Annotated in this window: 56 protein-coding genes, 2 tRNA genes and 1 riboswitch (2 of these 59 cut by a window edge); of the genes, 12 read left to right on the forward strand and 46 right to left on the reverse strand. The window is 42.8% G+C overall.

Annotated features, from left to right (window positions below):
* The 5 genes from ACQCN2_RS09760 to ACQCN2_RS09780 all read right to left on the reverse strand — a co-directional run.
* Window positions 1–498, reverse strand: the 5' portion of a protein-coding gene (locus tag ACQCN2_RS09760; RefSeq protein ID WP_426928719.1) for a (Fe-S)-binding protein. The gene continues 237 nt to the left of window position 1, outside the view; only the first 498 of its 735 coding nucleotides appear in the window; the start codon lies at window positions 496–498; the stop codon falls past the left edge of the window.
* Window positions 499–591: 93 nt separating this feature from the next.
* Window positions 592–1,293: a FadR/GntR family transcriptional regulator gene (locus ACQCN2_RS09765; protein ID WP_426928720.1), complete on the reverse strand. Its 702-nt coding sequence runs from the start codon at window positions 1,291–1,293 to the stop codon at window positions 592–594.
* 169 nt (window positions 1,294–1,462) lie between these two features.
* Window positions 1,463–1,550: transfer RNA gene (locus tag ACQCN2_RS09770), tRNA-Leu, on the reverse strand.
* Window positions 1,551–1,561: 11 nt separating this feature from the next.
* Window positions 1,562–1,644 (reverse strand) — tRNA-Leu (locus tag ACQCN2_RS09775).
* A gap of 56 nt (window positions 1,645–1,700) precedes the next feature.
* Window positions 1,701–2,582 carry a LysR family transcriptional regulator gene (locus ACQCN2_RS09780; RefSeq protein ID WP_426928721.1) on the reverse strand — a complete coding sequence of 294 codons (882 nt, stop codon included), beginning with the start codon at window positions 2,580–2,582 and terminating at the stop codon, window positions 1,701–1,703.
* A 107-nt stretch (window positions 2,583–2,689) separates the two neighbouring features.
* Between ACQCN2_RS09780 and ACQCN2_RS09785 the strand changes: the two genes are divergently transcribed.
* Window positions 2,690–3,721, forward strand: a complete 1,032-nt coding sequence (locus ACQCN2_RS09785) for an NADH:flavin oxidoreductase/NADH oxidase (protein ID WP_426928722.1) — start codon at window positions 2,690–2,692, stop codon at window positions 3,719–3,721.
* A gap of 17 nt (window positions 3,722–3,738) precedes the next feature.
* Window positions 3,739–4,272: a DinB family protein gene (locus ACQCN2_RS09790; RefSeq protein WP_426928723.1), complete on the forward strand. Its 534-nt coding sequence runs from the start codon at window positions 3,739–3,741 to the stop codon at window positions 4,270–4,272.
* A gap of 48 nt (window positions 4,273–4,320) precedes the next feature.
* Here ACQCN2_RS09790 and prfB read toward each other — a convergent pair.
* The 3 genes from prfB to hpf form a co-directional block, all read right to left on the reverse strand.
* A protein-coding gene (prfB, locus tag ACQCN2_RS09795) for a peptide chain release factor 2 (protein ID WP_426928724.1) occupies window positions 4,321–5,440 on the reverse strand; the annotation gives its coding sequence in 2 pieces (ribosomal slippage) (window positions 4,321–5,358 and window positions 5,360–5,440; 1,119 coding nt in all).
* Window positions 5,441–5,825: 385 nt separating this feature from the next.
* Entirely contained in the window at window positions 5,826–8,354 is a 2,529-nt protein-coding gene (secA2, locus tag ACQCN2_RS09800; RefSeq protein WP_426928725.1) for an accessory Sec system translocase SecA2, read from the reverse strand.
* Window positions 8,355–8,521: 167 nt separating this feature from the next.
* Window positions 8,522–9,070, reverse strand: a complete 549-nt coding sequence (hpf, locus tag ACQCN2_RS09805) for a ribosome hibernation-promoting factor, HPF/YfiA family (RefSeq protein ID WP_426928726.1) — start codon at window positions 9,068–9,070, stop codon at window positions 8,522–8,524.
* A gap of 230 nt (window positions 9,071–9,300) precedes the next feature.
* Here hpf and ACQCN2_RS09810 point away from each other — a divergent pair, with 230 nt between their 5' ends.
* Entirely contained in the window at window positions 9,301–10,389 is a 1,089-nt protein-coding gene (locus tag ACQCN2_RS09810; RefSeq protein ID WP_426928727.1) for an HD-GYP domain-containing protein, read from the forward strand.
* 73 nt (window positions 10,390–10,462) lie between these two features.
* Here ACQCN2_RS09810 and ACQCN2_RS09815 read toward each other — a convergent pair whose 3' ends face one another.
* From ACQCN2_RS09815 to ACQCN2_RS09845, 7 genes are all read right to left on the reverse strand, one after another.
* Window positions 10,463–10,660 carry a cold shock domain-containing protein gene (locus ACQCN2_RS09815; protein WP_426928728.1) on the reverse strand — a complete coding sequence of 66 codons (198 nt, stop codon included), beginning with the start codon at window positions 10,658–10,660 and terminating at the stop codon, window positions 10,463–10,465.
* A gap of 94 nt (window positions 10,661–10,754) precedes the next feature.
* Window positions 10,755–11,429: an amino acid ABC transporter permease gene (locus ACQCN2_RS09820; RefSeq protein WP_426928729.1), complete on the reverse strand. Its 675-nt coding sequence runs from the start codon at window positions 11,427–11,429 to the stop codon at window positions 10,755–10,757.
* An 87-nt stretch (window positions 11,430–11,516) separates the two neighbouring features.
* Entirely contained in the window at window positions 11,517–12,326 is an 810-nt protein-coding gene (locus tag ACQCN2_RS09825) for a basic amino acid ABC transporter substrate-binding protein (RefSeq protein ID WP_426928730.1), read from the reverse strand.
* A gap of 384 nt (window positions 12,327–12,710) precedes the next feature.
* Window positions 12,711–13,475, reverse strand: coding sequence for a MerR family transcriptional regulator (locus ACQCN2_RS09830; RefSeq protein WP_426928731.1), 765 nt, complete (start codon window positions 13,473–13,475; stop codon window positions 12,711–12,713).
* Window positions 13,476–13,653: 178 nt separating this feature from the next.
* On the reverse strand, window positions 13,654–14,193 hold the full coding sequence (locus tag ACQCN2_RS09835) for a GNAT family N-acetyltransferase (protein ID WP_426928732.1): 540 nt from the start codon (window positions 14,191–14,193) through the stop codon (window positions 13,654–13,656).
* A 50-nt stretch (window positions 14,194–14,243) separates the two neighbouring features.
* A complete protein-coding gene (locus ACQCN2_RS09840) occupies window positions 14,244–15,020 on the reverse strand; it encodes an OmpA/MotB family protein (RefSeq protein WP_426928733.1) in 777 nt (258 codons plus the stop codon).
* The gene (locus tag ACQCN2_RS09845) at window positions 15,010–15,837 is read right to left on the reverse strand and encodes a motility protein A (protein WP_426928734.1); all 828 of its coding nucleotides are present in this window, start codon (window positions 15,835–15,837) and stop codon (window positions 15,010–15,012) included. Before ACQCN2_RS09845 ends, ACQCN2_RS09840 begins: the two co-directional genes overlap by 11 nt.
* A 205-nt stretch (window positions 15,838–16,042) precedes the next feature.
* Between ACQCN2_RS09845 and ACQCN2_RS09850 the strand changes: the two genes are divergently transcribed.
* A complete protein-coding gene (locus ACQCN2_RS09850; protein ID WP_426928735.1) occupies window positions 16,043–16,237 on the forward strand; it encodes a putative motility protein in 195 nt (64 codons plus the stop codon).
* A 58-nt stretch (window positions 16,238–16,295) separates the two neighbouring features.
* Here the strand turns inward: ACQCN2_RS09850 and ACQCN2_RS09855 are convergent, their stop codons facing one another.
* The 30 genes from ACQCN2_RS09855 to ACQCN2_RS10000 all read right to left on the reverse strand — a co-directional run bounded on the left by ACQCN2_RS09855 (window position 16,296) and on the right by ACQCN2_RS10000 (window position 46,754).
* The gene (locus ACQCN2_RS09855; protein WP_426928736.1) at window positions 16,296–17,975 is read right to left on the reverse strand and encodes a flagellinolysin; all 1,680 of its coding nucleotides are present in this window, start codon (window positions 17,973–17,975) and stop codon (window positions 16,296–16,298) included.
* A 109-nt stretch (window positions 17,976–18,084) separates the two neighbouring features.
* Window positions 18,085–18,822 (reverse strand): hypothetical protein, encoded by a 738-nt coding sequence (locus ACQCN2_RS09860; protein WP_426928737.1) that lies wholly within the window; start codon window positions 18,820–18,822, stop codon window positions 18,085–18,087.
* 200 nt (window positions 18,823–19,022) lie between these two features.
* On the reverse strand, window positions 19,023–19,397 hold the full coding sequence (fliT, locus tag ACQCN2_RS09865) for a flagellar protein FliT (RefSeq protein WP_426928738.1): 375 nt from the start codon (window positions 19,395–19,397) through the stop codon (window positions 19,023–19,025).
* Window positions 19,398–19,424: 27 nt separating this feature from the next.
* Window positions 19,425–19,799 (reverse strand): flagellar export chaperone FliS, encoded by a 375-nt coding sequence (gene fliS, locus ACQCN2_RS09870; protein WP_426928739.1) that lies wholly within the window; start codon window positions 19,797–19,799, stop codon window positions 19,425–19,427.
* An 18-nt stretch (window positions 19,800–19,817) separates the two neighbouring features.
* Window positions 19,818–21,422, reverse strand: a complete 1,605-nt coding sequence (gene fliD, locus ACQCN2_RS09875) for a flagellar filament capping protein FliD (protein WP_426928740.1) — start codon at window positions 21,420–21,422, stop codon at window positions 19,818–19,820.
* A 13-nt stretch (window positions 21,423–21,435) separates the two neighbouring features.
* On the reverse strand, window positions 21,436–21,819 hold the full coding sequence (gene flaG, locus ACQCN2_RS09880; RefSeq protein ID WP_426928741.1) for a flagellar protein FlaG: 384 nt from the start codon (window positions 21,817–21,819) through the stop codon (window positions 21,436–21,438).
* A 139-nt stretch (window positions 21,820–21,958) separates the two neighbouring features.
* Window positions 21,959–23,197 carry a flagellin lysine-N-methylase gene (gene fliB, locus ACQCN2_RS09885; protein WP_426928742.1) on the reverse strand — a complete coding sequence of 413 codons (1,239 nt, stop codon included), beginning with the start codon at window positions 23,195–23,197 and terminating at the stop codon, window positions 21,959–21,961.
* A gap of 115 nt (window positions 23,198–23,312) precedes the next feature.
* Entirely contained in the window at window positions 23,313–24,566 is a 1,254-nt protein-coding gene (locus ACQCN2_RS09890; protein WP_426928743.1) for a flagellin N-terminal helical domain-containing protein, read from the reverse strand.
* A gap of 195 nt (window positions 24,567–24,761) precedes the next feature.
* On the reverse strand, window positions 24,762–25,007 hold the full coding sequence (csrA, locus tag ACQCN2_RS09895) for a carbon storage regulator CsrA (RefSeq protein ID WP_426928744.1): 246 nt from the start codon (window positions 25,005–25,007) through the stop codon (window positions 24,762–24,764).
* A gap of 8 nt (window positions 25,008–25,015) precedes the next feature.
* The gene (fliW, locus tag ACQCN2_RS09900; RefSeq protein WP_426928745.1) at window positions 25,016–25,438 is read right to left on the reverse strand and encodes a flagellar assembly protein FliW; all 423 of its coding nucleotides are present in this window, start codon (window positions 25,436–25,438) and stop codon (window positions 25,016–25,018) included.
* 14 nt (window positions 25,439–25,452) lie between these two features.
* Complete coding sequence (locus tag ACQCN2_RS09905) at window positions 25,453–26,034, reverse strand: DUF6470 family protein (protein ID WP_426928746.1); 582 nt, start codon at window positions 26,032–26,034, stop codon at window positions 25,453–25,455.
* Between the two features lie 26 nt (window positions 26,035–26,060).
* Complete coding sequence (gene flgL, locus ACQCN2_RS09910) at window positions 26,061–26,951, reverse strand: flagellar hook-associated protein FlgL (RefSeq protein WP_426928747.1); 891 nt, start codon at window positions 26,949–26,951, stop codon at window positions 26,061–26,063.
* 37 nt (window positions 26,952–26,988) lie between these two features.
* Entirely contained in the window at window positions 26,989–28,572 is a 1,584-nt protein-coding gene (gene flgK, locus ACQCN2_RS09915; protein ID WP_426928748.1) for a flagellar hook-associated protein FlgK, read from the reverse strand.
* Between the two features lie 15 nt (window positions 28,573–28,587).
* Window positions 28,588–29,082, reverse strand: a complete 495-nt coding sequence (locus ACQCN2_RS09920) for a flagellar protein FlgN (protein WP_426928749.1) — start codon at window positions 29,080–29,082, stop codon at window positions 28,588–28,590.
* Between the two features lie 57 nt (window positions 29,083–29,139).
* Window positions 29,140–29,418, reverse strand: coding sequence for a flagellar biosynthesis anti-sigma factor FlgM (gene flgM / locus ACQCN2_RS09925; protein ID WP_426928750.1), 279 nt, complete (start codon window positions 29,416–29,418; stop codon window positions 29,140–29,142).
* A 120-nt stretch (window positions 29,419–29,538) separates the two neighbouring features.
* Window positions 29,539–29,958 (reverse strand): TIGR03826 family flagellar region protein, encoded by a 420-nt coding sequence (locus tag ACQCN2_RS09930; protein ID WP_426928751.1) that lies wholly within the window; start codon window positions 29,956–29,958, stop codon window positions 29,539–29,541.
* A 99-nt stretch (window positions 29,959–30,057) separates the two neighbouring features.
* The gene (locus ACQCN2_RS09935; RefSeq protein WP_426928752.1) at window positions 30,058–30,846 is read right to left on the reverse strand and encodes a ComF family protein; all 789 of its coding nucleotides are present in this window, start codon (window positions 30,844–30,846) and stop codon (window positions 30,058–30,060) included.
* Window positions 30,846–32,795 (reverse strand): ATP-dependent helicase ComFA, encoded by a 1,950-nt coding sequence (locus ACQCN2_RS09940; RefSeq protein ID WP_426928753.1) that lies wholly within the window; start codon window positions 32,793–32,795, stop codon window positions 30,846–30,848. The genes ACQCN2_RS09935 and ACQCN2_RS09940 overlap by 1 nt, the downstream gene beginning before the upstream one ends.
* Window positions 32,796–32,925: 130 nt before the next feature.
* Window positions 32,926–33,279, reverse strand: coding sequence for a glycosyltransferase family protein (locus ACQCN2_RS09945; RefSeq protein ID WP_426928754.1), 354 nt, complete (start codon window positions 33,277–33,279; stop codon window positions 32,926–32,928).
* Window positions 33,280–33,329: 50 nt separating this feature from the next.
* Window positions 33,330–34,037: a response regulator gene (locus tag ACQCN2_RS09950; protein WP_426928755.1), complete on the reverse strand. Its 708-nt coding sequence runs from the start codon at window positions 34,035–34,037 to the stop codon at window positions 33,330–33,332.
* A gap of 45 nt (window positions 34,038–34,082) precedes the next feature.
* A complete protein-coding gene (locus tag ACQCN2_RS09955) occupies window positions 34,083–35,225 on the reverse strand; it encodes a sensor histidine kinase (protein WP_426928756.1) in 1,143 nt (380 codons plus the stop codon).
* An 11-nt stretch (window positions 35,226–35,236) separates the two neighbouring features.
* Window positions 35,237–36,247, reverse strand: a complete 1,011-nt coding sequence (locus ACQCN2_RS09960) for a polysaccharide deacetylase family protein (protein WP_426928757.1) — start codon at window positions 36,245–36,247, stop codon at window positions 35,237–35,239.
* Between the two features lie 145 nt (window positions 36,248–36,392).
* A complete protein-coding gene (gene metK / locus ACQCN2_RS09965; RefSeq protein ID WP_426928758.1) occupies window positions 36,393–37,604 on the reverse strand; it encodes a methionine adenosyltransferase in 1,212 nt (403 codons plus the stop codon).
* A 125-nt stretch (window positions 37,605–37,729) separates the two neighbouring features.
* Window positions 37,730–37,831, reverse strand: a riboswitch (SAM riboswitch).
* Window positions 37,832–37,926: 95 nt separating this feature from the next.
* Window positions 37,927–38,397: a hypothetical protein gene (locus ACQCN2_RS09970; RefSeq protein WP_426928759.1), complete on the reverse strand. Its 471-nt coding sequence runs from the start codon at window positions 38,395–38,397 to the stop codon at window positions 37,927–37,929.
* Between the two features lie 15 nt (window positions 38,398–38,412).
* Window positions 38,413–40,959: a S8 family peptidase gene (locus ACQCN2_RS09975; protein ID WP_426928760.1), complete on the reverse strand. Its 2,547-nt coding sequence runs from the start codon at window positions 40,957–40,959 to the stop codon at window positions 38,413–38,415.
* A gap of 136 nt (window positions 40,960–41,095) precedes the next feature.
* Window positions 41,096–41,977, reverse strand: coding sequence for a hypothetical protein (locus ACQCN2_RS09980; RefSeq protein ID WP_426928761.1), 882 nt, complete (start codon window positions 41,975–41,977; stop codon window positions 41,096–41,098).
* 235 nt (window positions 41,978–42,212) lie between these two features.
* Complete coding sequence (locus tag ACQCN2_RS09985; RefSeq protein WP_426928762.1) at window positions 42,213–43,190, reverse strand: SLAP domain-containing protein; 978 nt, start codon at window positions 43,188–43,190, stop codon at window positions 42,213–42,215.
* A gap of 69 nt (window positions 43,191–43,259) precedes the next feature.
* A complete protein-coding gene (locus ACQCN2_RS09990) occupies window positions 43,260–44,204 on the reverse strand; it encodes an SLAP domain-containing protein (RefSeq protein ID WP_426928763.1) in 945 nt (314 codons plus the stop codon).
* 72 nt (window positions 44,205–44,276) lie between these two features.
* Window positions 44,277–45,254, reverse strand: a complete 978-nt coding sequence (locus tag ACQCN2_RS09995; protein WP_426928764.1) for an accessory Sec system S-layer assembly protein — start codon at window positions 45,252–45,254, stop codon at window positions 44,277–44,279.
* A 144-nt stretch (window positions 45,255–45,398) separates the two neighbouring features.
* A complete protein-coding gene (locus ACQCN2_RS10000) occupies window positions 45,399–46,754 on the reverse strand; it encodes a hypothetical protein (RefSeq protein WP_426928765.1) in 1,356 nt (451 codons plus the stop codon).
* Between the two features lie 200 nt (window positions 46,755–46,954).
* Here ACQCN2_RS10000 and ACQCN2_RS10005 point away from each other — a divergent pair, with 200 nt between their 5' ends.
* The 8 genes from ACQCN2_RS10005 to ACQCN2_RS10040 all read left to right on the forward strand — a co-directional run bounded on the left by ACQCN2_RS10005 (window position 46,955) and on the right by ACQCN2_RS10040 (window position 56,676).
* The gene (locus ACQCN2_RS10005; protein WP_426928766.1) at window positions 46,955–47,077 is read left to right on the forward strand and encodes a hypothetical protein; all 123 of its coding nucleotides are present in this window, start codon (window positions 46,955–46,957) and stop codon (window positions 47,075–47,077) included.
* Window positions 47,078–47,185: 108 nt separating this feature from the next.
* The gene (locus ACQCN2_RS10010) at window positions 47,186–47,782 is read left to right on the forward strand and encodes an accessory gene regulator B family protein (RefSeq protein WP_426928767.1); all 597 of its coding nucleotides are present in this window, start codon (window positions 47,186–47,188) and stop codon (window positions 47,780–47,782) included.
* A 24-nt stretch (window positions 47,783–47,806) separates the two neighbouring features.
* Entirely contained in the window at window positions 47,807–49,138 is a 1,332-nt protein-coding gene (locus ACQCN2_RS10015) for a sensor histidine kinase (protein WP_426928768.1), read from the forward strand.
* Window positions 49,139–49,273: 135 nt separating this feature from the next.
* Entirely contained in the window at window positions 49,274–51,577 is a 2,304-nt protein-coding gene (locus tag ACQCN2_RS10020; RefSeq protein ID WP_426928769.1) for an immune inhibitor A domain-containing protein, read from the forward strand.
* A 460-nt stretch (window positions 51,578–52,037) separates the two neighbouring features.
* Window positions 52,038–53,705 carry a hypothetical protein gene (locus ACQCN2_RS10025; protein WP_426928770.1) on the forward strand — a complete coding sequence of 556 codons (1,668 nt, stop codon included), beginning with the start codon at window positions 52,038–52,040 and terminating at the stop codon, window positions 53,703–53,705.
* Window positions 53,706–53,873: 168 nt separating this feature from the next.
* Window positions 53,874–54,680: a hypothetical protein gene (locus ACQCN2_RS10030; RefSeq protein WP_426928771.1), complete on the forward strand. Its 807-nt coding sequence runs from the start codon at window positions 53,874–53,876 to the stop codon at window positions 54,678–54,680.
* A 234-nt stretch (window positions 54,681–54,914) separates the two neighbouring features.
* On the forward strand, window positions 54,915–55,778 hold the full coding sequence (locus ACQCN2_RS10035) for a tyrosine-type recombinase/integrase (RefSeq protein WP_426928772.1): 864 nt from the start codon (window positions 54,915–54,917) through the stop codon (window positions 55,776–55,778).
* A 52-nt stretch (window positions 55,779–55,830) separates the two neighbouring features.
* A complete protein-coding gene (locus ACQCN2_RS10040; RefSeq protein ID WP_426928773.1) occupies window positions 55,831–56,676 on the forward strand; it encodes a hypothetical protein in 846 nt (281 codons plus the stop codon).
* Window positions 56,677–57,022: 346 nt separating this feature from the next.
* Here the strand turns inward: ACQCN2_RS10040 and ACQCN2_RS10045 are convergent, their stop codons facing one another.
* Window positions 57,023–57,671, reverse strand: partial view of a hypothetical protein gene (locus ACQCN2_RS10045; RefSeq protein WP_426928774.1) — the final stretch only. The gene runs 2,282 nt beyond the window's last position; 649 of the gene's 2,931 nt are visible here — the last part of the coding sequence; the start codon falls outside the window, past its right edge; the stop codon is at window positions 57,023–57,025.

A 57,671-nucleotide genomic window follows, 5' to 3' on the forward strand; every position in this document is an offset into this window, starting at 1 on the left:
CGGAAGTGGAACAAATTCCAAGCCTCTTACATTCTTCAGCAATTCGTATGGTTCATCTTTCAAGCCTAGCAGACGTGTTCCATGGCAGGAAGGATGATAGGTCACACGATAGGGAAACGAAGCTCCGATATCCGTTACACCTAATACATGAACAAGGAATTGAGTGAACTCGTATGTTTTTTCTTGGAGTTCTTTTGCTTTTTGCAGCATAATCGGATCGTCCTTGAACAACATCGGATAATGGTGATGAATCATCCCTACGCAAGATCCGGACGGGGAGACAACAAAATCGCTATCCTCAAACGCTTCAATCAGCTGCTTCGCTCCCTCTTGAGCAACATCCCAATATCCACTATTAAAAGCCGGCTGACCACAGCAGGTTTGCTTCTCGGGAAAATGTAAATGAACCCCCAGTCGACCAAGAATTCTAGTCATCGCTTCTCCTACTTGAGGATAGATAGCGTCTGAGAGACAGGTAATAAACAGTGAGACTTTCATATGGTAACCTCCACTTCCATCTTTGGGTATTGGGTTGCAGGCAACAAGGAAGAGGGAGAACATCAGGTCATCAGATGTATGAACAAAAGATTTTTACTTGACCAGCTGTTTCTTAACCCCGAGCAGATGATGAAGCATTGTTTCTTCAGCCCGCTTGGGATTACTGTTCTTGACCGCTAAATAGATCTCTTTATGCTCAACATGCAAGCGGTGTAAACTATCCTCTGACTGATACATACGCTCGTGACTTGCCTTAAGAATATTACTCATCGTCTCGGAGATCGATTGCATAACAGACTCAAGCATCGCATTATGAGCGGCTCGAGACAGTGAGTAGTGAAATTTCCAGTCTGCCTGATCTCCCAGGTGCTCCTGTTCTAAGGCATCCTCCATCTCCCGAAGAACTTCCTCTATTTTCTTTAAATCGGCATCCGTGCGGCGCTCTGCGGCCAAACGAACAATCCCCGTCTCTATAATCATACGGACCTCCAACAGGTCGATAATATCCTGTTTGGTAACCGTTTGTGCCATCTCGAAGGCAGCAAGTAATTTCTCAGGCTCGTAACGTGAAACAAACGTTCCTTCCCCCTGTCGAATGACCACCAAGCCAATCGTCTTAAGAGAGCCGACTGCTTCACGCACTGTAGATTGTCCAACTCCAAGCATCTCTCCCAGTTCACGAAACGAAGGCAACCGATCACCAGGCTGATAGACACCGGACACAATTTGTTCTTTCAGATACTCTGCGACTTCTTCATATGTTTTACGGACCCTAAATTGCGGAATTGCTTTCATAAAGGACCTCACCAATTTGCAACAAATTTCTTGTCGTCAACATCTAATTATGTCGATATCTGGTGTATATTGTAACAAAATCGTGACAAACCCGATGTGATATACCTCACTCGCTACGCAAAAAAACCTCCTCTGTCTTTTGGACAAAGAAGGTTTAATTTACCAAGTATGGTGCCGAGGACCGGACTTGAACCGGTACGGGAGAAACTCCCGACAGATTTTAAGTCTGTTGCGTCTGCCTATTCCGCCACCCCGGCAAGAGGTTGTATGGTGCGGGTGGAGGGACTTGAACCCCCACGGTCGCCCGCCAGATCCTAAGTCTGGTGCGTCTGCCAATTCCGCCACACCCGCATGGGAACTACATATGGCCTAACGATTTTTAAGTCTATCAGAAATATGGTTGGAAATCAAGAGTTTTCATGACTAAACAGCTCCTGAGCCACTGTAAAGAACGCTTGAACTGCCGGAGAAACATATTGAATTGCTGGAAAAGCTAATGCCACATTACGCCAATGTGATTGTGTAAGGTTTCCTAATTTTATATTTGGTTGGTCTTTGAGAAACAGTTCAGGCCCGATCGTAATACCAAGTCCTTCTTGTACCATGCTTGAAATGGTAGCGCAATCTTGAACTTCGAAGCGGACCGACGGTTTTATCTTAGCCTGAGAAAAAATCTCATCAACTTGAGTTCGATAAACTCCTTTTGGCATAATAAAAGGCTCGTCTTGCAAATCTTGCACACCAATTGTTTTTGCTTTTTCGAATCGATGTCCTTCGGGATAAGCAACAACCATTTTATCCTTCATTAATGGCAAATAGTTCAGATTCGCATTCATGTTCTGTTGTACAACGACTGCAATATCAATCACACCCGTCTCAAACCACTCAATGATTTCCTCGTATGTCCCTTCAAAGAAAATAAACTCAATGTTTGGGTATTTTTTTTGATACTTAGAAATTATTTTGGGCTGTATACAAGCCGTTGCGCATGCGAAGCTACCAATTCGTATCGTACCAGCTTCAAGATTTGAGGCAAAGGCAGCTTCTTGCTTGATTTTTTCAATGTGGTTTAAGATTTCCCGCATATGACTCAGCGTTTTCTGACCAACTTCTGTAAGCATAAAGCCTTTTTTACGGTCCCGTACTAACAATGGAATACCCAATTCCGACTCCAATCCAGCGACCGCGTGACTTACCGCGGATTGTGTCATGTTTAGCTTCTCTGCTGCTTTTGTAAAGCTGCCTAGTTCAATTACTTTGGAAAAGACTTCGAATCTCGCAATGCTCATGAGTAATACCTCATATATCATATTAAAATCATTAATTTGATTAATGGTAACATGGAATTTTATACTAATGCAAGAGATGTCTTTCAATTTTATGGGAGGTTGCTTCTATGACGTCGAAACTATTTTCTTCGTATGATCTGAAAGGTTTGCACCTAAAAAACCGCATCGTTATGCCACCGATGTGCCAGTATTCAGTTAAAGCCAAAGATGGAAAGCCGAATGATTGGCACTATGTGCATTATCTCAGTCGCGCTATTGGGGGGACTGGCCTCATTATTATGGAAATGACTGATGTCGATCCCGACGGCCGAATTACCGATTTTGACCTTGGTTTGTGGTCGGATGAGCATATTCCTGCATTCGCCAAAATTATCGATGGTGTACATGCTCATAATGGTAAAATTGGCATTCAGATTGCTCATGCGGGACGAAAATCAGAAGATGTGGCAATACCTGTTGCTCCTTCTGCTATAAAATTCCCAGGATCACCTTACAAAATGCCGCGTGCACTTACGACCGATGAGATCCAAGACGTCATCCAAAAATTTGCTGATGCAGCCCGTCGTGCCGTACAAGCCGGAGTAGATACGATCGAACTTCATGGAGCTCACGGTTATTTGATCCATCAATTCCAATCACCTTTGACCAATAAACGGGATGATCAATATGGTCAAGAGCTTGCCCGCTTTGGTATGGAAGTCATTCAAGCTGTAAAAGGAGAAATGCCTGCAGATATGCCTCTCATCTTCCGTATTTCAGCTGTAGAATATGCCGATGGTGGCTACGATATTGATCACGCTATCGAATTGTGCAAAACCTACAAAGCTGCTGGAGTGGATGCGTTTCATGTGAGTACAGGCGGAGAAGGACTTCCTGGAGAGAGAAAACCAGGCAATTACCCTGGATATCAAGTGCCGTTTGCCCGTAAAATTCGCGAGGCGGTAGGCTTACCCGTCATTGCCGTAGGTATGATTGATGATCCGGCACAGGCTGAATCGCTTATTGACAATGAAACAGACTTTGTAGCGATTGGACGGGCCTTGCTCCGTGATCCGTATTGGGCCACTCATGCAGCTATTTCGCTTGGTCATGAGCCAAATATTATTCCGGAACCATATAGAGCTGCTTACGATTTTTAAAAAGGGAGAAGAATCATATGCTTAAGCGACCAGAACCAAACGAATATGATCCGTATTTCTCAAAGTATATCAACCTTGTACCTGATGGCAATATCCTTGAATTTCTTGAACAACAAAGGAACCGTTTAAACATCTTTTTCGGCAATCTTAGCGAAGAACAAGATGAGCTTCACCATGTGCCAGGAAAGTGGAACTTTAAGGAACTCTTTGGTCATATCAACGATTCGGAGCGTGTTATGAGCTATTGGATGCTTAGCGTTGCACGTGGAGATTCAACGAAACTGCTTGGTTACGATCAGGATATTTATGTAGACAACGGTTGCTTCGGGGAGCATACGATTACTGAGCTACTTGTAGATTTCGAAGCTGTCAGACAAGCGACACGTACGCTTTTGACAACAATTAGAGAGAAGGACTGGTTACGGGAAGGCCATGTGGTCAATAAAGCGGTGACAGCTCGAAGCCTCCTCTATGTGATGGTCGGTCATACAGAGCATCATTTAAGTCTCATTCAACAACACCCTTCCAATTTCAACATCACTTCCCTATAAAAAACTGAGGCTTCCCTTGTAACCAGCAAGGAAGCCTCTTATCATTTCTTATTCTCCTGTATTCAAGCGAGAACGCAAATACGCATCAATGAACTGGTCGATCTCTCCGTCCATTACAGCCTGAACGTTCCCTGATTCCACATTCGTCCGATGATCCTTAACCATGCTGTATGGATGGAACACGTACGAGCGAATCTGGCTGCCCCAAGCAATGTCTTTTTGCTCGCCTTGAATTGCTTGAATGGTTTTCTCCTGCTCTTCGCGTTTGCGCTCGAACAACTTCGCAGCGAGCATTTTCATGGCGCGCTCGCGGTTTTTAATCTGGGAGCGCTCTGTTTGGCAAGTTACCACGATGCCACTTGGCAAGTGAGTAATCCGAACGGCAGAGTCCGTTGTATTGATGTGCTGTCCACCTGCACCGCTGGAACGGTACGTATCGATCTTGAGATCTTCCGAGCGAATATCCACGTCCAGATCATCCTCAATTTCAGGCAGCACGTTGCAAGAAACGAAAGAGGTATGACGGCGTCCAGAGGAATCAAATGGCGAGATTCGCACCAGTCGATGGACACCCTTCTCTGTTTTCAGGTAGCCGTAAGCGTTGTGTCCTTTAATCAGCAAAGTAACACTCTTCACCCCAGCTTCATCACCTGGCAGGTAGTCGAGGGTTTCGACTTTAAAGCCTTTTTTCTCAGCCCATCGCGTGTACATACGCAGGAGCATCTCCGCCCAGTCCTGTGATTCCGTTCCTCCTGCTCCTGGATGAAGCTCAAGGATGGCATTGTTCTTATCGTATTGATCGCTTAACAAAAGCTCCAGCTCGAAGCTCTCAAATTGTTTTTTCAACTCTTGTGTGCCTTCATAAAGCTCCGGGATCAGGGAAGCCTCTCCCTCTTCAATCGCCATCTCAAGCATGAGTTGCAAATCGTCATAAGAGCTATCCAATTTGTTCATGGTGTCTACGAGACTTTTGATCGCATTTAGCTCACTGATGGTCTTCTGGGCGCTGTCATTGTCATCCCAGAAATCAGGAGCAATCATACGATCCTCTAATTCTCCAATACGGTCTTGCTTCACTGGCAGGTCAAAGAGACCCCCTGATATCTGCTAATCGCTTAGCCATGTTGTTCATTTCTTGTTTGACGTCAGCCACGTCGATTAAAGCCATACGAAATACCACCTCTGCGGTTTTTTAGCTATACATTATTGTATCTGATTTTGTTAGGAGTGCAACTGGGGGAAGAAAAGACTTTGGCCCTGTATCGCTCTGTTTAAGCTCGCTTGTAGCATCAACTGTCCGCCCCGTTCACTACGGAAGGGAGTCGACAAGAAAATCACTTCGTTTCTTATTGACGTAAAGAATGCCGACTCTTATCCTTCCTACGTTCTCTGCGCTTTGTTTCGCTTAAAATGAGCTTTAAGTGCCAAAGTCTTTTCTTCAGGCTTACGCGAAAGGAAAAAAGTCCGCAAAAAGCGGACTTTTTTTGTATTTATTACGCTAACGGCTGCGAAGATCTACCCAATCCGACAAACCTAATCTGACGATAATCGCCTTATCGATTACGCTTATCCTGACGGCGCTTTTCTTGCTCCATTTGGCGGCGTTTCGCACGGTTACCCGATTCCGGATCGGCATCCCCAGAAGTTTCGCTGGTTGGACGATCGGATGGGCCAGAAGTTTTTAATTGCTCCTGATGAGCGGCTTGACCTTTGACAACCTCTTGACGCTCCAGGTTTTGGCTTACCTCAGCTTTCATGACATACATCGCTACTTCTTCTTCGATGCTGGCAACCATTCCTTGGAACATCTCATATCCTTCGAATTGATATTCGCGAAGCGGGTCATTTTGCGCATACGCGCGTAGGTGGATACCTTGGCGAAGTTGTTCCATCGCATCAATATGATCCATCCACTTACTATCAACCGCACGTAGTACGACTACTTTTTCGAATTCGCGCATCATCTCGCCAATTTCAGTTTCACGGTTGGCATATTGACGATCCGCTTCTTCTTTGAGGAATTCCAGAATCTCTTCGGCTTCCTTCCCTTTAAGATCCTTCAAATGAATTGACTCTTCATGGAGGAAGAGATTATTAGCAGACTCCATTAATCCTTGCAGATCCCATTCTTCCGGAACCTCATCTTTCGGGCAATAGGCTTCTACATTGCGTTCAATGACACTGTGAATCATTCCGAAGGCAACCTCATGCAAGTCATCTTTTTCCAAGATATCACGACGCTGCTTATAGATAACTTCACGCTGCTGGTTCATTACGTCGTCATATTGCAAGACAACTTTACGAGCGTCAAAGTTAGAGCCTTCCACGCGTTTCTGTGCGGACTCTACTGCTCGAGATACCAGACGGCTCTCGATCGGCATGTCCTCTTCCATTCCTAAACGATCCATCATATTCATGATGTTCTCAGCACCGAATCTACGCATCAGTTCGTCTTGCAAGGACAAGAAGAACTGGGAGGAGCCTGGGTCCCCTTGACGTCCGGAACGACCACGCAGCTGGTTATCGATACGACGACTTTCGTGGCGCTCTGTACCGATGATATGAAGTCCGCCAATTTCTGGCACACCTTCACCAAGCTGAATATCGGTTCCGCGTCCCGCCATGTTGGTTGCAATCGTTACTGAGCCATATTGTCCAGCGCGAGCGACGATTTCGGCCTCACGAGCATGTTGTTTCGCATTCAAAACGTTATGCGGCACGCCTTTTTGTTTCAGCATGTGGGAAAGGCGCTCAGAGTTCTCAATGGAGATGGTACCCACCAGAATCGGTTGGCCTTTTTTATGCTTCTCCACGATCTCATTCACAACAGCGCGGTACTTGGCCGCTTCTGTTTTGAAAATCAAGTCAGGATTATCTTTACGAATAACAGGACGGTTGGTCGGAATAACCACTACGTCCAAACCATAGATGTTCTTCAATTCTTCTTCTTCCGTTTTGGCTGTACCAGTCATACCGGAAAGCTTTTGATACATACGGAAGTAGTTTTGCAATGTGATCGTTGCCAGCGTCATGCTTTCGCTTTGAACACGCAAGCCTTCCTTCGCTTCAATCGCCTGGTGCAAGCCATCACTATAACGGCGGCCCACCATGAGACGACCGGTAAATTCGTCAACGATGACAACTTCACCATCTTGTACCACATAATCGACGTCAAGCTTGAACAGAACCTGCGCCTTCAAAGCAGACGTAATGTGGTGGTTCAGCGTCATGTGAGCGGTATCGTACAGGTTATCGATATTGAAGGCCTTCTCTACCTTCACAACCCCATCATCGGTAAGCGTAGCGATTTTGAGCTTCTCATCAATCGTGTAGTCTTCTTCTTCTTTGAGACGCTTCACGAAGTGGGAACAGATGTAGTACAGCTCAGTCGAACGATTGGCGGAACCGGAAATAATCAACGGTGTACGCGCTTCGTCAATCAAGATACTGTCAACTTCGTCGATAATCGCATAAAACAGTGGTTTCTGTACCATTTGTTCCTTGTACAGCACCATATTGTCACGCAAATAGTCAAAACCAAATTCGTTATTCGTACCATACGTAATATCGCAATGATAGGCTTCCCGTTTTTCCTCTGCGGACATCCCATTCATGTTGATCCCAACCGTGAGTCCCAAGAAATTATACAGTTTGCCCATCGTGGTGGAGTCACGCTCTGCGAGGTATTCGTTCACAGTAACGACGTGAACACCTTTACCTAGCAATGCGTTCAGATAAGTTGCCAGTGTAGCTACGAGGGTTTTCCCTTCACCGGTTTTCATTTCGGCAATACGCCCTTCTTGAAGAACCATACCGCCAATTAGCTGCACGTCAAAGTGCCGCATACCCAAAACCCGCCAGGATGCTTCTCGCACTACAGCAAAGGCTTCTTCCAAAATATCCTCAAGCTTTTCGCCTTGTTGCAATCGTTGTTTAAACTCTTCTGTTTTTTGCTTGATTTGCTCATCGCTTAACGCTTTCATCTGAGGTTCCAGCGCATTGATCCTTTCCACACGCTTGAACATCTTTTTGACTTCACGTTCGCTTGTATCACCAAATAGTTTTTTAACAAGCCCTAACATCGGGACACACCCCTTCCACGGTTCCCCTCCGCGGGAAAGCCGCATCCATCTCAAAAAGTATCATAGTCATCTAAAAACTAATTGTAGCAAAAGTGGTCAATTAAATACAAGTAAAGGGAGTAGCCATTTGAGCTACTCCCATTCATCGATTATTGTCATTCGACCCATTATTTAGGTTCAATTAAGCCAAATCGTCCATCATTTCGACGATAAACAACATTCACTTCATTCGTTGTACTGTTTTGGAAGACGAAGAAGTTATGTCCCAACAGATCCATTTGCAGAACCGCTTCCTCAGCATCCATCGGCTTCAGGTTAAATTGCTTGGTGCGGACGATATTGATATCCACATCTTCTTCATAATCCAGAAGAGCAACTGGAGCTGCCTCACGGAAGAGTACGCGGTTATTTGTGTCTTGTCGAAGTTTGCGATTTACTTTTGTTTTATGCTTGCGAATTTGTCGTTCCAATTTCTCAACAATCAAATCAATTGCAGCGTACATATCATTATGTGTTTCTTCAGCGCGGAGGATAACGCCTGTCATCGGGATAGTAATCTCAACTGTTGCTTCCCCACGAATGACTCTCATGGTAACATGTACATCTGTTTTAAGTTCTGTGTCGAAATAGCGGTCTAAACGTCCCACTTTTTTCTCAACATAGTCTCGAAGGGCTTCTGTAACCTGAAGATTTTCTCCACGTGTATGAAAGTTCATATGCCCTAACCTCCTTCTGTTCTATACCTAACATATTCCCGCTGAATCTTTAAATATCCTCCTTTTTTCTCAATAATTTTTTTACGTATATTTTACAAAATTACAAAATTCGTCAAAATTAACGAACGACTCATACAAATTTTGACACGAAATATTTTTGATATTTGTTATAATAGTATTTATTAAACGAATATTTTTTCACCTATTACCTTCCAACGGAGGTTCAAAGCATGCCCCAATCCAAGATAGACTTTACCTTAGTAGGAAAAATGCTTGCAGATGATGTCTATAATCGTAACGGGTTGTTGCTTCTCTCCCATGGTGCTGTTCTGTCTCAAGCTGATATTTATTTACTTCAAGGACATGGAATTGAAGAAGTTGAAGTAGATGTAGCTTCAGAGTTTATTAAACTCGGGCCCCCCATAGAATATTCAGATGAAATCAGCGCCCAAGTAAAAGAACTGCTCTCCCATTCACCCGAAGCTGCTTACCGATACAATGAAGCAATGGAACAAACCAAGAACCTTTTCGGCAAAATCACTGAAGTATTCATCCCTCCACTAGAACAATTCACCCAGGCCTTCTTTCCACTGCTGGATCAAGTATTAAAACAAACCGGAATCTTTTACCCGATTTATTTGGTAGAAGGATCCGAAAACTACACGTATCGTCATTCCATCAACGTTGGTATTCTATCCGCTCTAATTGCAAAATTATTGAAGCGAACGCGCGATGAGGTCATTTTAATGGGACAAGCTGGCCTATTGCACGATGTTGGTAAAATGCTCATTCCTCAAGAAATCCTTATGAAACCCAATAACCTTACCAACGAAGAATTTGATTTGATGAAGCTTCATACCGTATATGGCTACCGTCTACTTCAAAAAATGGACGGTGTGAATGAGGTCATTATCCAATCCGCTTTACTGCATCATGAACGACGTGATGGTTCCGGCTACCCCGAGGGACGCTCTGGTCAACATATTCCGATGGAGGCACAGATTATTGCGGTTGCTGACATGTTTGATGCCATCTGTTCAGACCGGATCTATAAATCGCGCAAATCACCTTATGATGCCGCTCAAATCCTCTGGAAGGCCACCTGCAGCGGGCAACTCAACCCAGAAATCGTCACCCGCTTTATCAACTACATCGCCCTTCTTTATGTAGGACAACGCGCAATTCTCAGCAACGGTGATATTGTAGAAATCGTCTTGATCCACACGGATGAGCCGATGCGGCCACTCGTGCGAAAAGATGAGGTTTATTTTGATCTTCGCAAATTCCGTTCAATCGCCATTGAAAAAATGATCAGTTAACAAGTAAACCCCCTAACCAAAAGTTAGGGGGTTAAATTTACTCTCTCATAGGATCGAGTAAGCGATTTCAGTTCTACAGTTTTACTACATTAGCAGCTTGAGGTCCGCGATCGCCTTCAACGATATCGAATTCTACTGCTTGACCTTCGTCAAGGGATTTAAAGCCTTCAGATTTAATTGCGGAGAAGTGTACGAATACGTCTCCACCATCTTCACGCTCTAAGAAACCAAAGCCTTTTTCTGCATTGAACCATTTTACTTTACCTTGCATGTAATACATTCCCTTCTGTTTGAAAACTTGTATGAGATTTCAGCCTCACAACTCGAATATATCACTTGCCATTGTCCTAAGTCAAATGACTGATTTAGCGGGGCGTGTAGCGTTTCTCAAGGCCTCGCACTACAACGCGAGACAGGAATAAGGTCATGATTAGATAACAGGCAGCTGCAGTGAGATAAGCGGGATATCTCTCAAATGTATTCTTTGCCACGTTACTTGCTGCATAAGTCAACTCAGTTGCAGCAATAGAGGCAACTAATGAAGAATCCTTGAGTAAAGCAATAAATTCGTTCCCAAGTGCGGGGAGCATTCGAGTAAACGCTTGAGGAATAATAATAAGACGCATAGCCAAGCTTTTGTTCATTCCTAATGATCGAGCTGCCTCCATCTGTCCTGGATCAATGGATTGAATCCCTGCGCGAAAAATTTCAGCAATATACGCAGCTGCATTCAATGACAATGCTACAAAACCCGAAAACATAGCCTCTGGTGGTACTTCGCCCGGAAAGAAAATCTTCCAAATTGAAGGGATAACTGCAAAATGGATAATTAAAATTTGAACATACAACGGCGTCCCACGAAACAATTCAACATAGGACGCACATGGTATTTTGAGCAATTTATTATTAGACACTTTACCCAAACCCATAAATAATCCAAGGAAAGTACCACAGATAGTTGCAACACTTGTAAGCAGAATTGTATAAAAAATACCTCGGATAAATAATTCCCGATAATCGTAAATTACGCTCCAATCCATCAGATAGCCCCTCCTTCATTCTCCTTCATGTATGCCAAAAGTGGGCACGTCAATAAGACGCACCCACCTCATCATGTTGTGGAATTCTTACTCGTTGAAGTATTTTTTGTGAATTTCTTTGAGTTTTCCATTATCCTTAATCGTTTTTAGACCTTGGTTAATTTTGTTTAACAGGTCGGTGTTACCCTTTTTCACCATGATGCCGTAATGTTCAGTCTCAAACGAATCGTCTTTCACAAGTTTGAACTTCTTGCCTTCCATTTTACTTGCGAAGAAGGTTACAACCCCATTATCTGCAACAACAGCATCTAACCGACCGTTGAAGAAATCATCCACAGCGGACGGAGTATCATCGTAGCCTTTGAGTCCCTCATAAGTATCACCAAATGCCTTTTTCACGACTTCTTCACCCGTAGTTGCTGTTTGAACACCAATTTTTTTGCCTTTTAAATCAGCTAATTTGCTAATAGCTGAATTTTCAGGCAAGAGAATCAATTGATTCGCATCGAAGTATGGCTCAGAGAAATCATACTTTGCTTTGCGTTTGTCCGTAATCGTAATCGAGGAAATACCTATATCCACCGTGCCTTTATCAATCCCGTCAAACAATGGATCCCAGCCCGTGTTCTTAATCTCAATTTTGAAACCGCCAGCATCGGCTACTGCTTGCACAACATCCATAGAGAAGCCTGTAATTTTGTCCGCTTCCATCTTTTCAAATGGAGGATACGCTGCATCCGTACCGACGACATACACTTTATCCGCCGAACCGCCGGAAGCCTGGCCGCCACCCGTTTGTGTAGGTTGTCCTCCGCCACCACAGCCTGCAGCAAGTAAACTAACACCTAATGCCAAGACCAGTGAAGTCACCCATTTTTTGCGAAGTCCGATCTTCATTGAAAAATCCCCCTCTGTACATTCATCTGTTTGTCTCATACTTTTCCCCAACGCTGTCCACAGAAAAACTGTCCATGTTATGCGTTCTCCACAGAGTTGTCCACATTATCCACAAAAAGTTGTGCACAACGACTACTGAACTGGGGGTAACTTTTTTCTCTTCCTACAACTGGATGTACGATGTTTCGGATGAAAATAGAACTATTGGAACGTAAAAATCTGCAGGATGAGAAACAGTAAAACAACTTCCCAATGAATTCTGTTAAATAACTGAATATCCTGCTTATTCAAAATATTTTATCAACAAACGTTATTTGCAAAAAAATCACCACGAGAATCTCCCGTGGCGATTAGGGTATATGCCCTCTCAAAATGCTTATCAATTTACTTCAGATTTACTTCCGCGTAGTGTTTCATCGCTTCTCGATAGAAAACGGCTAACTCCGGATGAAACGCGTCATACTGTTGACGAAAATCAGGATGATCGACATAAAGTTGCCCTAACCCACTGTAAACCTCTTGGGTTGGTACATAAAAACGATTGATTACCTCATAATGCTTCTGGATCACCGATTGAACTTCTTTGCTATTCGCAAGAAAATGGTTTTGTAATAATGCAGTCATCTCCCGGTTAAGCTCATCAAACTTTACTTGCACAGCTTGGTAATCTTCTTTTTTCCAGCTCTTCGTATTTTCGCGGCTTTGTTGGATTCCCGCTTCCGCCTGTTTCCCATAACGCTCAATTAATTCTTGCTCATATTCCTTTTGCTTCTGTTGATCGAAGCCCCAATACATTTCCTCTTTGGACATCTTTGTCTCCCCCTTCAAATGATCAATGGTTTTATCAATGGTTCGCAGCAGTTGTTGAAATCGCTCCGTCTTCTGCAACAGAAGATTTCTGTGTTCCTGTAATGCTGCTAATTGGTTAAATTCGTCGCTATCGATTACTTCTTGAATCTGGGCGAGGGTAAAATTCAACTCACGAAAAAAGAGAATCTGCTGCAATCTCAGCAATTGCTCTTCATCATAAAATCGATACCCATTCTCGCCATAAAAAGCAGGCTGCAGCAAGCCGATTTCGTCATAATAATGAAGTGTTCTCACACTCACTCCGGACAGTTTAGAAACTTCTTTTACCGTATACGGCATCGTTTTCACCTCTGTTTAGGGAACTGCGTATTGCTGATGTGCTTATTCAGGAATGTACTTCTTGATAATGTGGGGCCCCATGAAATGAGTGTAAGGTACCACGTAACGTGAGAGTCAATAGATAATTAAAAAAGCAGGCTCCTTTCAAGGTTCGCCTGCTTTCTTGGGATTATTCTACTTACTCCGGATCTATCAAACAGCTCATCTGAATCGCATCGTAAAATCGACCATCAATGAAGACCTCACGTCTTAGACATCCTTCTCTTTCGAAACCAACATTCTCATATAATCGAATCGCTCGTTCGTTATCTGCACGGACGGTTAAGCTTATTTTTCGAATCTGCCCCTCCGTGCTATTTTTTGCCCAGTCGAGCATATTTTGCACTAGCTTTTTCCCAATACCCATTCCCCAAAATCGCTTGGCTACCATGACACCAAATTCGCCTGTATGCGCAGTTCGAGACATTGTCCCACAACGAAAAGTAAGGTTTCCGATGATTTGTCCATTTAATTCTGCAACAAGGCACAATTCACCAGTAGACTGAGAAACATATTCCAAAAATTCACGTTCCTGCTCCACCGTCAGCCCGAATTCACCAGGTCCAAAATTAAGAAAGTCTGTTTCATCGGCTACTTCATCAGTGAGTTGCAGAAAACCCTCTGCATCACTTGGAACTGCAGGTCTAATTATAATTTGTAATGGATCTTGTCCCATCATTGATTTTCAGCTCCAATTACTTCTCTTCGACATATTTCTCTCAAGCTTGTTTATTCCTTCTCAGCAAGGATAACCATCTCAACCCGCCGATTAATGGCTCGGTTCTCTGCGTTGGCATTGTCTACAATTGGATGGTATTCACCCCATCCAGCCACCATAAACCGCGAAGCTGGAAGCCCGTTGCCATCCACCAGCTCACGCATGACTGTCATCGCTCGCGCGGAGGACAGTTCCCAGTTGGATCGATACTTGCTGTTAGAGATTGGAACATCATCGGTATAGCCTTCAATTCTCACTTTATATGTAAAGCGCTCTAGCACCTTGGCTACGTGAGCTACAGCCTTTTTCCCTTCGTTGCTGATGTCAGCTGATCCGCTGGCAAACAGGATCTTTTCGGGGAAGCGAATCATTAAGCCCTCTGAGGTTTCTTCAAAATGGACATTCATCTCTTGCAAGGCCGCTGTAAGCTGAGCTTTCGCCATTTCCCAGTTCGGATCAGTTGTTGCTTTCTCTGCGGTCGGGTTCACTCCACCCTTACCGCCAGTGGAAGCGACCAGTGTTTTCTTTTTGGCTTCCAGCTGCGCAATCTCTCGTTGCAGCTCAAGCTTTTGAATTTGTAAAATATCTCGACTTTTCGACGCTTCTTGAATCGACTGTTTTTCCGCTTCTTCGGCTTTTTTCGCTTGATCGATTTTGGATTGAATGTGCGATGAGGAAGAAGCCGCCACAATAATGATGATAACAAACAAGAGGGTAAACAGGTCACTATAGCTGATCAGCCAGCTTTTTTCCAGTTCCTTCTCGTCGTACAGGCGTTCATCCTGCATAGGTAGCCTGCCTTTCGATCGTTCCCTTCATGCTTCCAGGCTCTTTGATCAAGACGAGCTTCTGGTCCCCTGGCAGGAACGAATTCAGTTTTTCGAAAAGCACCCGCGGTGTCTCCATGCGTTGCAAACTGATGCAGCCTTCAATATACAAACGCTTCTCAAACATTTCACGGTCATGAATATCCATCAAACGATAATAGCAAGGCAACGCAAACAAATTGGCAAGCAAAGCACCATAAAGAGTAGCCACCACTGCCGAGCTCAGATTATGTCCTGTTTGTCCGAAATCGGAGAGAGATTCCAATACACCGGTCATCCCAAACAGCGTACCGACCAATCCCATACCTGGAGCCAATAGACCGATTAAGCGAAACACACCACCCATCTGCTGGTAGCGGTATTGCTCCCCTTTCAGTTCGTTTTCGAGAATGACCCGCAACTCCTCTTCGGGTACCCCCTCAATCGCTAGAATACTTCCACGACGGACAAAAGAATCCGGTTCCTTCTGAAGCTCCCGTTCCAAGGCGAGGTAACCTTGTTCTTTTTGGACCAAAGCGTAGTAATAGAAACGCTTAATCGTCTCTTCCAGATTCCCCTCTCTGCCATGAACTAACAGGCGAACGAGCGGTTTAATCTGTATGTGCTTGCGCTTGATTGCAAAAGACATAATTACCGACAAGGCCACCAGTTCAATCGCCGTCGGGTTCAATAACTCCTTAATGCTTCCGTTCAAATACACGACATGAACCAGTATCAGCGCAACCGCTGCGATCAGTAATATAGATCTGCGCTTTGTAGAGGTAAATAATTGCTTCAACTTTTTGTCACCTGCCTGATTTCTATTATTTCGACAATTTATTGATGCGATGAAAAAAGGCGAATCTCGTCGATTATATTATAGCAGAGATCAAAATGTTATTGAGACAGAAATACTGTGAAAATCTCGTTGACGGTTACCAAAAAGGCTGTAAATTGCCGATACCATTAATAGAAGTATGATGATTACGAGAGGAGATGGGACTATGGAACTGAGCAGTATGATGGCTGGGCAATTAAGTCAGTTGCAACAGACCGTTAGCCTTAGTGTCTTGCAAATGGCTCAAGCGACTCAGGCCGCTCAAGCGACAGTAATGTTGAATGATTTTGCCAAAGCACAGGCAAGCGTTCAGGCTGCGCCGCATCCGACATTGGGGAAGAACTTAGACATTAGTATTTAACCAAAGAAAGAGGAAAAGCTGAGACCCTATTCACATGGGCTCAGCTTTTTTCATTCTCTTAATGAAGGATTTGTAGAATAGCTTGGCTTGATTGATTTGCTTGAGCAAGCATCGCTTGAGTTGCCTGACTCAGAATGTTCATTTTGGTACTTTTCATCATTTCTTTAGCCATGTCCGCATCACGAATTCGAGATTCGCTGGTGGTCAGGTTTTCTTCACTGTTAGTTGCAACCGACATGGCGTGCTCCAAGCGATTTTGGAGTGCTCCAAATTTGGAGCGCTCCTGGGAGACAATGGCGATTGCCGAGTCAAAGGAGCCAATTGCGCTCTTGGCGTTAGTCACTACATTAACATTTTTGATTCCCAACGAAACCGTATCTACCTTGCTTAAGCTCACACCCATAGACTGACCGGTGTTGGCACCAATTTGCATTTGCAGATCATCAGCTGTACTGGTACTTGGGTATACCATATTGAAATACTGGACACTTTGAGCACCATCCGGTACAACATCCGCTCTGTTTAACACTGCCCCGCTATCTGCGTCTGAGCCACCGATTCCACCAACATCCGCATTGGTAACTTTAATTTTGGCTTGAATGAACCCATCTGCTTGGGCAGCGAATTTGGCCTGAAAGTCTACCCGATCGATAAATGCCCCATGGGTAGCATTCGTAAACGCTTGACCCAATGTACGATTGACGGGGTCAGCCGCCATCCATTGAACCATGTCTTTAATGCCATTTCCACCTGCAGCTTTGATACTGTCGTGGATGAAGCGGACAGCCGTATATGCTGTAGCATAATCCTTACTCCCGGCAAGTGTTCCCCAGTTTGCAAAAGTAGTAGAAGCGTTAGCTATCAGGGCAGCACGTTGAACGGCATCGGTTGCCACATCACCGTAGTTATTCAATATCTGGTCATCTGCCCCACGAATAAACTCCGCAACACCTTCATTAAACCACTTGTCAGCAGACTGACTGAGTCCGGTGCCCTGTCCGACGTTTACCGTTCGATCGAATACAGCATGCAGGATTTCGTGAGCGACCACTGAATCCTCCGCAACACCCGCATCAAAATCCGCCATATCGACATGCAACTCAAGAGATGTACCTAATCCTCCACCAGCAGCTGGAACAGTAGCTTGTACATAAGCTACTTTTCCACCAACACCATCACTAGCCCCGCCACGATCATAAAAAACTGTCATCGTTGCTCGATCAGCATGGATACCCAGATAATCATTGATTCGTTTCTCCGCTTGACCCAGCCAAGAAGTTTGTAAAAGATTCTTTAAATCCTTCTCATCTTGCTTAGCACTCGCTACATTTAACAGGTTCAATGTATTAAATTGAGTGTTATTGGAGATCCGATCTACTTCCTGTTTTATTTGATCAATCTCTTCCTGGATATTTTGCTTATCCCCAGTTGTGTTGGTGTCATTGGCCGCTTGAACAGATAATTCTCGTCCCCTCTGTAAAAGTGAGTGGATTTCGTTCAAGCCTCCCTCTGCAGTCTGAACAAGGGAAATTCCATCCTGGATGTTTCTTGAAGCCTGAGAGAGACCCCTGATTTGCGCTCTCATCTTCTCCGAAATTGACAAACCCGCTGCATCGTCACTCGCCTGATTGATCCGAAGACCAGACGACAATGCCCCTATTGTTTTTTCAGATTCCTTGCTATTTATCATTTGATTATGCCAAGTGTTTAAGGCAGAAATGTTGTGATTAATTCTCATTGTTGTTCTCACCTCCTTGCCTCTGTAAAGTAAACCAGTATAGGAACAGCATATAGCAGACCGCATCCAAAGTTGGGGTGAGTCTATAGAGTAAAGGAAACTATCAGAATTAAATTACCGTTTTCTGCTTCTCTTTACCTTGCTTCTTTACTAGTTTTTCTAGTAAATCTATTTTTCTCTGCAAAAGTGATATTTGATTTTTCAATTCCTGATGTTTTTGCTCTTCCTCTTTTTCTATTATTTCTTGAGATGCAGGCTTAGGTAAAAGACCTACAAAACGAGCAAATGAAACAATTGTCATAAACAAACCAATGATCGCTTGAACGAATATGATTGCATGTCCAATGTGGACTATTTCTTTAACACTACTTGAGCCGAAAGTTACCATTGTTAAGAAGCTAAACAAAATAATATCTCCGACACCATGGAACCTCATTCCTAAATCTAATGTCTTGGATAATATCGTATAAGATGATGCAAACCAAAATATGAGCTCCATATAGTTATGTATTAGCAAGATTACTGATCTTCTATAACTGCGAACAGAAAATCCCAAATTACGATACGGATCAAATAACAAAACGTTTACCTGATATACAATTATTTCTGTTACACGGATGAAACTATAAATAAGTAGTATCCAAGATACGATGGAAGGTAAGGCACTGTAATAAGCTATCAAAGTAGACACAATTCCTATTATAAGGTTCATAACAACCCATACCTCAACGAATAGATAGGATTGTTTTAACTTAGGAATCAATCGTATATATTGAAAAACTGACACCCACCTCAAAGCCTGAAATACCCTAGCCCATAAATTAACTATGTAAGAATGAGGCTCCATCTTCTCTACTCCTTTCAACAAGAAAAACCGATACAATTTGACCTGGCCCCAGATATTGGGACACAGTAAAAAACATTTCCATAAAAATACCTCCACAAAATCGTATGGATTACTCACGATTCAGGGAGGTGTTTTTCCTTTATGTCCCAGTTTACGGGTTCGGACTACTTTTTTAGGTCGCTTTTTCTTGTTGTATCCCGCTATTTCTTTTTATCAAAAAAGGCACCATAGGCTGTTTTTACACCATACCCATTATACTGCTGATTCATTACCTTCGTTTTATTTAACTGGTTGATTTGTGTTTGTACCTTGTTTTTATTTTCTACCATCAGTGGGATCAAGTGCTGATCTACTTGTTGAATATCCAATAATTGAAGTTTTTGCTTTTCCGTTAAGGAACTACCTTCTTGTAGCTGAAGAGATATCTGATCCATCACTAATTGACGCTTTTCCAGTATATCTACCCAATCATCAGGTACTTCCTCACTAGTTGTTGAATATTGTTCAATCGTGGATTTCAATGTTTGCGTCAACAAAACAAGCTCTTCTAGCAGCATTTCAAGAGAAGCATGCATTGGCGGCTATCTCCCTTTTATAAGGAATTATTCTTGTTTCTTTGAAAGGGCTATGGCTTCTCTCCACGTATCTCGGAATTGAACAAAATACCCCTCAACCTCTTCAAGGATTTCTATATCTTTTTTCATGTTAGCCTCTACTAACCGTTGCAGCATGTAGTCATAGAGCAGTAAAAATTGCTCTGAAATCGGGTAGTCTCGATTTAACGTAATAATTAACTCGCTCAGGATATCTTGTGTACGTACGTTATACTCATGTGCTTTATCAAGCTTATTGTCTTGGATGGCCGCCTTCGTTTGTTTGATAAACTTGATACCGCCGTTATACAGCATCATCGTCAAGTCAGCTGGAGATGCTGTGTTAATTGAGTTCATTTGATATGCCTGTGCAGCATTATTCATCGATCTACACTTCCTTTGCTATTTTTGCCCGAGTTGCTGCGCTAACCAACTACTTTGGGAATTCATTTTACTTAATGCTGTTTCCATTGCAGAGAATTGTTTATAGTAACGATCCTCAGTATCTTGCAGACGGCTTTCCCAAGAGCTAATTTGTTTGTTCATGCTTCTTACTGCCTTACCCATTTCATAGTTCTCTGAATCGTCAGGAGAAATAGAGGTACCAGCAATATCGATGATCTTTCCAATTGAGCTTGCCAATGTATTATACATACGCTGGGCAATCCCGTTTTCATTGAATTTAGTTGTACTATCGGTAGAAGTACTTTTATTGGTGAAAATAGCCATTACCTTATCAGGATTTTGACTAATCGCATCCTTTAATTTGGCCTCGTCAATGTACAACTTCCCATTTTCCATATAATTATAGGAGGCTCCAGTTTTACTAGCTTGAGCAGTAGTTATTCCAATTTCACTCAAGCTATTACACTTCGGATCAGAAATTGAAGTTACACTGCTAGCTATCGATTTGCGCATATTGATCAATACGGTAGAAAGCATAGAATCTCTTCGCAGAGTCCCACTTTTCGCCTTGTCTTCCCATTGATCAATTTGCTTCTCAGAAAGGTTCGCTCTTTGATCATCGGTTAATGGTGGGAAGTCTCTGTAAATAGGCTCAGAGGTTTTTTTATTTACCTTATCAATTAAATCATTGTATTTATCCACAAAGTTCTTGATTTTATCGAACACAGCATCGTTATCTGTTGTCACATTTACAGTGGTTGGACTAACAAAGTTTTGTTTTAATGAAAACTTTACCCCGTCGAAGGTGAATGTGTTTCCAGTAAGAGAGAGCACGGTTCCATTGACTTTCACACTGCCCGGATTTATGTCTGTTCCCTGAGAGCAAGAGGTATTGTTTGATGCATCTATATCCGTATTAAAATCAGCTGTCGTTTTATCTACCGTCCCGTTTGCTATGTTAAGAATATTAGGAGCAAGTACACCTGAAATCTTAATTCCAGCACTCGAACCAGTTGTGGTACTGAGAAAAACAATCGACTTCGTATTTGAATCATAAGTGGCTTTAACTTTTGTACCACTACCACTATCGCTATCATTCGTTAAACTATTAATATTTGCAATGACGTCAGTAATTGTATCCGATGCATTTACTGTAAGTGACCTTGCTGTTCCATCAGCGGCTTTTATACTAAAAGAAAAACTACTTCCTCCTGCAGAAGATAATTTAGTCGATCCATCGGCGATATTGTTCTTAAAGGTGACAGAAGCACCAACTGCTGGCGTTGCCTGAGTCACATTCTCGAGCACATAAGAGGAGAAGGTAGGGTTGCCTGTAATTGTTGCCCCTACATTATTGTCATTAGTAGTATTAACCTTTTTGGGATTAAAAGTTCCTTGTAACTTCAAATTAGACATGGTGTTATCCCGAAAATCCAGGAGTAACGTATTCATCTCCCGATAGGCATCGCGTTTCCATGTTTCAGTCTGCTTTTGTTGTTTCAGTTTATCTAGTGGAACACGTTGTGCTTTCATTAAGTTTTTGACCATCGTATCCGTATCCAATCCAGACACTAAACCAGGCAAACGGTTAATGCTAGTCATCTGTTTTCATCTCCTATCGTTTTTCGTCCACAAGTATTCCAATCATTTTATGCATTTGTGCAACCATGTCCATCATTTTTTTCGAAGGGATCTCACGGATTACCTCATTCGTCTGATCATCAACTACTTCTACATAATATTCCTTTAACTCATCATGAAGTTGAAATTTAAGATGAGTATTACTGAATTGCAACCATTTGTTAAGGCCATCAAGCTCTTTTTTCAACCTATCCTTGTCTACTTTCGTCTCTTGTGCATCTGCTACATCGGAACCTGTAGACTTTGAGACAGGTGCAGGCTGGTAAGATGTTTGTGCCTTATTCGTAGTGTCAGAAGCTAATGTTTTCTCGTAAGCTGTGGTAATCCTACCTACATTACCAACTGAATTGATATCCATTATACTCTCCTCCATCTATTTGGGACTCCGAACTACATATTCCTACTACTGTTATCGGTGTTTGGATAAGAAATGTTTAACAAAACATGGGTAAAAGTATATAGAAAAGAGGCCAAATTATTGGCCTCTAACTAAATAACTAATTCTTAAGTAAAATTGCCATATGAGGTAAGGTAGAGAAACCACTCTTTACTATAAGATCGTACAGTTGCTTAATTAACAGTGGATTATGCTCTAACAGTCTGGATAAAGATTGAATCAATTGTATAACTGAGTCGGTAGTCAATTGCTTATGGTACCCTGCCATCCCAATAAGGTGTAGCTTTATTAATGAATAATTGATTACTAATACGATATAATCACCAAAAACATCATTAATAAATGAAACTGGAAAGAGATCTTTAAAAACATAATTCACAACATAATTCTCCAGAATATATTCATGCTCTTTTATGAATGGAGAATAGTAATTCTTATATGCATCTTGGTAATTATTAATCACACTATTAAAATCAGAATCCTTTTGCAAATTAATTCCTTTTAAAAAATCATTGAAACAATCATAATACCTAGAAGAAACAACATCTTGACCAATCACAAATTTATCAGTTATTTCTTTAAGTAATTTGACTTGGATTTCATAATTTGATGGAATTGACCTCAAATTATCCTTAAGAGATCCATCCAGTATAATTTCAGAATAACTACTGATAACTGAAGGGATTTCATTTAATTTTCCCTCAGATATCTTCTCATTTATTTTTCTATAGAAGAATCCTAATAATATTAACCGTTCATCTAAACTGTAGCTCCTGTTTTGTAGAACTTGAATTACGAAAATCCGTAAAGGCCACAAATAGTGTTTGATATCATTCGGATTGTTCGTGCCAACGTTCTTTATCACTATATGTCTATTATTGTTAGGTTCTTCTGTGTTTTCAAACTCAATACCTTCCTTATTCAGTAAGGCCAATCTAGCCACTTCTGGACATGATACCTCCCCAGAAAGTTCATAAGCTCCATCGACAATGTTAGTATGTCTAGGATAAACAAGACATACGTCGGAAAGGTTTTCGGCACCTAATTGTAGTTGTATCTGACACAAATTCTCTTCATTAAGTAATGAGCATCCATTATTCGAACTCTTTGTTATTTGAGCATAAAAATTCTCTGTAGAATTCACTTTGTTTCGTTTAATGCCTGATAATATTTTTTCGGCAATTTTTTTATCTTTAATATTTCTATACTTATTATAAGTTTTCTTATCAATAGCGATTGTCCAGTTAGCGTTACAACAATTATCTTCACATTCAGTCCCTATACAGCTAAATTGCCTCATATAAGTTGGAAGTAAAACTGACCTGTTGCTCTTAGCCAAAGCGAAATCATCTCCCTAATTAGATATGACCCTAATTAGACCTTTTATAATCTAGTTAAGTTAAAGAAAAAGACCTTAGTTTTCCTAAGGCCTTTTTCCATATTAATTTTAGCTATTAACGAAGTAATTGAAGTACGCCTTGTGGTTGTTGGTTAGCTTGAGCCAACATAGCTTGAGCAGCTTGAGCAAGAATAGAGTTCTTGGTTTGGCTCATCATTTCTTTCGCCATGTCTACGTCACGAACGCGAGACTCAGCAGCTGTCAAGTTTTCAGAAGATGTTCCCAAGTTGTTGATTGTGTGTTCCAAACGGTTTTGGATCGCACCAAGCTTAGAACGTTCTGCAGAAACTTTTTGAATAGCTCCATCGATAACTTTGATCGCTACGTTAGCTTGACCTTGGTTACCAATTTGAAGGTTTTGCACACCAAGAGCGGAAGCTCCCATGTCTTTGATAGCCAATTGAATGTTTTGTCCAGTGTTAGCACCGATTTGGAAAGTAGCTTGAGTATCGGCATGATTAACTGCAGCCGCAGTAGTTTCAGTGAAGCTGGACAATGCATTGGTTGCACCGGATTTAACAACACCGTTGGAATCCTTAACAGTAATAGTTAAACCATTGATGGCACCTGTATATCCAGCATTTTTTGCAGTAACTTGAAGTTCTCCGTTTGCAGAAACACCACCTGTAGCATCAGCACCTAACTTAGCTCCACCGTACAGATCAGAAAGTTTAGAAGCTGCACCAACAGTGATTGTATCAGTTTGAGTTACACCATTAACAACGTAAGAAACGTCAATTTTATCCCCATTAACGATACCAAGTCCATTTTTATTTGAATCTTGTAGGTCAGTTAGTAAAGTAGCGGCACCAGAAGCAACACTAGCAGCACCACCATCTAACAGAACACTACCTGTGTTGATGTTTTTGGTTGCAGTAGTCGTTTTGTCCATTGAACCGTCAAGAAGATTCTTGGTATTGAACTGTGTTGTGGAAGCAATACGGTCAATTTCTTTACCAAGTTGGTCCATCTCGTCTTGGAGGTTTGTACGGTCTTGAGCCGTATTGGTATCATTCGCTGATTGAACAGCAAGTTCGCGTTGGCGTTGAAGAATGCTGTGAGTTTCGTTCAATGCACCCTCAGCAGTTTGGATCATGGAGATACCGTCTTGGGAGTTACGGGAAGCTTGGTCCAAACCACGGATTTGTCCGCGCATTTTTTCGGAGATTGCAAGACCTGCAGCATCGTCACCAGCACGGTTGATACGAAGACCGGAAGACAATTTCTCCATGGATTTGCTTTGTGCTTCAGAAGCAGCACCTAATTGACGATGAGTGTTCAACGCTGAAATGTTGTGGTTAATACGCATGGTATTATTCCTCCTTGAATGTAACCTCCACGTCCCTGTGGATGGTTTCTGATTTAGGACATTCGACTCAATCGCGCGCTTGAATGTTTGTCCCTTACATTACTTTTATCGGATGGATGATTAGACTTATTTAGGGGTTTTTTATAGTTTTCAGAGATTTTTTTTATTTTTACGACAAAAAATCCGAAGAGCCACTTACTCTTCGGATTTTTCCTGTGACTGGTGCAGCCATCGATTCATAGTTGACCAGTCAATTTTCGTTTGGGAAGCTATTTGGTTCTCTTCTTTGATTGCCGAATACACTTCCTTGCGGTGTACATTAATATCCCTTGGGGCATCTATTCCAATTCGTACTGAGTCTCCCTCGACACCGATAATCTTGATCTCAATAGAGTCTCCAATCATAATCGATTCGTTTTTCTTTCGTGTGAGGACTAGCATAGACCCACCTACTCACTTGTTGCTGTGACCGGTAATTGAAATAACGGTTTACGCAACTCGTATTTTTCATCATTTAAGATAACTTGTTTCGCCATACGGTTCTCTCGGTTGATAATAATGGGTGCCTTCAAATTAACTGTAACTTGGCCGTTAGGGCGTACCGTTACCACATTCACAACAGCAATGGCTGTATCCTCGGTAATTCGAAGCTGTTCTTTGGCTTGTTGTGGGAGGGTGAACTCATAGTCTTGAAAAAACATAAACGGATCCACAGCCCAAAATTCTACTTGTTCTTCTTGTTCATAAGACTGAAGCACATAAAACGGACTGTTCGCATCTTCGCTTAATAGACGGAAGAACTGTAGATTCACAAATCCTGGTATACCCTCTTCAAAATATAATTTTCCAAGTTCAACTTTTTCCATATTCATTTTCGTTCCCCTCTCTATAGCGAACGATCCACATTCAGCCCTACGAAATCAATACTAAGGCTATTCCATTGTTTCATGTAACCTTCTACTTTACCGGGTGTATAGTTATGGATAGGGTGATGGATGACAGGATCCATTTTCTTCCCTCTTACCTGTACATTAATCTCTGGTTTATGTGCTTCATAATTGATCTGAATACCATCCCCGACGATGGAGCCTTCAGCAATAATATCAGTGTTGTGGTAGATGGTACTTTCTTCAAAGGCAATATCGGCTATGGGATTTGCACCTTTATTCTCGATAGCAGCAAGCCGATCGCCCTCTTCGCTAATTTGGGCAATTGCTTCCATTGCCTTTTGATATCCATATTCCTCATTGTCTCGTGAACGTCGTGCCGAACTTCGCAAATCGATATTTTCACGAGCCTCGTTACTATCAATCGTGAGCTTGCCTTGGGGCTGGTGAATCTCGACTATAGCCGGTTCTTGACGTAAATTTAATTCTGCTTGTGGCTGTTGTATCTCCTGTACTGGCTTCGTAATACGCAGTCCCAATTGTGCGTAGGTCTGATGCATACTTATTTGTGGTATTTGCATTTGTTATCCCTCCCTTCTATTAATGACTAGCGAAGGAAGTCTAAAAGTGATGGCTGAATTATACGAGACCCTGCCCCAAGCGCAGCCCGATGAACGTTCTCTTGCATCTTGAGATCAGTAATTACTTGTGCCGTATCGACATCTTCATTGTCTGACATTAACTTGGTTACACTTACTTCTTCGTTTGAAAGTCGATCTTTGATCAATTCAATACGATTAGTACGAGCTCCGAGAGAAGCACGCTGTGCTAGCAAATTATCAATTTGGCTATCCACATTTTTTAGTTGCCCTGAAACCTCTTTACCGCTTTTCAGTACGGATACAATGTTGTCTAGTACATTGAAAATATTATTACCATCTGACTTGTAATTAAAAACCGTTTGTCCATTTACATTAATCGGAAGGAATATCTGCTTATTCATCTCTAATTTAATATCAGCATTATTGGTATTTGTGAACTGCTTCTTATCATAGTCATAAGGCGGGTTCTTCGTATCTGTACCAGCGAAGATATAGCGTCCACCGACTGTCTGATTCGCAATATTACCCAAATGATCCTTGATCTGATCAATTTCTTCTGCAATTGATTCTAACGATGATTTCTCTAATGCACCGTCTCCAGAATAAACAACCAGCTCACGTACCCGCTGCATAACGGTATTGGCTTCGTCCAAAGATTTGTCAGATAGCTCCATCCAAGATTGTGCTTCATTCACGTTACGCTGGAATTGTTCATTCTCAATCAAAGACGAACGGTAGAACATCCCACGAGTTGCTACAACCGGATCATCTGAAGGGCGGTTGATTTTTCGTCCGGAAGAAAGCTGTTCCTGTAATTTATCCATATTGCGCATCGAACTATTTAAGTTACGCATCATGTTGTTATTCAACATGGTCTGAGTAACACGTACTGACATGATTTACAACTCCTCTCCTACGATTCGTTTACTTATATTAGAGGCCAACTTTACCCATACCATTAATTACTTTATCCAGTATTTCATCCATGCTTGTCATCACACGCGCTGATGCGCTGAATGCATGTTGATACTTCACCATCTCAGCCATCTCTTCATCAATGGAGACTCCGGAAACTGACTGTCGTTGATTCTCTACTTGCCCGACGAGGATCTCGGAGTTTTTTTGCATACGATCCGCTTCCTGGCTATCTACCCCAAGGCTGGCAATTGTGTAGCGATAATAATCATCCAACGTAGTTGTCGCATCCAAGTCACCGCTACCAGTACCAGCCTTCAAGGTCTTAAACTTGATCGAAGCGATATCACGAGCGTTACGTCCATCCCCTTCAAAAGATGTTCCGGCAGAGCTACCAAGTGCTTCAACCTGTGCTGCAGCGATGGCGTTCAAGCTGTTAATAATCGCCGGATTCACAACAATTTTCCGCGCACTACTAGGGTATGTCTTTGTGTTTGGATCTTTGTCAGCAGCATCTGCGTCTACGAAAAACGGAAGATCTTGCAATGGTGTACTCGCATTGTTCTTCTTGTTGTCAATGTCAAACATATTCATACCTTTACGATGAATATCATTAATTTCCTTCGTTAAGTTAATGGCGAGAAGATCCAAACGCTTCATAATATCCGGAATCGGGCCGTTATAGGTTACTACCTGTTGCTGAGTTCCATCAGCACCGACTATCGTGTCAACCTTAGCATTTCCACGAGCTTCAAAGGTTCCGGCCAAGCTTCCTGTTTGGGGAATGAATGCCGTTCCGCCAAGTTGAATCTCAACAAAACCAGTCGTTGCATTTTTGGTGGTCGTCATTGGAACTGAACTACTACCAGTAACCAAATCTTTGCCTTCAATTTTAATATTTACCATGCCCTTATCAGATTGTGTAACCTGAACCTCTGCCATCTTGGACAGCTTGTCAATCAAGACATCACGTTGATCATATAAGTCATTCGGCTGGTATCCATGTGGAACCACATCGCCGATTTGTTTGTTTAGGTTGGCAATTTGTTGAGCCATCGAGTTGATATCGGTTGCTTTCACTTGTACTACGTTATCCAAGTCATTCTGCAATTCATTTAAAGAAGTAGTAATGGATGAGAATGTCTCTGCTACTGCAATTGCACGTTGACGAACTACAGCACGCGCTGAAAGACTCTCAGGCTCTTTGGCTAAATCCTGCCAAGATTGCCATAACTGATCCATTACCTTCTGCAACCCTGTGTCGGATGGTTCGTTCATGATGGTCTCGATTTTTTCTAATCCATCACGCCGGGCTTCCCAATATCCAAAATGTTTGTTTTCAGTTCTAAATTGATTATCTAAATAACTTTCGCGAATGCGCTGCAATTCTGTCACTTGTACACCTGTCCCGATCTGTCCAGGTTCACGAGAGACGTTCATCCCTGGTGCAGGCATTCCCGGTGTCGCTTGCATATTGGCACGTTGTCGTGTGTATCCTTCCGTGTTCGCATTGGCTACGTTATGACTGGCGGTATTCAGAGCGGATTGTTGAGCAAAAATACCACGTTTGCTTATCTCGATCCCATGAAAGGTTGATGGCATGGATTGACACCTCTTTTACGCTTTTTTGTTAATAAAGGAGCGGCTTGCTTGTTGGGCACCTTGATGCCCTATCGGTTTTTTATAGATAAACTCATCTTCCGGAGTATCGGTCAGGATATCGAGTGAGTGATTTACAAAAGAAAGGGATTGCTCCAGCAACTGCTGATTAAGTTCGTTCGCTTGGCGCAGTTCTGAAACAATCCTTATTAATTCTTCGCGATACGATTTTAAGCGCGATTTTTCTTCGATACTTGTCAGTGATTTAATCAATTCATATAAAGTTGGTTCTGCTAGGGAGAGACCTTTTTCAGCGAGAATGTCATGGATGACTTGACTTCTTGCCGCTTCGGAAGCGTTGACAGCCTTGATCAGCTTCTGCTCCTGCTGAGTCATTAAGGTAAGGGCTTCAACATTCCCTTTAATCAGGACATCCTTCTTCTGTTCGGCTAGTGTATATAGAGCCCGATGAAGATTTAACAGGTTGTCCAGCATTTCATATAGTTGATTCATATGTGACATGCTTCTCACTCGTTTCACTAAAGGCTGAATTCACTTGTGTTAGTCTTCTTAAGGCTTTTTCCAGAAAGACAAGAACTTCTCGGCTATCTTGTCGCTCGGGACATGGTAGGTTCCTTGTTCGATCTTAGCTTTCAGCTCGTTAAGCTTTGTTTTGTCCGTTGGGGCGGTTTCCTTTACTTCACCCTTTTTTAGAAGTTCCAACGCTTCATTGGAGATTTGGACTTCGTCTTTTCCCATCGGTTTCTTGCTATTCTGGGCGGCATACAGCTTCCCAGTCTTGTTGTAAGCATTTATCATTCCCGTACGATTGGGTTCGTTGATCCTCATAACTTTCACCTCACTGTGGGCTAGCTAATAAAAAAATACCGATTACTACTCTCTAGTAGTATCATCGGCATTTTGGTTTGAAAAGATTAGTTTTTTCTTGAGTCAAAATTCGCGGTTTCTCTACTCTCCAGCTTTGCGAACATAGCCAATACCGGCGTTGCGCTTCGTTTCATCACTTAGACGCTTGTCCACTTCAAGCTGCTGAGAAATTTCATGCTTCAGGTTTGCTGCACAGGAATCACAGATATTTCCTTGTCGGATCAGAATTCCACAGTTCTCGCATGGATACCCCATGTTCGGGTTGCCTTCGATGGAAATTCGACCCTCTTTGACGAATCGGGTGATTTGTTTAATGCTGACTCCTGTAGCATCACTTACCTGATGTATAGTCGATCCGCGATTCTCACGTTTACGGAGAAACTTGGCACATAAATCATACTCTTTCTCCACTTCTATACTACATTTTGGGCAAATATCTTTGGTCGCACGTACAAACAACGCATCGCATCGCGCACAGTTATCTAATTGGCCAAAAGACATACGAAGCCCCTCCTTTTCTTCACGGCGCAAAAATCCATTTCTGTATTCATAATACCTCAACGATATTCGACTTGACTATTACAAAAAATCCAAACTTTTTCAGCGACACACTGTTAGACTGTAGATTTTATTCTCGATCAGCTCCGGCAGCAGATGGATTTGCTGAGCGCAAGACTCTAATGTAGACCCCGTCGTGTAAATGTCATCAAGGATTAGGATGGAAACAGGCCGTTTATTTCGGCTGATGGAACTGACTGTCGGGTGATGTAGCGCAAAAGCAGATTGCATACTCTTCATGCGGGCCAGCTTTCCTGTTTGTTTGCTTTGTTTAACCGTTTCCTTTTGCCGAACCAACAACGGTGCGGCTGGAATTTGAAGCAGCTTACCTAATTGAATAGCGAATTGTTCCACCTGGTTAAAGCCGCGCTCTTCCAATCGGTTGGGATGCAAAGGAACCCAGGTCAGAAGCCCAATCCTCCATTGTGTGCAGTAACGATAATAGCTGCCGAGCATCAGCTTCATAAATAAACTGTGTAGCCGGAGTTCACCTCTGTATTTATACAGGGCCATGGCGTTTTTGGCCCAATCATTGTAGGTAAGCGCACTTCGGTTGTAAATAAGCGCCGTGTGATTCGATGGCTGACAATCGCGACAAAACGAACCGTTAAAAGAGCCTTCCTTCTTTCTCCCGCAATGCTCACAGATCTCTTCCCCGATCACTTCAATTTCGGTCAGACAAGTCTCGCAGATCGGTTCTTCCCTCAGGAGTCGATACAGGATCGGGTAGAATTTTACAGGCGTCAATTGGGTGACGAGCTTTTGAATCGTTAGGTCTCTTTTGGCAGACTTGACGGAGCGATTGCATAATAAACAAGCCAACTCGGCCATTATCCTCTCTCCTTGGACGCAAGCAATGGATTGCGACTGGCTAGATGATTCATTTGCTTGATCTGTTTTATCGCTTGGAGAGGTGACTTCGAGCGATCCTTCAGTACGAACAGGATCTTCCCATCAGGTGAATCTGCTGAGCGTCCAACTCTTCCTGCGATTTGTACCAGAGAAGCTTCATCGAACACCGATTCATCCGCTCCCAGTACGATGACGTCGCTGCGTGGAATGGTAACCCCTCGTTCCAAAATGGTGGTCGTCACTAACAGGCGGTATTTCCGCTTCCGAAACTCCAGTACTTTATCCTCTCTAAGTTCATCCGCAGCATGAACACCTTCCATGTGATTGGTGTACTCAGGGAACTGGATTCGAAAATACTGAAGTACAGGCTGAACGTCCGCTATTTTTGGGACAAAAACGAATACTTGGCGATTATCGGCTAATGACTGTGTAACAAGGTCATTCACTTCAACAATCCTTTGTTCTTGATGCAATTTCTGGTGCCAGCGAGGAGCGATCAATAAATGAGGGATCGGTAAAGGAAACCCATGATAACGCTGCGGAATCAGAACATGTGTCATGGAATGATGAGCATTCATAGCCGATCTCACCGGGACTAGCCTTTTGCGCAAATAAGTGGGCGGAGTGGCAGATAGGTATATGATATTTCCTCCTGGCTTGCGAGCGCGCTCGACTGCCCGATAGAGCATGACGTTGTTGTGGAAAGGAAACGCGTCTACCTCATCCACGATCACTAACTGAAACGAATGGTAGAATCTCATCGTTTGATGAGTCGTGGAAATAATGAATTGCCCTTCCTCCCATTTCTCCTTACTTGAACCGTAAGCCGCTCGAATGGTAACATCCGGGAAAACCTGGCGTAATCTTGGCACTAACTCCAACACAACGTCCTTACGGGGAGTTGCCAGAAGTACTTTTCCACCCTTCATCAACACCTCGTTGACTGCCGGAAAAATCAATTCGGTCTTGCCCGCTCCGCACACAGCCCATATTAGAAAGGCGGAATCTACGGAGTCTTTAACAAAATTCAAAGCTCTTTGTGCGGCGTCCGCTTGAAGGGAGGAAAAGCTTCCGTTCCATTTGAGAAGACTATGTTCCATTGTTGGAATAGAGGATGGAAGGATGGCCACAGACTGATTTGCTGAGATAGATTGAGAGGTAGAATTCTGATTGCCTATTTGCTCATTTGGCAAGCAAATATAAGGCGTGCAGCAGCGGCTCCTGCCCATCGCTAAGCAGAGCGGACAGTAGGCACACGGCTGTCCGCAGCTTTGGCAAGCCATCATCATTACATCTTCGTGAGGGGCCCCGCATCGTTGACAGGTAAACAAGACCTTGTGACGCCACCAGCTTTTCTGTAATTGAATGGTTATCCCCGGCTGCCAATCAGTCACACCTGTTAGCACCAGCCATTGAAGGCACGGGAAAAGTGTCTGTGTTGGTATTTGCGTCGAATACTCAATCTCTTCAAGTAATAAAGAACGACCCGAAAGCGACTGCGCCAGCTTCATTGCTTGTGATCGTATGACCGCTGCAGTTTGTTTTTGGTCAGCAACATCATAATCGGATCGCATATGTGGAAATTCATCGGATTCGTGAGGGTCGTTTAGAAAGTTGGGGTTATATAGTTCACTTGTAAACTTAAAGGCGTGACCATCAGGAAGCTGTCCATTTAGCTCTTTCAGATACTTTTGAAGGTGGATGTGGATTTGTGATCGTAATTGTTCGAATCTTAATTGGGTAGTCAGAAGCAATTGAACCTGTTGTCTAAGCGCAAAAATTAGCGCAAGCGACGTACTTCTCCCAAGAATATGAAGCTGACTTCCGTCATGTTGCTCCCAGAATGTCTGGTCGAGTGAAAAGCATGGGGTAATCAAAGCTTTATAGGCCGCTCGTGTCTCTTTCACGTATAGAATATACTCCCTCATCAAACCACCTCTTATCGAAGGACTTATCCATTATTGTGTGAAAAGACAGAGCGCCCCGCAAATAAAAGGAGAGCCTTTTTCAGGCCCTCCTTTCCGCGCTTATTGGGTTGATCTGGTTATTAAACCTATTTTAATGGGACCGCAAATCAATTTGCACGATGTGTCTGTAAGTTGTCGATACGTCAGAATCCATCACATTCGTATATTGCCTTCTAAACAGTTGTGTGATTTGGATCGTATCATCTGAAGAACCATAATCTACAAATGAAATCCTGATCGGCTTGCCCTCTACACAGGAACGAAACATCAATCGTCTTATCATTCCTTCTAATACGTTCTCAGAGTTGTATACATGCACCTGGTAATGGGTAAATGAATTCTGAGGTTGGACGACGGAATGAAATGAAATCCGACTGACCAAGACTACCAAGAGGGCCGCAAACCCATACGACATGAGCACCAAAATCACAACATCACTTATCATGGTCATCCCCTCCTATTACAAGGGTATGCCCTATAGCTTGGAAATGGTACTTACAGTTTCACCCAACCGTTTTTAATGGAGATGACAACTGCTTGGGTACGGTCTTGAACGTCAAGCTTTTGCAAGATGCTGCTCACGTGGTTTTTGACGGTTTTTTCACTGATGTAGAGTGAATCGCCGATAATGCGATTACTCTTCCCTTCAGCCATTAATTGCAGAACTTCACGTTCACGTCTGGTTAATGACTCAATCGCACCTGAATTTAGAATAGTTGATTGGTCCAGAGAAATCGGCCTGTCATATTGCTCCTCTTGTTCACTCAAACGGCGGAATTCATCAATCAATTTACCGGTAACCTTCGGATGAATATAAGCTCCACCGCGCGCGACAACTTTTACAGCTTCCACAAGGTCAGCCGTATCCATTTCTTTTAGCAGATACCCGCTGGCGCCACAACGCAATGTCCGGTATACGTACCCCTCGTCGTCATGAATCGACAGAATGATTACTCTGGTTCTCGGGCTTACCGCGATTACTTCTTCTGCAGCGGTAGCACCGTTCACATTGGGCATATTTATATCCATCAGAACGATATCTGGCGTTAATTCTTCGGCCAATCGCGGCGCATCTTCTCCATCTTCACCTTCTCCTACAACGTTGAAGCCCTCTTCCATCTCGAGGATACGTTTAACACCTTCACGAAATAACTGATGATCATCTACTAATACGATTGAGATATCTTGTTTAAGCTTTGCCATATTCTCTTCCTCCCCAAAATGTTACACGAACGAATCGTAATCTATTTACGTTTTCATTGGAATTTGAAAAATGACGCGGGTTCCTTGCTTTGGAGCTGACACAATCTCCATTTTTCCTTGGAGCAATTGTGTCCGCTCATTCATCCCCATGAGTCCAAAGGAATTGCCTTTTCGCTTCACTTCATTCAGTACAAAACCTACTCCATCGTCTTTTACCACGATAAAAACCATGTCCGGTTGAAATTCCAGCTTTACCTGAACCAATCTAGCATGGGAGTGCTTGGCGATATTATTCAAACACTCTTGCACCAGCCTAAAGAGTGCTGCTTTAAATGAACTTTCCAACTCCATCTCTTTGCCGAATACGACAAGGTCGATGGTTAAGCTGGTTCTTTCTTCAAACTTTTGAATGTACTTTTGAACGGTTGGAACTAGTCCCAAGTCATCCAGCGCCATCGGACGCAAGTCAAAAATAATCCGGCGTACATCGGCCAAACTTGAGCGCACAATTTCTTTGAGATCTTGCAGCTCTGTTTTAGCTTCCTCGACGTGATTGCCAGCCAGCATCTTCTCGACGATTTCAGTCCGAAGAACTACATTAGCCATTGATTGAGCTGGTCCATCGTGAATTTCGCGTGAAACCCGCTTCCGTTCCTCTTCTTGGGCTTGAATCACTCGAATTCCCATTAACTGATGCTGCTTGGCCGTTTCCAGGGCAAGCTCAATTTTGCTGAGATCACCAGACAGATAACCCATAACTACTCCCATTTGGGTAATCAATCCCTCTGCTTTAATCACAGTGGCATCAATATTGCGCAGCCTTCTCTCCAACTCGTCACGGCGACTTCTCAGATTCGCTTCTCTTTCACGAGTGATTGACAGATCAATTTGATATTGGTTTGCTTCTTCATACGCGACTCGGATATCGTCTTCCGTGTACTGATTGAAATTACGACTGACCTGAGCCAATCTGCTACGCGTTTGACGATATTTAATTTCCAGCTTATCGACCTGATCAATCTCAACATTGATCGCTTTACGGACATCCGCTATTTCATGCTCCAGTGTCTTTTTCTCCAGACGAGCATTCTCGGCAATCTCAAAGATTTGTTCTTTACTCAGCTCAACGGCCTGAATCGTTTTGGATATGACTCCATCTAACAAACTTACATCCAGTTCATTTGGCATAGAAGTTCCTCTCAATGTCCGGAATTGTTTTCCACGAAAATCTGCCTGAGTTTGTCCACATCCACATAATCAGACCCTACTCCAAAACGCGGAATATCATAAGGTTTGACCCCAGGCTTCACAACTCCCCGCCGTGAGTTAAATACATAATGGTAACCAGCATCTTTTGCTGTATCCAATACCTCCTGGTTGGTGAATCCGTGCGGCAACGATAGCGAAACAATCGGTTTATGTACCAGATCACTTAGAGCTACTCGGGACATAGTAAAATCGACATACAATCGATTACGATACGTATCATCATCTTCTACATGTTTAATGTCTTCCATATAAACCGGGGCAGTGCCTGGTTCCAGCTCTCCCCAATCGTTTTTCTCAATGTGATCATGCAAGCTGTACGTGTGTGATCCCACTTCTACCAGACCTGATCCGATCATTTCTTGAACCTCTTCGGTCGTAAGAGGCGGTATCATGTTCGGGCGTTTCCGTTCGACGCTATCACGCAGTCTGCTTGCTATAACAAAATTGACTGACGGAAAATTGAACTCTTTTAAAATTGGATAAGCTTCTTTGTAAAAACTCTCATACCCATCATCAAATGTAATTAACACGGCATTATTCGTGGACAATACCCCAGTATTAACAAATTGAAGAAATTCCGTTAACGATATGGGGTGAAGGTCGTTATCATGCAAAAACTTCATATGCTCGCTAAACAGCTCAGGAGTAAGTGTATACTCTTTATCCCCTGTGGGAGAGACATGGTGATACATGAGAACGACAACCTGGTTCTGATACCAGTTCATCTTCGCAACCTGGGAATCGGATCGTGGCTCAGTTACATTGGACGGATCTGATTCTGCATTCCTATTGCTTGGTGTAATAGACGGTTTGGAAGGGGTATTTTGTTGCAGAGTTTGCACATTTTCTGTATGTGTCGGTCCATTCAACAGCAAACCGCTAATGACAACAATGAGAAATACAAAGAAAAATGCAATCAAGATTTGATGCCATCTTCTCATGACGAAACCCCCAGTGTACTCCCTTACTCATTTCGACAAAGCCAATTATTCTCCTTTTTGTATTACAATCCAACAAAGGGCAATATTGGGCATACATGTAAAAACGCCCAACCACGGAGGTTAGGCGTTTGGCTTAAGTTTGTTCTTATTTTGCGAGATCAGCCGCGTCTTTTTTCAACGCATCTGCTTTATCTGTACGCTCCCAAGGAACATTCAGATCGTTACGGCCAAAATGCCCATAAGCAGCAGTCTGTTTGTAAATTGGACGACGAAGATCCAATTGCTTAATAATACCAGCTGGGCGAAGATCGAAGTGCTTACGGATTAATGTAACCAAATCTTCTTCAGTCACTTTACCAGTACCGAATGTATCAACACTGATGGAAACCGGTTGTGCTACACCAATTGCGTAGGCAACTTGAACTTCACATTTGTCTGCAAGACCCGCTGCTACGATGTTTTTCGCAACATAACGAGCCGCATAAGCGCCAGAACGGTCAACTTTGGTTGGATCTTTACCGGAGAAAGCTCCGCCGCCGTGACGCGCATAACCACCATAGGTATCTACGATGATTTTACGGCCAGTCAGACCAGCATCCCCTTGTGGTCCACCGATAACGAAGCGACCAGTTGGGTTGATAAAGTATTTAGTTTCTCCATCCAGCAAGTTAGCTGGAACAATTGGTTTGATAACGTGTTCCATCAAGTCAGCCTTAATTTGTTCCAAGGTAGCTTCAGGAGCATGTTGCGTGGAAATAACGATTGCGTCAATACGAACAGGCTTATCGCCATCGTATTCAACGGTAACTTGTGTTTTACCGTCTGGGCGCAGGTATTCCAATGTACCATTTTTGCGAACTTCAGTCAGACGACGAGCCAATTGGTGCGCCATGCTAATTGGAAGTGGCATCAATTCTGGAGTTTCGTTGCAAGCGAAACCAAACATTAAACCTTGGTCACCAGCACCGATCGCTTCGATTTCAGCGTCACTCATTTTACCTTCTTTTGCTTCCAACGCTTGGTCTACACCCAAAGCAATGTCCGCGGATTGTTCGCCAATTGCAAGAATTACCCCGCAAGTGTCAGCGTCAAATCCAAATTTTGCACGGTCATAACCAATTCCACGAATTGTGTCACGAACCAGTTTTTGCATATCAACATAGGTGCTGGTTGTGATTTCACCAGCTACCAGAACTAAACCCGTTGTAACTGATGTTTCGCAAGCTACACGAGCATTAGGGTCTTTCGCTAAAATTGCGTCAAGAATTGAATCAGAAATTTGGTCGCAAATCTTGTCAGGATGTCCTTCTGTAACTGATTCAGAAGTGAACAAATGACGTCCTTTTTGTAGTGCCATGGGCCTACCTCCTTCGCTCTTCTCAAAGAATAGTGTGGGTAGCCGAACCAGGTTTCTTTCACGGCCAAAAAAAAACCTTTTCCCAGCTATTGAGGAAAAGGTGCTTTTTGTATGCGTTCCCTAACCTCTTATCGGCCAGAATGGTATTGCCATCCTGCTGGTTAGCACCGCTTGAACGGTTGCCGGGCTTCATCGGGCCAGTCCCTCTTGCCTGCTCTGGATAAGAGTATCCATTACGCACTATAGAATAATATTTTTTGCATATGGTGTCAATGTCTAATGTGATTTTTTACAGAAGTTTTGTTCAGACTACAAATAGAACCTAACGAATCTCATATTTACCGCGGACCATGATGTATGCGGTGCCCTTATATCCCGGCTCCAGTCGAAGACCCCGATTGTCTGATCGAGCAATTAGCAATAAGTGGTTAGCGGAAACAGGTGCTCCCGCTTGCAAGTCAGCTCCTGCCGTAATATCGGTCAGCCCATCACCATTCACACCTGCAACCGAGACCACATTGCCAGTTCGAACGATAAATTCTGTGCCTTCAAACCCGTACAAAGTTTTGCCTGGCTTCAACTCGGCTACCACTAGCTTTGAACTAGTACTAGCGCCTGCACCCGAACCACCGTTTCCAAGCGCTTGTTGAATTTTTTGGTCAACATAGCTTTTCGTAACAACAGGGTCATCAGCTGATCCAGGTGCGCCAGCGACGTCTGCCCACACCTGACTTGCAAAGATGCTGATGCCTACCAATGTGGCTATCGTAATTCGTTTGGTGTATACGTTCATGTGTGTTTCCCCTTCCTACAAGCTGAATGCTCTTCTTAACAAGACAACCATTTCTGCACGCGTCGCATTGGCGTTCGGATGGAATCTTGAGTAATTATCCCCTTTTACCCAGGAGTGGGAATAAAGCGACTCGATGGCTGGAGAAGCCCAATGAGAAGCCTTGACATCGATGAAAGATGAATAATCGCGACTATAGGTGTATAAGTCCTTTGCGCGCGCAACCATTACGGCCATCTCCGCTCGGGTAATATATTGGTCCGGTTTGATTCGCTCGTTCGGGTACCCCTTGAGAATTCCCATTTTGTACGCCTTCAGCATATCGTTATAGGCCCAATGAGAACTTCTTAAGTCCATAAAAGGATTGGTCGATGATCGACTCGGATAGATTCCGTTTCTGTTTAATGAACGAATAAGCAAAGATGAAAACTGCGCTCGGGTAATGGCCTGATTCGGCTTAAAAGTATAATCACTGTAACCTTTTACAATGCCTAAACTACTCAGATAGGAAATGTCCGCTTTCGCCCAATGCGTACTAATATCACGGTACCCATTATAGAGCGGCTCTCTTTTGACGACGATTCGATACGTGTCGTATTTAAAAGGATTTGAGTTCGTTAACCTGATATAATAAGTGCCTTTCGGTAGCTTCCATCCAAGTATCGTTTTGTTTTTGGCCGATAATTGGGCAACTTCATCTTCGTAAAATAGCGCGTAGTCAAAACCACGTTCACTATATAGCGCTAGCTGCACACCAGATTTTACTGGTATATACGGCGCCTGTATGGTTATATACGAATCGGTGGAAAGCTGAAACGAAAACCAGTCAACATCCGCTCGTGTCGGAAATGTTCCTGTCATTAACGTACCCGACCCAAGTTTGGTTGCCAGACGATAGGTGTCGTTGGGTTCATTCAAATCTTTACGTTCTGGCGTATAGTCTACATCAAGCCTGTACGTGCCTGTAATCTGGTTCCCACTATAATCGCTTACCCTCATGAAGTATTTACCAGGTGAAACATCAAGACTAGACTTCTCCGTAGGGTCTAATCGTTCTCCATCATCTGATTTATCCACAAACTGGTTTCCCTTGGTGATATAGAGGACAGGGTCGGCTCGAAGATTGTCAACGGAAAGCGTAACATTCAGCTTCCCATAATCACGTACATAATAGGAGAACCAATCCATATCGTTAGGTTTGTGAAAATTACCGACAACACTAACCCGATTACCCGGTGGCAGTGGACTAGCCAACTTTTGGTCATCATTGTATTCGTAACGATCAGGTGCCATCGTAAAACGGCTGGTCAACGTATAACTGAAGTTTCCCATTTGATCGCTTCGTACGAACTTGATGTAGTAACGCCCCGGATTAACGGAAACAGTTGTCGAACCATTGCCCAAATAATAGGTTACCGGTGTATCTCCATCTTGGTAGAATGTGGCCGCCAACGGAGCGTCCGAATTAGTCTGAACCCGGCTTTCAAGTGTTAATTTTCCCTCATACGGAATATCCGTATAATACCAATCAACTGTGTCTCGAGCATTCAAGACCGCTCTCAATTGAGTCTCAATCGGAAATGCTTTGGCAGTAGACCTTGAATTGTTGGGTTCCGATATATCGTCAGGTACAGAAGTTCGAACCGCGATATTGACATTAAGCAGTCCATAACCCGTCTTGGGATCCCAACTTTTCCCTCCCAGATGGGTCGCGGTATAATAAAGCAGTTGCCTAACATCCAGCGGCGAATAATTAGGATGTTCGGATAAAATCATGGCGGCAGCGGCGGCTACCTGAGGGGCTGCCGCAGAGGTTCCCTTAACCGTACCGTAGGAACCGCCCATTTTGGTTGTGAAGATATTCCAGCCAGGAGCCATGATTTTTAATTCATTGCCATAGTTAGACTGATAGATTGGAATGTTCTTTTCGTTTACCGCTCCCACTGAAATAACCGTTGGATAAGCACCGGGATAAGCTACCTGACTTCCCTCGTTACCTGATGCCGCAACCAGAACAACCCCTCTGGACTCCGCATAATTAACCGCATCCTCCAATGCTTTGGAAGGGGTCAAATTGCTTACAGACATTAGAATTACCTTGGCTTTGTGATCGACGGCCACCCGAATTCCTTGAGCTAGGATATTAACGACCGTTGTGCCATTCCGATCGAGAACCTTGATCGGCAGAACCTTGGCGTCCCAAAGCACACCTGATACCCCAATTCCGTTATTTCCCTTGGCTGCTAAAATACCGGTAGTCATCGTACCGTGACCATTATTGTCCATATACGACCGACTATCCGGATCAAGATTAATACCGGGCAACAGGTTGTCCTTCAAATCCGGGTGATTCACGTTTACACCTGAATCTAATACAGCGATAATTACAGAGCTGCTTGTCCTCACGTCCCACGCTTGATCAGCTTTGATCTGCTTTAAATGTGTCTGATTGTTGATATAACGGTCATTTGCTGTTTCTGCCGAAGCTATTTTCATCTGCAGTGGAAGTAAACAAAGGCCAATTACAAGGGCAAGGACATATCGAGTGACTACAGATATTTTCATAGATTCGCATCCCTTCTTCCCTATTGAGTCAGTCATTTGACGACTGAGCCGCAGCCTTAGGGAGGTATGCCTGCTCATTATTGTTAGTACGAATAAGTGGCCCGTTTCGTTACAGATAGTTGGTTCGTTTTATCAACTATTTTCTAAGTCGTCCAGACCATTTGTCTACCGCATCGAGCAAGTTATTGTCGAATTTGGAAGATTTCTTGCTGCCTGGGTCCAAATTCTCACCCGTTAACTTTTTAACGACGCCTACCAATAGATCTTTTGCATCTTTTTCGTAATCTTTGAAATCCTCCAAATCACGTTTGTCTGAGCTCACCAGCCAATCTTGCAGAGCGCTCAGTGCCTTTTCCTTATTTCGTACGGCATCGTGAATGTCATCGATGATGTCTTTCATGTTTCGTTTGTTAGACGACCCCAATTGGCGTCCCAATTCATCAGCTAATGCGTACATTCTTTCATCCATGATGTCAAATGTCATACTGCGGTAATTCAATTGCTGATGCAATAGGTTCATGTCAGGATCTCGATTAAACGTAAGCTTGGCATAAACGACGGAATCCATATCCTTTGAGACGTTCATAAGAGCCTTGGCCAATGTCGAGATATTGATGATATCTTGTCGCATCATCCCTGCATGATAGTTGTTTGCGTCATAAGGGATTCCAGACATGAAGTTAGGTGAACGAGTCGAGCTTGCGTTATTTCCTGTTGTCATTGTCGTATTCGCTTGATTCGTCGTTCCTGCTCCACCAAAGAACAAGTACGCTTGATATGTATTGACATCGTAATAATAAGCCGCTTTGTTCCGATCACGAAGAGTATCCATAGGCACATAAAGCTTCCCATCAATTATTACTCCTCGATCAGAAATAGGTGAACGATCAATCATCAATTCGACTTTATCGTAATCTCCTACCTTACCAAAAGGACTACCTCCCGCGGCCCACGCCGTAGCCGCTACACTGCCCAAAAGCGTAATCGCAACGGCAACAGGTACTAACGCTTTTTTCATCCTGATCACTCCCTACTATCTCTTTACTGGATGTATGCAATTTGGAGCAAATCAATGTCGCTCCCTTTCTATCAATTGCAATGGTACCTCTTTACTATTATTAGCATAAGCGATAGCGTCGGTTTAGGACAATCTTTCCTTTTTCCCAAATTGTTCCTCGATAGGTTTAGTTCCATCATGCTCAAAACCCCTATCGTTCAGGACGTAGGGGTTTGTTTTGTGGGTATATCTACTTTTATTGAATCAGACCGTTGGAACCTTCACCAAAATCACGTGGTTTATCGGGTTTGGCTTTAGGAATAACGACCTTGCATTCTTCTGGATTCTCAACCGGTCTTTTCATGGAGTCAGCTGGAATATGGAAACCCCAAATACGACTGGAATTCGCGAGTACCTTAAGATTCTTCAAACCGAAATGCAGACGGGATACTTCTTCCCCTTGAGAATTGAAGAGAATAACCGGTACCTCCGTAAACTCCAAACTCTTATCGAGGCCGTTATGGAACAAGACCGCCACTCGCAAACCGCCCTCTTCAGCAGAATTGACACCCAATACAAAAATCTCAACCTCGCCTTGTGTGGTTACTTGGTCCTGTGCGATTTTTTCATAGCGGGATTTTTCTTCGGTGGTTAATCCATCCTTCAGGTTCACTTTGATCTTGCTATCCTGACGTTCTGGTCTCTGATAAACCAATCGAAGCGGTACTTCCTCTTCAGGGATGTTCATAAACTCTTCCCAGCGGAACATGAAATCACACGGGCGGCTGCTCAAATCTCCCACCCCGCCAAACTCCGCCATATCAAAGGTCTTCGTTGCGACGACATTACCATTTGGATCAACAAGAGACAGCGGTAATTTATTGAGAGACACATCGCGATCTGCCGCATTGCGAATGAACGTCAATACGAGATACCCTTCATTTAAGACATTTGTAAAAAACGGAATGATACCTACTTCATTACGAACAATCGGCGGCAATTCATCGTGAATAAACTGCAACAGTTCAATTTCTGTATCCTGCAAGCGGCTTTCCCATTCGCCATGCAAAGTAAGGAACAAATCTTTGGAAGAGATGCGATTGGATGACTGCTCTGGGTTATCAATACCAGAAACTCCAAAATAGGATTCCATCTGTAAATTCTCGTGAACTTCTTCTCTTACTTCTTCCAAATCATCTTTGGATCCGAACCAATTCTCTAATAACCAACTCATCAAATAACCCCCTATCAGAAAGAGAAGGCAAAGCGCTTAACAGCATTCACCTTGCCTGTCTGTTTGTTCTTATTCCGTTACTTTAAGCAACCACTTGCCTGGCTCGAAGTCCGGCTTCTTCACACGATCAGCAGGGAACACAATCAACCACGGACGACTTGTTCCTGGACGAACCACGATACTGCTTGCATCGATGGTACCTGAAGCGATCAGTTCCCCTTCAAATGTTGCCACACGAATGTTCAATTTCTGCGGTTTATACTCCGTTGAAAGGGCATTGCGGAACAACAGTCCAACAACCAGTTTGCCATCCTTGGTTTTACCAAGATCGAACCCGGTAATTTCGACTTGATTTTCCTCCAATGCCGGCAAGCGGTTCGCAAGCTCTAACAGACGATTTTTTTGTCCTTCCGACATGCGAGCTTCCATTGCAGGCGACAAGTCCAGATGCTTCGGCCAAACCATGGTACGTTTACCTAAGTCCAACTTGATCTTCCAACGATCAAAAATCAAGTTAGTCAACAAAAAGCTTTCTTTCGGGAAGAAAACCTCCCACGGACGGCTCGTATGGGCAGGAATCGCTCCTAGATCGGATAGATCAAATTGCTCACGGGCAAAAGCCTGATCCCCTACATAAATCGTTAATCCCATCGTCTCAAAACGAAGAGGATAATCGGTAGCGTTCCGGAAAAAGGCGGTAACTGTTACGCCCTCTTCACTTGGCACGAGACTAAATCCCGCGATCCCAAAAGTCCCCTCAAGCATTTCAGGCAATTCAGCCTGCAAAAAGCGTAGTGTGTATTTCTTTTCCGCATCCAGATATTGTTCCCATCCTGGATGAAGGGATAACTCGGTATGGATTCTTTTGGAGGAAGCCTGCTTCACTTCATTGGGCAGACCATTAACCTCGGAATGGTTCACAACCACTTCTTCTTGGATGTCTTTTTTCAAATCCTCAAGTGATCGCATTTTTTGGTCATCCTTGGATAACCAGTTTTTAACAAACTCAAACATATCAACCACACCTCACAATCCGTCAAGTCCTAGAAGACCTGTAACTAATGATATATTTTTTGCCAAGAAGGGTCAAATCTGCGGAACAGAAACTCTCCAACGAGAGAGATCAGGATTCTCTTTCACAATGCTTGCCTCTGGATAGATAAACAGCCACGGCTTACTTGTTCCCGGGTTGACGGTCAATCCCTCTAACTCAAACAGACCTTCCGCCACCTTCTCATTGGTGGCATCGTAGAGCATCAATGGCAATTTCTCAAACGACAGCGCTTGATCAGAACCGTTACGGATCAAAAGCATTGCCCGAAGAGATTGATCCTCCGCCCTGCTAATCTGGATACTCTGAATGTTCACTTCACCTGGTTGCAACCCAGGGAGGTTCTTAGCCAACTCGATCAATGAAGCCTTCTGTTCATCCGAGAGTGCCTTAATCCAGGATTCTTCCAACTCCAGTTGTTGAGGAAGGACGAGCTTCTTCTGGGCCAGTTCAAATGCAAGCTTCCAGTTCACCAGCATAACGTCTTTCTGAAGAAAGTTCTCTCGCTTGAAAACAAAGCTCCACGGTCTCGCATGATGAGCCGGAATCTCATCCAACTCCGACAGATCAAAGGTTTGACGAGCGAATAACTCATCGCCTTGAATCAGGATCACTAACGGCATCTCCCCTAAACGAATCGGGCGCGGTAACCCATTGCGGACAAATGCCATGATTTCGACACCATCTTCATGTGGAAATATCTTCATGCCCGCCAAAGATACGTTACCACTAGCCATAGGCGGCAGTTCGCTCAACATAAAAGAAAGAGCGTATTTCTGACCGGCATCCAGTTCCATTTCCCAAGACGAATGCAAGGATAGCGGAGTATCGTTCAATCCCGTCTCCTTTTGCTCCTTGCTGATTGGTTCAGACTGAGATTGCTCTTGTTCCTTTTCTTCTCCCTTAGTAAAGGAGAGCACAGACTCTTCTCGGATATCGCCGATAAGTTCTGTATCTTCTTGCTTCAGACTCCCCTGGTCTTTCTTTAACCAGTTTTTCATGAATGATAACATAACTGTACGCTCCCCATTTGATGCGTGATCAATTGTTAATCCTCACTATACCATAATACAAGTGTTTTTCCAAAGAAGGTCACTGTTTAGATAAAAGCGTACAACCTATTGATTGGAACAGATTGTACGCCACTCATTTTACCTCTATTCGTATCTCAAGTTAACAGTAAACAATTGGGGTATTTCCAATGTCTCAAGGGATTTTTTGCCTCCATAAACATTACATGATTTCCTTAACAGATCATTATTAATGTTGATGGTATAGGTTCCCTTCTTATAACCATTACGCTTTATTATTTCTTGGATGTTGAACTCTTTTTTACCTTCATCCACATCATCTCCGTTTAGTTTGTCACCCAGTTCGTATAGGAGTTCTTCATCATTATACATCACTTCCAGTCTATTCGCTGAAGCTATACTTGCATCTGTATACCAATGATATTGACCAAATCCGATCGGTCCATATTCCCAAGTCACATTTGGAATAAAGAAACTCCAGCCATCTCTTTTTATCTGCTTTTTACCATTTTGATACACATGATCTGCAAACAACGAGACATCCGCGAACTTTGATAACTGGGCTTTTGAAGTAACCTGGATACTATCGCCATTCTTTAAATATGTATCATCCTTCATGACTAGATAGATAGGGCTGTTCGGCGTATATGGACCATTCTCTAACGTATCACAGGTTTCATTCGTGTCTGCTATTCCTTGATATAACCGAATCTGACGTGACCAGCTCAATTGTGGATTGTCTTGTGAAATATACTGAACATTATAGGTACCCGCACCAAATTTGGAAAGATTCAAAGCTGTATGATCGTAGTTCAGATAATTGTTGTCTACGATTAACCGATTAACCACCCAAATTCCAGGGCCCTCCTCTGCGCCGTAACGGTTCCCAAAGCGGAAGTGATTCGAATCAGTTGCAATCCACGCAGCATAGATCGGGTCCTGATAGACTGTGTACATTGTTGTAGAGGATGCCAAATCGTTGGCATCAAGTTGAAAACTAGATTGGGGATTTGCCCTCGTAACAATATCCATATTACCCATTAAGTTTTCCACTTTCTTCTCTGGAGCAGCTTGACCAGCTTGACTTGGGATATCGAGCTGAATCTTATAATTAAGCGCCCTGAATTGGGAATCCGCGGGAGTATAGGTGACCTGCAATATGTAACCAGCGTATTGTTCCGGTATTTGTACCGTAAATCTTTGTGTATCGGTACTGCTCTGACCAGTTCCCGTGACAGTCCACCTTCCTGGTTTATTCGCATAAAGAGTAACGGGAGACAATGGTAAGGAAAGCGTTACTGTATCCCCATAATTCAACTTTTGTCCAGTCTCATCCGTTCCCTTAAAGATTTGTGGTGGAACAATAACATCTGATGAGGTTTTTTGAGAGGTTTCTCCATGCACTGGAGTAGCTACCAGATTAGTCCCTATACTAATAAAAGCCAGTATACAGACCAACACCCCTATCATAAACTTCTTCACGAACATTCCCCTCATTTCGCCTAATTCTACCATCTAGTTAGTCTGCTATTATTATAGGTGATTCTACAAATTTAGACAAAAGAAGAATTACAGGGAATTTAATACGGAATTATATACAAATATGGAAATATATGTTGATAGTCCGTTCCGCTTCTAGTACTATGGAATTGTAAGAAAATAGTAGATTAGGAGGTATTGAAATGAAACACAAAGTAGTAAGTGCATTCGGTACTTTAGCTGCTGTCATTTCTTCCATGCATGCCGCCGGAATTCTTTGCATGTTTAATATCTACGAACCCAAACCGCCACATCTACGAGAATAATCGTTCAAAAAAATTCATGTAGAGCCTGCAATTTAGTTTGCAGGCTCTCTTTAATAGCAATCCCCATCCGAAATCGTCTTATATTTTGTGGAAAAGGGAGGAAATCTCTTGAGTATTATTGAAAAATTGTCTATGCGACTCGCTAAACAACTTCAAGCTGCTGGCAGTTCACACTCCGTCGGGGAGCTCTCACACGGTATTGAGATCATGATGCTGAACTTCCTTAACACCTTCTTCCTGCTTCTCCTCGCATTACTGTTCGGCTGTTTTACAGAAGTGTCCGTTGCGACCGCAGCTTATATATTGATTCGCAACTTTACCGGAGGAGTACACTTTAGCAACCCTTGGTCTTGCCTCCTCTTCGGAAACCTCTTGTTATTTGCGATTGGCTGGTTTACCTCTTATCTGCCGATGACCCAGCCCGTGATGATTTGGACGACTGCCATTCTTTCCTGGATTCTTGGGTATACGATTAACTATCGGCATGCCCCCGCCCCTAATATGTACTTCAAGTTCAACCCCGTACAAATTAAACAAAATCGCAGCAGAGCCCTTCTCTTGATCGCGTGTTTAGGTATTCTTTCCTTATTATTTGGTTGCTTTGGTTACCTGCCTATCCTGCTCGCGATGAATCTGGCCATATTACTTCAAGCCATATTGCTTCATCCTGTTACTTTTTCTATAGTGAAGAAGATAGGATGGTAACATAGTCGCTCGAAGGCAGGTCTTATGATGGATTTATTAATTGAAATGATCTTCATGGATATTCCTCAAGCATTCCTTGTACTGATGGCGGGGATGGCTCTCTTTAATGAATCGCTGCTTGCCAAGTGGCGTAAGGGAGCCTTTTTTGCCGTAGTCTATGGTCTAGTGATTCTGGTCTTGAACCTCATGAATATGTCTTACGAACCCAAAGTCTTGATTCTATTGCTTACGATGATCATCATGGTCCAATGGTTATTCCGTTCTCATTTGGTACTTACGATTATGATTAGCATCAGCGCATTTGTCGCTATGATGCTGATCGAATTCATGGTCATCCTGTTCTTTCAAATGCTTCACATTCATATTGACGAGATCATGGCGAATCCCCTGTACTTGTATTTTGCCATGTGGTCGATATTTTTGATCTTGTCTGGCGTAATCGGGATTCTGAGACACTTTCATTTCAATCTGATGAATTGGATACCCAACACAAGATTAAACACATACCTCGCTTTACTAATCGTCAGCATTAGTTTGGAATTCCTGCTGATGATGACAATAGCAACCAGATACTACCTCGTAGCTACCAATAACTTGACGATGTTTACGATTCGGAACATCCCCGTTCTTCCTCCGATCATGCTGCTTTTGTTTCTTGTCATTATCGTGCTGTTCGTCCGGTATCTTCTATTGAAAGTTACCTATGTTGAAACAGAAACGAAATTACCTTATCTCAAAAGTATTGATGACCTCGTACACGCCATTCACTCCGTCCAAAATGATGAGTCCAGACATTATAAAAATATTCTTACCCTCTTAGAAAACGGAAAGCAAACAGAAACGGTTGAGTACATAAACCAACTCTTTAAGAAGTCCGGCAATCAGCATCACAACTATTCCCACTTAAGCTTCAAAGAGGTTAAGGATCCAAGTGTAGTCAGCTTGTTACAATCCAAGTTGGCGTACTGCCTGTCCAATCAGGTCAGCTTTACATACGAAATCAAGAGTCAGCACCAGTTCCAACATATGAAGACGATCGACATCGTTAAACTACTAGGGAACCTCCTAGACAACGCCATACGAGCAACCATGGAATGTGACGAGCCTTCTAAGATACGGCTTGTCTGGACGGAGACTGATCAGGAAGAGTCTCTGTGTATTGAAAACTCAGGGCCAACCATACCTCAAGAAGCGTTGCAGAAACTGTTTGATCTCGGCTATACAACTAAAAAGACTACAGGTGGAGTTGGGCTGTCTGTAGTGAACTCCATTGTGAAGCAGTATAAAGGAAAGATTAGCGTTTATTCAAAGGACAGTTGGACAAACTTTCAAATTGTTTATAAAAAAAGCTTCTAATTGAAGCATTTTAGAATAATCCCCACAAAAATTTTATTTGTTTAATAAATTTTTTTATTTATTTATGTATTTTTTTCCATTATACTATTCATATATTCTTAATATTTTATATTTTACAACGAAAGGATGGTTCTATTGAAATCTAGTAAGGTCATGGCCAGCTTGTTATCCTCTGCACTCGTATTTAGCGTAGTTGTTGGAAGCCCGATCATCGGGGAAGCCAAAACCAAATCCAAATCTCACAAAACTACAGAAGCATCTCGCAACGTCGATTGGGCGACGGTTAATACAGATCGTATTGCCAAATCCTTAATCGAAAGTGGTCAGTTGGACAAAGATGCGTCGGCAGAAGAAATTGAGGCAGCCGTTCGTGAATTCATCCTGGCCGGTAATGTACCCAACAGTGACACTGATGGAATCGATACCTCGACTGAATTCGGGAAGTCAGCTTATAAGGCTAGAAAAGGGCAGTTGCAGGAATTTACGGAATCTTTGGAACACGGTGATGACTTCAAGAAGTCCCGCGCAATCTCCAAAAACAAAGAACATGTAGATAACGCAGTAGTTGCACTTATCGAATTCCCTGATCTGGCTCACAATTCTATTCCTAAGCCAGATGCTACGAACGACTATTTATGGACGAAAGACTTCAATCCAAGTCACTATGAAAAAGTACTTTTCAATAAAGGTGGCTACAGAACTCCTGAAGGCTTGAAACTTCCGACGATGACAGACTTCTACCATGAACAATCCAATGGTAGCTGGGCTTTGGATGGAACTGTAACCGATTGGACAGTCGCTTCCAAAGAAGCTGCCTACTATGGAAGACACGAGGGAGCAGAAAACGATGCTGATCCGAAAGCTCTCGTAGAAGAAACCCTTAAAGCAGTAGGTAAACAAATCGCTGGCGATGAATCAAAATATGATCAACGTGACCCTTATGACTTGGATCATGATGGCAACGTAATGGAGCCAGACGGCATGGTGGACAACCTCTTCGTCGTACATGCTGGTGTAGGCGAAGATTCCGGTGGCGGCGTTCTCGGACAAGATGCGATTTGGGCACACCGTTCCACTCTGGAAGAACCAGTGGAAATTCCAGGTACTAATCTAAAAGCATATGACTACATCATTCAGGGTGAAGAGGGTGCTGCGGGCGTATTCTCCCATGAGTATGGGCACAACCTCGGACTGCCGGATGAATACGATACGCAATACTCTGGTGCTGGTGAACCAATCGGTCCTTGGTCCCTGATGTCAGCGGGAAGCTGGACTGGCCTTGTTCCTGGTACAGAACCATCTGGTTTCAGCCCATGGGCCAAACTTTACTTCCATGATACATATGGTGGTAACTGGCCTACTCCAAAAGAAATCAATTTTGACTCATTAAAAGAAGGCAAGGAGTACACGTACAATTTAAAAGAGGCTGTTGCCCTTACCGACAAGGACAAAGTTCTAAAAATTAATTTGGACGACAAGATCGTTGCTCCTCCAACTCAACCAAAAGGAAGTTACTCCTACTTCTCTACAAAAGGGAACTCCCTGGATACAAAACTTACTTCTGAAGAAATTGATCTGACCAACGCAAAATCAGCTTCCTTGAGCTTTGACTCCTGGTTTAACACCGAAGAAGACTACGATTTCTTGTATGTCAATGTATTGGTTGACGGATCTAAAAAGCCTGAACGAGTAAAAAAATTGACCGGTTCTTCAAATGATTGGTCAACAATCGATGTTGATCTCTCCAGCTATGCCGGCAAGAAAATTAAAGTGCAATTCGAGTACAAAACAGATGTAGGCTTGGCTTTAGATGGCGCCTATATTGATAACATCTCGGTTAAAGTGAACGGACAAGAAGTCATCGCTGACGATGCGGAAGGCGACGCGAAGTTCACCTTGGAAGGTTTCAAACGATTTGACGGCTCTTCTATTCCATACAAAACCTACTACCTTGTCGAATGGCGCACACAAAATGGTGTAGACCAAGCGCTCGGACATTACATGCGTGCCGACAGTGTAATCTCCTACGACCCAGGAATGCTCGTATGGTACTATGATGGCAGCTTTGGTGAAGACAACTGGACTGGTATCCATCCAGGTGAAGGTTACCTCGGAATCGTTGACGCTCACCAACGTGGCCATTACTGGGATACCAATGTTGTGGGAGACACACGCTACCAGATCGTAGACGCAGCTTTCAACCTGAAGAGAAACAAAACTTCGAATATCGACATCGTCACTCAAACACGCGCGATGAGCTACAAAGGATTGCAAGGTATCGATACCTTCAACGATAAGAATGACTACACAGCGAAGAAATACCTCCCAGACGCAGGTAAAATTCTTCCTAAGCTGGGCTTGACCCTGCAAGTTAAATCCGTTGGCAAAGATGGTAAATCTGCAACGATTGTGGTGAAACGTGTTCCTGTGAAGAAATAATGTAAAGTAAATATTTGAGGGTGTCCTCTAAGTAGAGATAACTACTTAAGGGGACACCCTCTTTTTTTGCCCGGATTAGGTCGCATTGTTGCTATATTTCATGTTTTCGTACTGTGAAAGTACTGATTTAAAAGCATTTGCATGATCCTAATGGAAAACCAATGGAAATCCAAGGATTGGATTCTTACGCTTCCAAAATCAGGGTTTTTACATTACTTAGCTTTCAGCATCAACCATATTCCTTTTTTCTACAAATGGAAGAGCAACACAGAGCCATCTATTCATTGCAATTATAGGGACTGCAAGAATTGCCAGATGATTTTAAATTCTAGTAAAGGTTTGTGCTATTACCCGTACAGGTGTTGAAGTTCATTTTGCTGCTCTTACCGAAGCAAAAACAGGTGTTACTGTTGTAGTTACTGACAACAATGGCAACACTGTTGCTGTATCTGCACAAGATTTGGCAAAAGGTGACACTTCCGCTACTTTCGACTTCGCAACTGCTTTGTCCGCTGATCCTACTGGAAAATGGACAATCAACGGAACTACATTTGACTTCGCAAATATTCAAAAGCTTAGCGATATCCTTACTGCTGTTGGAAACAACAACGAAGTAGCAACTTTGGCTGCTTTGAAAGCTGCTGGTCTCGCTAACATCAAGGATGAAAACATCACAACTTATGTAGCTGCAATCAAAACTGCAACTGCAAAAGACACGCTCGCTGACATCCAAACCATCATCAACACTTCAAATGATTCCGCTATCTCTTCCGCAGACGCGAAAGTGATTGTAGATGCTGTTAACGCAGCTACCAACCAAGTTCAATTGTTGGCAGCATTGCAAAACAAAGCATTTGCTCGTGTAAATCCTGACTGGATCGTTGATTATAAAACTGCTATTGATGCAGCTGTAGCAACTGGAAAAGATTCCATCGTTGAGATCCAAGCTCTTGTAGACGGCAAAAACAGCACGAAGATCACTGCTGCTGATACTGCAGCTGCAACTTCTGTTGACCAAAATGCTGTTACTGCTTTAATTCAAACATACGTGGCAGCTGATGTAGCTCCAGCTACAACTAAAGCTGACCAAATCAAAGCTTCTCAAATCAAAACTGGCGTATTCAAAGTGAAGGAAGCTTCTACTCAAACTTCCGTATACAGCGCTTTGACTGGTTTGGCTGCTCTTGACTCTACTGACTTGCCTGCTACAGCTTTGAATAGCACGTTGAAAGCTGATTATTTGACAGCACAAACTGCTAACAAAGCAACGATCACTGGTGCTACTACACCTGCTCAAATCAAAACAATGATCGTAGATGCTGCTGATACCTCTGCTCTGAATGCTGCTTTGGCTGGTGTAAAAGGCCTGACCAATACAAGCACAGATGCTGATGTGAAAGCTGCTCTTCAAAAACTTGCTAACGTAACTAGCCACAAAACTGGCACTGACAAGTTTGATATGACAACTGTTAAAGATGCAAGCTTGCAAACATATGTAAATGCGGCAACTGTTGGGTTCGTCGCTGCTGGAGCTGATGGTTTGACTTTGGCTGAAGTTCAAACAGCAATCTCCACTGTCAATGCTACTGCAAACGTAGCTGCTGATTTAGCAACTGTTAACAGCACAACTGCAACAGCTGCTGATGTACGTTCCGCTTTGATCGATATCGCGCTTGTACAAAATCAAGCAGGTTCCAAAGCTACAGTTGATGCTTTCATCAACTTGCCAACTCAAGCACAACTGGAAATCGCACAATTGGTAATCGACACTCGTCCAGCTGCTGGATACGCTGACCTCGAAGCAATTGTAAAAGTTGCTGATGGTACTGGTGCGATTGCAACTGAGCAAAAAGCTCACGCTGATCAATTTGCTAAGTTTAACGCAATTGGCGATCTTGCTTCCGCAACAACAACTTCTATCAAAACAGCATTGGATACTTACGCTTTTGACGGCTATGCTAACCTGACTAACACTCAAAAGGTTGCTGTCGCTCAACAAGTTGCGAAGCTTACAAAAACCGTTAACGGAACTGTAACTCCATTGAACTTTGCTGGTACTGATGCAGTTAAAACCCTTAAAGAAGCGAATGACATTATCACAGCTGCTATTAAAGCTGCTGGTCTCTAATCACCGCTTCAAGAAGATGTGGGGGCCGATCAACTTGATCGGCCCTTCTTTATTCAAATAAAACAAATCATCTTGTCCCTTGTAAAATGATTGTCCTGTAAAGGCTACAAGGCCCTAGGATGCCCATTTTACAAGCGACAAGTATATGATAGAAAGGGTTGGATAAGCATGAGAAATCTAGATTTGGATGTGAATATCCTTCATTGTACAACGGCGATATGCCTTGATCATTCAATATTGGCAGCTTTCCTTCCCACTTATCGAATAACCGCATCTGAAGCGATTCATGAGGAATTGCTGGTCAAGAATGTGACCGAGAAACTTCGGGATCTGGAACAACAATTAAGTATAACAGAAATTGAGCTAGATAAGTTGGAATTATACATATCGTATCTGCCTAAGGATTTAGTTCTTCGTTCAGATGCTGAGTATCGCTTAGCACAACTTCGAGAAGTCAACATGTTGAAAATAGAGTTGGCAACATGGTCAGCAACATCAAAGCCAACAACAATCGATAAACATCTGATTAAGCAACTACATTCAATCCAAGCGAGAGTCAGAAACTGTCTAAACAGCCCATTGAAACAGCAGCTACTGGGTACCATTCATGAACTCACCAATACCTATGACTTGAGCCTTACCTCCATTCAGTTAGATCAGATTACGGTAAATAAGCTTGAAACGGTTGAGGATGTAGATAATCACCTGATTGGTTTCATGATTGCTGAATATATTGATCTAGATCCTGAGACACGTTTGGAGATAGCCCAAAATATCTATGAGCAACCAGTTCTCTTACAGTTATCTGACGATGAGCTTGTTACGGAAGTAATCAGACTTGTAAAAAGCTACTCAGCTAGTTTAACGCAGCTAACAAGTAGTGAAAACAACAACCAGTCTAATACGGACTGCCTACTCATTAAAAACGCGACGGAAGGTATTCACATTGTTGATGGTCAAATTCGCTTGGTATAAACTATCCAATTCATCCTTAACGACAATATTTCGATTCCGCTTCCTTAGATTGGCAAACTGAGATTATACTCTCGGTTTGCCATTTTTTATTTTCATTAGAATTAAATTTATTTCAATAGTACTAAAGATGCGTATTAATCGTTATAATATAAGGAAAGTGGGTAAAATGATGGAAGACTATATGAGGATACCATTAGAAAATCAAAGCATTTTGTTGAAAAGGGTGCAACGATCGTGCTACTGACTAACGCTATTACCTTGTTTTTAAACTATCTCTCCTCAATCGACCGGAGCGAAGAAACTATTTCTGGCTATCAGAAGGATTTGAAGCAATTAACCTGTTATTTAGAAAATCGGTATAACTGCGAGTTGTACGTTGAAGAAGTAACCGCAAATGATTTAGAGGATTATCTCTTCTATTTAAAAGATAAACGTAAATACGCAGCTTCAAGCCGCTCTCGCAATCTCCATACACTTCGGTCATTTTTTGCCTACGCCTACAAAAAGGAATGGGTCATCCGTAATGTAGCCCTATCTGTAGAGAGGATTAACGTTCAACAGAAAGAACGAACCCATCTGTCGGATGAAGAGGTTCAATCGTTGATTCATACAATTGATCATGAGCTGATCAGACTTGTTGTTCAGGCTCTTTACATGACAGGACTTCGGATTTCGGAATGTTTGAATCTTGTTGTAGATGATGTAGATATCCAAAGACGTGTTATCCATGTCATTGCAGGGAAAGGGAATAAAGACAGACTAGTGCCGATATCGGAACGGCTGGCGCCCCATCTTGAAGAATACATACTGTACAAACGACCAGCTACAAATTCGACCTTATTCTTCTGCACAAAAAAAACTGGCATGCTTTCTCCTATCTACGTGAATCGCGTCATAGCAGATGCTGTAAAAAAGCTGGGATGGAAAAAGAAAATTACGGCACACATACTTCGTCATAGCTTTGCCAGTCAATTAGTAAAAAAGGATGTCAATCTTGTACAAATTCAAAAGCTGTTGGGTCACTCTTCACTTAAGGTGACAAGTGTATACACACATACGGACATCGATCAGTTAAGTGACGCAGTTAATACTCTTTAAACTTGCTAAGTCAAATATCAAGCAATTATATAGAGAAATGGAGAGTTATTGTATGGAGTCGTTGGTTGATAAGAACCCAATATATGATGAACGAGTGAATGAAATTCTTAGAGGAATGGCTGAAGGGAAAAGCAGGGATGATTTAGCTGTAGAACTAGGCTATAAAAACTACAAAACTCTCGATATTTATATGCGTAGAAAAAATTTCTCATGGGACCGTGAGCGACAAAAATATATCCCCACGTATAGTCGACTCGATAAAAAAGATATCGAAATTAGCTTGACTAGTTCTTCCAAAGTGGCAACAGTCATCTCCCTTTTTAAAAAGGAAGGAGCTGACGCAAAAGTCATCGCCAAACGACTTGGGTTTGCCAATCATCGTGATATGGCCAACTATATGAAGTCCAAAGGCTACAAATGGTCATCAGAGGAACGAAACTATCTCAAAGAATATGGACAGATTCAGGACGAGGATAAGACGTTACTGGCTAATTCCGATGATAGCGCCCCAATCCTACCTAGGAAAGAAACTCTCGAAGCTCCTGTACCCTCTCAGCGCTTCTCAGAAGGGATTCGTACAGAGTTGTCCCAGGTTGAACGATTTATGCCCCTTCTAGAGATTCTTGAGCGAAACCGCGATAGACTTGTGGATCTCATCGTTCCGGGTGCAGAAGGCGGTAAAGTTCCTCGCTATGTGGTTCCTGGAATCTTTGTCACCAAGTCAGTACATATGACGAACACGCTCGACCAAATGGTGCGCGAATACAGCAAGGAGAAGAATATCAGCCAGCGAGATATCTTCACCGTAGCTCTCATCGAATTTTTTCGTCGATATGGCTATGAACGTGAGGTTGAAACCTTGTTGGGTGTTTATGGGAAACTGAAATCTAGGTTATAGTGGGGATTATGGGGATGTTTAAGTTTCTAAGCTTATTATTCGTGATAACTATTCAATAAGTTCTTGGCATTATTACTTCAATTATTCTTCTAGTTTCCTCAGATGAATATAAATACCCTCTATTCAAAAAGAAATAGGGGATATTTGTTGCTACTTCGGCTTTCCCCCTCCTATGGTTTCCTTCACTGCTATTGGCTACCTTCACGCGGTCTTTGCGAAGTAATACTACAATCATGGACAACCTTTCGTTCGATGGTTAAGAGTTACATTAACGAAAATTAAAGAGAATAAAAAGAAGCCTAACATTAAGGCTTCTTTTTATTACAAACGTTATTAAAAGTCAATTCTAGAAAGAACCGCTAATTGCTTTTGTACCATCTACATCATTTGGAGCAGCTGCGGTATCTTTAATTGTATTGGATGGTGTAATTACATCGGTAAGCACAACAGTTGGTGCGCTGGTGCCAGCAGACAAAGTAATTACTAACTGTTTACCATCAGCACTCCAAGTTGCAGAACCAATAGCACCTGCACCATCTTTCCAGCTGTGTGCACCCAAGCTCAATACCGAATCGATATTCGTTGCATCAATATCTGGTTTATTTGTTGCTTCAGAGAATGTAAGAGTTACGAAGTCTCCAGCTTCAACAGTCCCCACAACACCACCGGTTTTATTAGCTGCAACTGCGCTAACGATTACAGGTGAAGCAGTATCTGCTGCGGTTACTTGTTTTACTGCACCGATTCCGCTATTACCATTCAAGTCATCTACATTACCAATCAGGGTAACAACAGGTTTTGCATCGGTATCAGAAACACCATTTTCTTGAATTGTAAGTGTAACTTTATCACCTGAAACAGATTTAACACCTTTAACTACATAACCATCAACAGCAAAATCAGTCGCTTGAATCGAATCTGCTTTAACGCTCTCATCAAACGTAACAGTCAGAGTGTCTAATTGACCGTTGAGGTTAGAATCAGCTGCTACAACC

This window comes from Brevibacillus ginsengisoli (assembly GCF_050113715.1).
GTDB classification, from domain to species: Bacteria; Bacillota; Bacilli; order Brevibacillales; family Brevibacillaceae; genus Brevibacillus_H; species Brevibacillus_H ginsengisoli.

Bases quoted from the DNA above. Each gene is read 5' to 3' on its own strand.
- ACQCN2_RS09765 (WP_426928720.1), bottom strand. From the start codon at position 1,293: ATGAAAGCAATTCCGCAATTTAGGGTCCGTAAAACATATGAAGAAGTC.
- ACQCN2_RS09780 (WP_426928721.1), bottom strand. From the start codon at position 2,582: ATGAGCATTGCGAGATTCGAAGTCTTTTCCAAAGTAATTGAACTAGGC.
- ACQCN2_RS09785 (WP_426928722.1), top strand. From the start codon at position 2,690: ATGACGTCGAAACTATTTTCTTCGTATGATCTGAAAGGTTTGCACCTA.
- ACQCN2_RS09790 (WP_426928723.1), top strand. From the start codon at position 3,739: ATGCTTAAGCGACCAGAACCAAACGAATATGATCCGTATTTCTCAAAG.
- secA2 (WP_426928725.1), bottom strand. From the start codon at position 8,354: ATGTTAGGGCTTGTTAAAAAACTATTTGGTGATACAAGCGAACGTGAA.
- hpf (WP_426928726.1), bottom strand. From the start codon at position 9,070: ATGAACTTTCATACACGTGGAGAAAATCTTCAGGTTACAGAAGCCCTT.
- ACQCN2_RS09810 (WP_426928727.1), top strand. From the start codon at position 9,301: ATGCCCCAATCCAAGATAGACTTTACCTTAGTAGGAAAAATGCTTGCA.
- ACQCN2_RS09815 (WP_426928728.1), bottom strand. From the start codon at position 10,660: ATGCAAGGTAAAGTAAAATGGTTCAATGCAGAAAAAGGCTTTGGTTTC.
- ACQCN2_RS09820 (WP_426928729.1), bottom strand. From the start codon at position 11,429: ATGGATTGGAGCGTAATTTACGATTATCGGGAATTATTTATCCGAGGT.
- ACQCN2_RS09825 (WP_426928730.1), bottom strand. From the start codon at position 12,326: ATGAAGATCGGACTTCGCAAAAAATGGGTGACTTCACTGGTCTTGGCA.
- ACQCN2_RS09830 (WP_426928731.1), bottom strand. From the start codon at position 13,475: ATGCCGTATACGGTAAAAGAAGTTTCTAAACTGTCCGGAGTGAGTGTG.
- ACQCN2_RS09835 (WP_426928732.1), bottom strand. From the start codon at position 14,193: ATGATGGGACAAGATCCATTACAAATTATAATTAGACCTGCAGTTCCA.
- ACQCN2_RS09840 (WP_426928733.1), bottom strand. From the start codon at position 15,020: ATGCAGGATGAACGCCTGTACGACGAGAAGGAACTGGAAAAAAGCTGG.
- ACQCN2_RS09850 (WP_426928735.1), top strand. From the start codon at position 16,043: ATGGAACTGAGCAGTATGATGGCTGGGCAATTAAGTCAGTTGCAACAG.
- ACQCN2_RS09855 (WP_426928736.1), bottom strand. From the start codon at position 17,975: ATGAGAATTAATCACAACATTTCTGCCTTAAACACTTGGCATAATCAA.
- ACQCN2_RS09860 (WP_426928737.1), bottom strand. From the start codon at position 18,822: ATGGAGCCTCATTCTTACATAGTTAATTTATGGGCTAGGGTATTTCAG.
- fliT (WP_426928738.1), bottom strand. From the start codon at position 19,397: ATGCATGCTTCTCTTGAAATGCTGCTAGAAGAGCTTGTTTTGTTGACG.
- fliS (WP_426928739.1), bottom strand. From the start codon at position 19,799: ATGAATAATGCTGCACAGGCATATCAAATGAACTCAATTAACACAGCA.
- fliD (WP_426928740.1), bottom strand. From the start codon at position 21,422: ATGACTAGCATTAACCGTTTGCCTGGTTTAGTGTCTGGATTGGATACG.
- flaG (WP_426928741.1), bottom strand. From the start codon at position 21,819: ATGGATATCAATTCAGTTGGTAATGTAGGTAGGATTACCACAGCTTAC.
- ACQCN2_RS09890 (WP_426928743.1), bottom strand. From the start codon at position 24,566: ATGCGTATTAACCACAACATTTCAGCGTTGAACACTCATCGTCAATTA.
- csrA (WP_426928744.1), bottom strand. From the start codon at position 25,007: ATGCTAGTCCTCACACGAAAGAAAAACGAATCGATTATGATTGGAGAC.
- fliW (WP_426928745.1), bottom strand. From the start codon at position 25,438: ATGAATATGGAAAAAGTTGAACTTGGAAAATTATATTTTGAAGAGGGT.
- ACQCN2_RS09905 (WP_426928746.1), bottom strand. From the start codon at position 26,034: ATGCAAATACCACAAATAAGTATGCATCAGACCTACGCACAATTGGGA.
- flgL (WP_426928747.1), bottom strand. From the start codon at position 26,951: ATGTCAGTACGTGTTACTCAGACCATGTTGAATAACAACATGATGCGT.
- flgK (WP_426928748.1), bottom strand. From the start codon at position 28,572: ATGCCATCAACCTTTCATGGGATCGAGATAAGCAAACGTGGTATTTTT.
- ACQCN2_RS09920 (WP_426928749.1), bottom strand. From the start codon at position 29,082: ATGAATCAACTATATGAAATGCTGGACAACCTGTTAAATCTTCATCGG.
- flgM (WP_426928750.1), bottom strand. From the start codon at position 29,418: ATGAGGATCAACGAACCCAATCGTACGGGAATGATAAATGCTTACAAC.
- ACQCN2_RS09930 (WP_426928751.1), bottom strand. From the start codon at position 29,958: ATGTCTTTTGGCCAATTAGATAACTGTGCGCGATGCGATGCGTTGTTT.
- ACQCN2_RS09935 (WP_426928752.1), bottom strand. From the start codon at position 30,846: ATGGCCGAGTTGGCTTGTTTATTATGCAATCGCTCCGTCAAGTCTGCC.
- ACQCN2_RS09940 (WP_426928753.1), bottom strand. From the start codon at position 32,795: ATGAGGGAGTATATTCTATACGTGAAAGAGACACGAGCGGCCTATAAA.
- ACQCN2_RS09945 (WP_426928754.1), bottom strand. From the start codon at position 33,279: ATGATAAGTGATGTTGTGATTTTGGTGCTCATGTCGTATGGGTTTGCG.
- ACQCN2_RS09950 (WP_426928755.1), bottom strand. From the start codon at position 34,037: ATGGCAAAGCTTAAACAAGATATCTCAATCGTATTAGTAGATGATCAT.
- ACQCN2_RS09955 (WP_426928756.1), bottom strand. From the start codon at position 35,225: ATGCCAAATGAACTGGATGTAAGTTTGTTAGATGGAGTCATATCCAAA.
- ACQCN2_RS09960 (WP_426928757.1), bottom strand. From the start codon at position 36,247: ATGAGAAGATGGCATCAAATCTTGATTGCATTTTTCTTTGTATTTCTC.
- metK (WP_426928758.1), bottom strand. From the start codon at position 37,604: ATGGCACTACAAAAAGGACGTCATTTGTTCACTTCTGAATCAGTTACA.
- ACQCN2_RS09970 (WP_426928759.1), bottom strand. From the start codon at position 38,397: ATGAACGTATACACCAAACGAATTACGATAGCCACATTGGTAGGCATC.
- ACQCN2_RS09975 (WP_426928760.1), bottom strand. From the start codon at position 40,959: ATGAAAATATCTGTAGTCACTCGATATGTCCTTGCCCTTGTAATTGGC.
- ACQCN2_RS09980 (WP_426928761.1), bottom strand. From the start codon at position 41,977: ATGAAAAAAGCGTTAGTACCTGTTGCCGTTGCGATTACGCTTTTGGGC.
- ACQCN2_RS09985 (WP_426928762.1), bottom strand. From the start codon at position 43,190: ATGAGTTGGTTATTAGAGAATTGGTTCGGATCCAAAGATGATTTGGAA.
- ACQCN2_RS09990 (WP_426928763.1), bottom strand. From the start codon at position 44,204: ATGTTTGAGTTTGTTAAAAACTGGTTATCCAAGGATGACCAAAAAATG.
- ACQCN2_RS09995 (WP_426928764.1), bottom strand. From the start codon at position 45,254: ATGTTATCATTCATGAAAAACTGGTTAAAGAAAGACCAGGGGAGTCTG.
- ACQCN2_RS10005 (WP_426928766.1), top strand. From the start codon at position 46,955: ATGAAACACAAAGTAGTAAGTGCATTCGGTACTTTAGCTGCTGTCATT.
- ACQCN2_RS10015 (WP_426928768.1), top strand. From the start codon at position 47,807: ATGATGGATTTATTAATTGAAATGATCTTCATGGATATTCCTCAAGCA.
- ACQCN2_RS10030 (WP_426928771.1), top strand. From the start codon at position 53,874: ATGAGAAATCTAGATTTGGATGTGAATATCCTTCATTGTACAACGGCG.
- ACQCN2_RS10040 (WP_426928773.1), top strand. From the start codon at position 55,831: ATGGAGTCGTTGGTTGATAAGAACCCAATATATGATGAACGAGTGAAT.